General features: G+C 71.6%; 38 protein-coding genes. 26 read left to right on the top strand and 12 right to left on the bottom strand.

Annotated features, from left to right (window positions below; translation table 11 throughout):
* The 7 genes from ACF1CT_RS36685 to ACF1CT_RS36655 all read left to right on the top strand — a co-directional run.
* Positions 1–193, top strand: a 193-nt coding sequence (locus tag ACF1CT_RS36685) for a hypothetical protein (RefSeq protein WP_391788374.1), incomplete at its 5' end; no start/stop codon positions are given.
* A gap of 81 nt (positions 194–274) precedes the next feature.
* A complete protein-coding gene (locus ACF1CT_RS36680; protein WP_391788373.1) occupies positions 275–1,579 on the top strand; it encodes a BNR-4 repeat-containing protein in 1,305 nt (434 codons plus the stop codon).
* Between the two features lie 95 nt (positions 1,580–1,674).
* Complete coding sequence (locus ACF1CT_RS36675) at positions 1,675–1,887, top strand: helix-turn-helix transcriptional regulator (RefSeq protein WP_391788372.1); 213 nt, start codon at positions 1,675–1,677, stop codon at positions 1,885–1,887.
* Positions 1,877–2,263 (top strand): hypothetical protein, encoded by a 387-nt coding sequence (locus ACF1CT_RS36670; protein ID WP_391788371.1) that lies wholly within the window; start codon positions 1,877–1,879, stop codon positions 2,261–2,263. Before ACF1CT_RS36675 ends, ACF1CT_RS36670 begins: the two co-directional genes overlap by 11 nt.
* Positions 2,264–2,701: 438 nt before the next feature.
* Positions 2,702–3,478, top strand: coding sequence for a hypothetical protein (locus tag ACF1CT_RS36665; protein WP_391788370.1), 777 nt, complete (start codon positions 2,702–2,704; stop codon positions 3,476–3,478).
* Between the two features lie 908 nt (positions 3,479–4,386).
* A complete protein-coding gene (locus tag ACF1CT_RS36660) occupies positions 4,387–4,854 on the top strand; it encodes a MarR family winged helix-turn-helix transcriptional regulator (RefSeq protein ID WP_391788369.1) in 468 nt (155 codons plus the stop codon).
* Between the two features lie 580 nt (positions 4,855–5,434).
* Entirely contained in the window at positions 5,435–5,908 is a 474-nt protein-coding gene (locus tag ACF1CT_RS36655; RefSeq protein WP_391788368.1) for an NUDIX hydrolase, read from the top strand.
* Between the two features lie 101 nt (positions 5,909–6,009).
* On the opposite strand, the gene ACF1CT_RS36650 is transcribed toward ACF1CT_RS36655, so the two are convergent.
* On the bottom strand, positions 6,010–6,234 hold the full coding sequence (locus tag ACF1CT_RS36650) for a peptidase inhibitor family I36 protein (protein ID WP_391788367.1): 225 nt from the start codon (positions 6,232–6,234) through the stop codon (positions 6,010–6,012).
* 47 nt (positions 6,235–6,281) lie between these two features.
* Between ACF1CT_RS36650 and ACF1CT_RS36645 the strand changes: the two genes are divergently transcribed.
* The 3 genes from ACF1CT_RS36645 to ACF1CT_RS36635 all read left to right on the top strand — a co-directional run bounded on the left by ACF1CT_RS36645 (position 6,282) and on the right by ACF1CT_RS36635 (position 8,645).
* Positions 6,282–6,458: a hypothetical protein gene (locus tag ACF1CT_RS36645; protein ID WP_391788366.1), complete on the top strand. Its 177-nt coding sequence runs from the start codon at positions 6,282–6,284 to the stop codon at positions 6,456–6,458.
* 510 nt (positions 6,459–6,968) lie between these two features.
* Positions 6,969–7,910 carry a serine protease gene (locus tag ACF1CT_RS36640; protein ID WP_391788365.1) on the top strand — a complete coding sequence of 314 codons (942 nt, stop codon included), beginning with the start codon at positions 6,969–6,971 and terminating at the stop codon, positions 7,908–7,910.
* Positions 7,911–8,336: 426 nt separating this feature from the next.
* Entirely contained in the window at positions 8,337–8,645 is a 309-nt protein-coding gene (locus tag ACF1CT_RS36635; RefSeq protein WP_391788364.1) for a hypothetical protein, read from the top strand.
* A 186-nt stretch (positions 8,646–8,831) separates the two neighbouring features.
* On the opposite strand, the gene ACF1CT_RS36630 is transcribed toward ACF1CT_RS36635, so the two are convergent.
* Positions 8,832–9,599 carry a TioE family transcriptional regulator gene (locus tag ACF1CT_RS36630; protein ID WP_391788363.1) on the bottom strand — a complete coding sequence of 256 codons (768 nt, stop codon included), beginning with the start codon at positions 9,597–9,599 and terminating at the stop codon, positions 8,832–8,834.
* Between the two features lie 58 nt (positions 9,600–9,657).
* Between ACF1CT_RS36630 and ACF1CT_RS36625 the strand changes: the two genes are divergently transcribed.
* Together ACF1CT_RS36625 and ACF1CT_RS36620 are read left to right on the top strand one after the other, a co-directional pair.
* Positions 9,658–10,920, top strand: coding sequence for an erythromycin esterase family protein (locus ACF1CT_RS36625; protein ID WP_391788362.1), 1,263 nt, complete (start codon positions 9,658–9,660; stop codon positions 10,918–10,920).
* Positions 10,921–11,074: 154 nt separating this feature from the next.
* Positions 11,075–11,587 carry a hypothetical protein gene (locus ACF1CT_RS36620; protein ID WP_391788361.1) on the top strand — a complete coding sequence of 171 codons (513 nt, stop codon included), beginning with the start codon at positions 11,075–11,077 and terminating at the stop codon, positions 11,585–11,587.
* Positions 11,588–11,744: 157 nt separating this feature from the next.
* Here ACF1CT_RS36620 and ACF1CT_RS36615 read toward each other — a convergent pair whose 3' ends face one another.
* Positions 11,745–12,914, bottom strand: coding sequence for a hypothetical protein (locus tag ACF1CT_RS36615; protein ID WP_391788360.1), 1,170 nt, complete (start codon positions 12,912–12,914; stop codon positions 11,745–11,747).
* Between the two features lie 184 nt (positions 12,915–13,098).
* On the opposite strand from ACF1CT_RS36615, the gene ACF1CT_RS36610 reads away from it, so the two are divergent.
* Positions 13,099–13,680: a TetR/AcrR family transcriptional regulator gene (locus ACF1CT_RS36610; protein ID WP_391788359.1), complete on the top strand. Its 582-nt coding sequence runs from the start codon at positions 13,099–13,101 to the stop codon at positions 13,678–13,680.
* Positions 13,681–14,080: 400 nt separating this feature from the next.
* Here the strand turns inward: ACF1CT_RS36610 and arsB are convergent, their stop codons facing one another.
* On the bottom strand, positions 14,081–15,190 hold the full coding sequence (arsB, locus tag ACF1CT_RS36605) for an ACR3 family arsenite efflux transporter (protein WP_391788358.1): 1,110 nt from the start codon (positions 15,188–15,190) through the stop codon (positions 14,081–14,083).
* On the bottom strand, positions 15,187–15,495 hold the full coding sequence (locus ACF1CT_RS36600) for an ArsR/SmtB family transcription factor (RefSeq protein WP_391788357.1): 309 nt from the start codon (positions 15,493–15,495) through the stop codon (positions 15,187–15,189). The genes arsB and ACF1CT_RS36600 overlap by 4 nt, the downstream gene beginning before the upstream one ends.
* Before the next feature lie 95 nt (positions 15,496–15,590).
* On the opposite strand from ACF1CT_RS36600, the gene ACF1CT_RS36595 reads away from it, so the two are divergent.
* Positions 15,591–16,013 (top strand): arsenate reductase ArsC, encoded by a 423-nt coding sequence (locus ACF1CT_RS36595; RefSeq protein WP_391788356.1) that lies wholly within the window; start codon positions 15,591–15,593, stop codon positions 16,011–16,013.
* A 241-nt stretch (positions 16,014–16,254) separates the two neighbouring features.
* Here the strand turns inward: ACF1CT_RS36595 and ACF1CT_RS36590 are convergent, their stop codons facing one another.
* Together ACF1CT_RS36590 and ACF1CT_RS36585 are read right to left on the bottom strand one after the other, a co-directional pair.
* The gene (locus ACF1CT_RS36590; protein WP_391788355.1) at positions 16,255–16,791 is read right to left on the bottom strand and encodes a hypothetical protein; all 537 of its coding nucleotides are present in this window, start codon (positions 16,789–16,791) and stop codon (positions 16,255–16,257) included.
* Between the two features lie 259 nt (positions 16,792–17,050).
* Entirely contained in the window at positions 17,051–17,689 is a 639-nt protein-coding gene (locus tag ACF1CT_RS36585; protein ID WP_391788377.1) for a glycosyltransferase, read from the bottom strand.
* 61 nt (positions 17,690–17,750) lie between these two features.
* Here ACF1CT_RS36585 and ACF1CT_RS36580 point away from each other — a divergent pair, with 61 nt between their 5' ends.
* From ACF1CT_RS36580 to ACF1CT_RS36560, 5 genes are all read left to right on the top strand, one after another.
* Positions 17,751–18,377 carry a hypothetical protein gene (locus tag ACF1CT_RS36580; RefSeq protein WP_391788354.1) on the top strand — a complete coding sequence of 209 codons (627 nt, stop codon included), beginning with the start codon at positions 17,751–17,753 and terminating at the stop codon, positions 18,375–18,377.
* Between the two features lie 69 nt (positions 18,378–18,446).
* The gene (locus tag ACF1CT_RS36575) at positions 18,447–19,085 is read left to right on the top strand and encodes a TetR/AcrR family transcriptional regulator (protein WP_391788353.1); all 639 of its coding nucleotides are present in this window, start codon (positions 18,447–18,449) and stop codon (positions 19,083–19,085) included.
* A 108-nt stretch (positions 19,086–19,193) separates the two neighbouring features.
* On the top strand, positions 19,194–19,568 hold the full coding sequence (locus ACF1CT_RS36570; protein WP_391788376.1) for a hypothetical protein: 375 nt from the start codon (positions 19,194–19,196) through the stop codon (positions 19,566–19,568).
* A 96-nt stretch (positions 19,569–19,664) separates the two neighbouring features.
* A complete protein-coding gene (locus tag ACF1CT_RS36565) occupies positions 19,665–20,804 on the top strand; it encodes an ABC transporter substrate-binding protein (RefSeq protein WP_391788352.1) in 1,140 nt (379 codons plus the stop codon).
* Between the two features lie 156 nt (positions 20,805–20,960).
* Positions 20,961–22,163 carry a fumarylacetoacetate hydrolase family protein gene (locus ACF1CT_RS36560; RefSeq protein WP_391788351.1) on the top strand — a complete coding sequence of 401 codons (1,203 nt, stop codon included), beginning with the start codon at positions 20,961–20,963 and terminating at the stop codon, positions 22,161–22,163.
* Positions 22,164–22,281: 118 nt separating this feature from the next.
* Here ACF1CT_RS36560 and ACF1CT_RS36555 read toward each other — a convergent pair whose 3' ends face one another.
* A complete protein-coding gene (locus ACF1CT_RS36555) occupies positions 22,282–23,337 on the bottom strand; it encodes a LacI family DNA-binding transcriptional regulator (protein WP_391788350.1) in 1,056 nt (351 codons plus the stop codon).
* A 278-nt stretch (positions 23,338–23,615) separates the two neighbouring features.
* On the opposite strand from ACF1CT_RS36555, the gene ACF1CT_RS36550 reads away from it, so the two are divergent.
* The 4 genes from ACF1CT_RS36550 (at position 23,616) to ACF1CT_RS36535 (ending at position 28,550) form a co-directional block, all read left to right on the top strand.
* Positions 23,616–24,812, top strand: coding sequence for a CaiB/BaiF CoA transferase family protein (locus ACF1CT_RS36550; RefSeq protein WP_391788349.1), 1,197 nt, complete (start codon positions 23,616–23,618; stop codon positions 24,810–24,812).
* A gap of 100 nt (positions 24,813–24,912) precedes the next feature.
* Entirely contained in the window at positions 24,913–26,301 is a 1,389-nt protein-coding gene (locus tag ACF1CT_RS36545) for an MFS transporter (protein WP_391788348.1), read from the top strand.
* 1 nt (position 26,302) lies between these two features.
* Positions 26,303–26,740, top strand: a complete 438-nt coding sequence (locus ACF1CT_RS36540) for a MaoC family dehydratase (RefSeq protein WP_391788347.1) — start codon at positions 26,303–26,305, stop codon at positions 26,738–26,740.
* A gap of 127 nt (positions 26,741–26,867) precedes the next feature.
* Positions 26,868–28,550, top strand: coding sequence for an aldehyde dehydrogenase (NADP(+)) (locus ACF1CT_RS36535; protein ID WP_391788346.1), 1,683 nt, complete (start codon positions 26,868–26,870; stop codon positions 28,548–28,550).
* On the opposite strand, the gene bla is transcribed toward ACF1CT_RS36535, so the two are convergent.
* Positions 28,534–29,469 carry a class A beta-lactamase gene (gene bla, locus ACF1CT_RS36530; protein WP_391788345.1) on the bottom strand — a complete coding sequence of 312 codons (936 nt, stop codon included), beginning with the start codon at positions 29,467–29,469 and terminating at the stop codon, positions 28,534–28,536. The two genes, ACF1CT_RS36535 and bla, sit on opposite strands and share 17 nt — an antisense overlap.
* Positions 29,470–29,871: 402 nt before the next feature.
* On the opposite strand from bla, the gene ACF1CT_RS36525 reads away from it, so the two are divergent.
* A complete protein-coding gene (locus ACF1CT_RS36525) occupies positions 29,872–32,733 on the top strand; it encodes a SpoIIE family protein phosphatase (RefSeq protein ID WP_391788344.1) in 2,862 nt (953 codons plus the stop codon).
* 172 nt (positions 32,734–32,905) lie between these two features.
* On the opposite strand, the gene ACF1CT_RS36520 is transcribed toward ACF1CT_RS36525, so the two are convergent.
* Complete coding sequence (locus ACF1CT_RS36520; RefSeq protein ID WP_391788343.1) at positions 32,906–33,163, bottom strand: hypothetical protein; 258 nt, start codon at positions 33,161–33,163, stop codon at positions 32,906–32,908.
* A gap of 15 nt (positions 33,164–33,178) precedes the next feature.
* Positions 33,179–36,025: a type 2 lanthipeptide synthetase LanM family protein gene (locus tag ACF1CT_RS36515; RefSeq protein WP_391788342.1), complete on the bottom strand. Its 2,847-nt coding sequence runs from the start codon at positions 36,023–36,025 to the stop codon at positions 33,179–33,181.
* A 291-nt stretch (positions 36,026–36,316) separates the two neighbouring features.
* On the opposite strand from ACF1CT_RS36515, the gene ACF1CT_RS36510 reads away from it, so the two are divergent.
* Both ACF1CT_RS36510 and ACF1CT_RS36505 read left to right on the top strand, forming a co-directional pair.
* Positions 36,317–39,238: a helix-turn-helix transcriptional regulator gene (locus ACF1CT_RS36510; RefSeq protein WP_391788341.1), complete on the top strand. Its 2,922-nt coding sequence runs from the start codon at positions 36,317–36,319 to the stop codon at positions 39,236–39,238.
* A 180-nt stretch (positions 39,239–39,418) separates the two neighbouring features.
* Entirely contained in the window at positions 39,419–40,693 is a 1,275-nt protein-coding gene (locus tag ACF1CT_RS36505; RefSeq protein WP_391788340.1) for a hypothetical protein, read from the top strand.
* A gap of 309 nt (positions 40,694–41,002) precedes the next feature.
* Here ACF1CT_RS36505 and ACF1CT_RS36500 read toward each other — a convergent pair whose 3' ends face one another.
* A complete protein-coding gene (locus tag ACF1CT_RS36500; protein ID WP_391788375.1) occupies positions 41,003–41,734 on the bottom strand; it encodes a hypothetical protein in 732 nt (243 codons plus the stop codon).
* Between the last annotated feature and the right edge of the window lie 143 nt (positions 41,735–41,877).

The following is a 41,877-nucleotide window of genomic DNA, read 5'->3' as shown; positions in this document are numbered from 1 at the left end:
ACGCCTCGAAGAACCTCGCCTTCAGGTCTCCAAAATCCACGATCCCCGCAACTCCCTGAACAACAGGGTGTTGCGGGGATCAATAGAACCCGCCTCTCCGCCGGGCCCTTCGGCATGCCGCATGCGCATTCCTCAAGACGTATCTCAAATCCGCATTGTGCAAACCCTGTTCGCCATCTGGGATCTGCTGTAAGTTTCCGGCGCAGCGGAGGGTACGGGCCGCCCTCGGGCCCGCCCCGTCCGCCTCACCATCACGCCCGCGAAGGAGTTCACCTTGCGACGTTCCACGGCACGCACGTACGCCGCCTCGGCCGCGGCCCTGGCCGCTCTGATCACGCCCGTCCCGGCCGCGCAGGCCGACGGCACGGGCAGCACGGCAGCCGCGGCAACGGTGATCGAGAAGGTCCCGTACGCGATGGACTCGTCGAACCAGGCCGCCTGGTGGACGCCTGTCGCCACGTACAAGGGCCGCGGCCAGTACACGTACTTCGCCTTCAACGAGCCCGGCTCGACGGCCGCCACGCACCGTCCGGCCATCGCGCGGCGCGACCCGGACGGGGTCTGGAGCCGCCTGCCGCTGCTCGACAAGAACGGGGCGCAGGCCGAGTTCCCCGACGACAACGGTCACAACCAGTCGTCCGTCGCGCGCGACGGCAGCGGCCGCCTGCACGTGTTCGCCTCCATGCACGCCGACGCCTGGCGATACTTCCGCACCGAGGCCCCCGGCGGGGACGTCACGGACCACGCGGGCGAACTGCCCGACCAGGGCGTGGGCATCACCTACCCGATCGTGACCACCGCGCCCAACGGCGATCTGTACCTGGCCGCCCGCGTCGGTGCCGGCGCCGACCGGCGCCCCGGAAAGCTGTACCGCTGGGACAACGCCGCCTCGCGCTGGAGCGTGGTCACCACCTTCGCCGACGCGCTGAACCGCTCCGTGTACCCCGACGACCTGATGGTGGACGCCGCCGGGCGCGTGCACCTCCTGTACGAGTGGGCCAAGGCCCCGGCGACCGCGTTCCGGCACCAGCTCTCCTACCTGCGCTACGACCCGTCGACCGGCGCCTTCGCCGACAGCGCGGGCGCGGCCGTCACCACCCCGGTGACGCCCGCCACGTCCGACGTGATCCAGGACCTCACCGCGGGCGAGGAGTGGAGCATCGACAACGCCTACACGGGTCCGGCGGTGCAGAGCGCCAAGCTCACCCTCGACGGCTCCTCCCCGAAGGTCGCCTACCGCTACCGTTCGACCGAAAGCAGCGGCAACTTCCGCGTGTACTACGCCTATCCGAGTGGCAGCAGCTGGGTCAGCAAGACCGTGTACGCCGGTGGCCAGACGGCCGCGGCCCTCGGCATCACCTGGGACGCGACGGACACCAAGCGGGTGTACTACGTGGCCTCCTCGGGGACCGACCGTGTCTTCGCCGCGACCCAGGCCGCGGACGGGACGTGGACCTCGCAGTCCGCCGCGCCGGGCGTGAGTGCGGACCGGCTCGCGGTGCGACAGGACTCGGACGGGAACGACGTGCTGTACCTGCCGGACACCGCGCACAACTCGCTCTACTACGGCCGCCGTTGAGAACCGGCCCCGTCGCCGCGCTGACGGCGGGGCGACGGGGCGCCCCTGTAAAGCAAGCTTGACAAGCATCCAGAGGTGACAAGTAAGCTTTACATGTGCGGAACAGCGTCAGGAAACTGCGGTCGTCGCGAGGGCTCTCCCAGGGCCAACTGGGCACGGCCCTCGGCGTCTCACGGCAAACGATCAACGCCATCGAGACCGAGCGGTACACACCTTCCCTGCCGCTCGCCATGTCCATGGCCAAGTTCTTCGAAGTCGGCGTCGAGGAGATGTTTCATGCCGAAGAGAGCCCCGCGGATGACCAGTGACACAGCCAGGCGCTCCGTCCCCGGCTTCTTCCTCGTCGTCGGACTCGCCTGCCTCGTGGCCTCGACCGCCGGAGGCCACCTCGCTCCCGGCCTGGCGGCGTTCGGGATCCTGGCGATCTGCAGTCTTGCCCTGGTGCTGCTGGGGCGCCGGAGCGAGACCTATCAGGGCGTCACCGCGAAGCATCCCGACGAGCGCTTCGCCCGGATCGGAGGGCGCGCCTGGGCCGGCACGGGGGTGGTGCTCACCGTGGGAAATCTCAGCGCCTTCATCGGTGAACTGGCATCCGGACGGAGCGGCGATCCCTACTTCTGGTTCGTGGCCACCGCCGCCATCACCTATATCGCGTTCGTCGCCTTCTGGTCCCGGCACGCCTGAGAAGCCGTCGCCCCGAACGGCTCACCGTCAGGCGTTCACCCCGTCAGCGACGTGACAGCACCGCCGAGAGCAGTATCCCCGGAGCCCGCTCGGCGTCGGGCCGGAAGGCGTGCGGGTCCGGGCGCAGGCAGCTCCCTGTACAGATCTCCCGGCCCGCCCGCCCAAGGGCTGTCCCATAGTCCCTGGTGGGCGCGCGACGACAGCTACGGCACCTCGCGGCGCTGTCGGAACATCCGCATACATCCCGTATGCGCATGTCCCTCCGCCTTGCGATGCACCGCATCCGACGCCGCGCACTGTTCCACCGCGGATTACGGGACAGCCCTGAGAAGCCGTGCCGGGAGGTGCTGCCCGGGCAGCCCGCACCAACCGTCTGTATCCTTTGGCGCGTTGGCGACCTGAAAGACGCTGGACTTCTTTTACTGGGGGATTTCGGAGATGAAGATGTCTCAACGTGCGGTGCTCGGCACTCTCTCGACCATGCTGTTGCTCGGTCTCGCAGGGTGCGGCACTTCCGAAGATTCTGCGGCACCAAAGGACAAGGAGCCACAGAAAGTGGAGGCGGAGACACCTGTCGCCGAAAAACGCGAAGTACCCGAGTCCTGTGCTGCGCTCGACCTGAAGCCAGGGGCGAAACTCGATGGTGCCGCGCTGGGCGTGTGCGTCTCGGAAGCCCTCTCGAGCTACGGGTCGGGCAAGATGCGCCTCACCGCCGACACCTTCGGCGACATCGAGTTCACTTACGATCCCAAGTACAGCTTCCAGGGTGAAATGCAAGGCACCAACGGGCCGTTCAAGATGACTTTCCTGGATGACGTCATGTGGATCGACAACGGCTCGGGCCCCGTCAAGGGCGATCCCAAGTCCGACGACCCCGAAGAACGACTGGTAGGGGCGACCGGCCAGCTTTACCGCATCTACTCGGACTTGGAGCAGACCGCGGAGATGGTGAAATCGCAGCCGGTCTGGAAGGTGGACGAGGCACTCGACCAGATCTCGCTCCCCAACGGTGAGTCGGTGAAGTCCTACAAGATCGTCAGTGACGGCCCCTTCAATTGGAACAAGATACCGGTGAGCGAGTTCATCCTCTGGTTCGGGGACGACTGGATGCCGGTCGGCGATCAGGCCTCGGTGGACTTCATGGGCACGAAAGGCACGCACACCCAGAACTTCTACGACCTCGGTGAACCCGTTACGATCAAGCCGATGAGCTGATACTCCAGCCGTGCACCGTCCCGACCTCGTCACGGTGCACGGCTGGAACAGAGAACAGCGTCAGCCGCTCACGCTCGGCGATCAATCCGTGCATGGTGCGTCGGACATGGATGTTCAGCCGGCTCCACACCAGCACGACCGGCGCCCTGACGAGCTGGCGGAGGACCGGGTGCGGGCCACCGTCACCGCGGCCCGCACCCGGTCCTCCGCCAGCCGTGTGCGGCCGACTCCTGCCTCCAGGCGGACAGCGGGTCCCTCGGGACGGCCGGGGCCTTCGAAAGAGGTCACCCCGACGAACCGAAGTCAGTATCGGCACTCCTGAGTTCCACACGACGAAGCCCTTCCCCCTGCTAGGGGAAGGGCTTCGTCTTCGAGCGCCGGGCAGGCCTTGCACCTGCACCTTCCCGCAGGAAGCGGGACGTCTTTCCTTGGACCACCGACGCACTGTCAGCCACCGCGAGACGCGGCGAACTTGTAAGATCAACTATAGCGCATGCGAACCGTGGGGCCTTCCACCGGAATCCGTGTTCATCTGCGCTCGGCTTCGCCATCCTGGCCGCCGGCCTGGCGGCCCGTTCGAGGGCCTGGTGGTGGGTGAGTCCTCGGCGGCGGTCAGGACGACGAGTTCGAGGGCATGCTCACCCGGCAGCACATAGGCGGTGCGGTACCGAGTACCGAGGGGGGCCGGTCCCCGAGGAGGACGGTGTGGGCGACGCCGCGATCGATCCATGCTGGGGCCAACGCCTCAAGACCCTTCAATCGCGGACCGGAGCCAGGGCGCCTCGTATACCCGCCCAAGGCGTCCGGGAGATCACCGCTTGATCTCAACTGCGCTTGAGGTCATACGGTCTTCACATGACCCGCACGGTGTGCGGTCTTCACACTGAAGTACCTGGAGGGGAGACCCGATGACGACCCAGCAGATCTCCGACATCGAACTCGCCGGACAGCCCGCCGCGTACTGGACCGGTGTCGCCTACGAGGCGCTCATCGCGTACACCCGGGCCCAGCAGGCTGAAAAGGGCTACACCCAGCCCCAGTTCTGGCTGCTGCGCAACCTGTCGGTGAACGACATATCGCCCGACGGCGAGGGGATGACCGTGTCCGAGCTGCGGGAGGCCATGTCCTCCTACATCCGTCCCGAGGACGACCTGGCGGCGGAGGCCGAGGGGCTCCTTGAGCGCGGTTGGCTGGCCCAGGACACCGAGGACCGGCTGTGGCTCACCCCTGAAGGAGAACAGGCCCGCGTCGACCTGGCCCGCAACGCCCCCGCGATCCGCGCCGCCCTCCACGAGGGTATCGACGACGCGGACTACGTCACCACGCTGAAGGTGCTGCAGCGACTGATCCGCAACGCGAGTGGGACGGTCGCCTGATCGACCGCAAGCCGGGGCAAGGCATCCGTGGAACGGATACTCAGACAGAGCTTTGCGGGACAGCCCTTGGTGGAGCCGATGGAGACGAAGTAGAACCCTGCCTTCACCACCTCGCCCCAGGAGGACGTTATTGCAGGAGTTGCTCCGCATGCCGTGGCTCACGTCCGGGAGGAAGGCTCTGACGTGGTCGCGTTCGAGGACCGCATTCCTCGTCCTCTCCCGAGTCCCGCGGTTCCCGTGCGCTCTCCCGGCCTCAGGGGTTCTGACCGGAGAGGTTCCGGCCGGAGGATCCGACGCGGTGGCGGCCCCTCTTCGTGCCCGGCGCAGCCGCCGCATTGGACACGGGTGGGGTCGCGGTACTCAACAGTGCCCTGCCGTCGCCGGGCGCGCGCTCCGGCGCATCGGGACGCGCAGCTCCCGGCAACGACGGTGAGCCTCCCGACATGCGGAGTTCCGGGCATGTGGGTTCCCGGCATGTGGGTTCCCGGCGGGGCGGCTGGAACCCGGCCGGTGGAGGGAGGGCCGGCCAACGGGTATCCGGGGCTCGATCGGCACGTCGGGCGTGACTACGGTCGCTGTCATGGAAGCGAGACACCGGCCCGCCGCGCGGGTGATCTGCCTGGACGCCGCCGACCGCGTGCTTCTGCTGCGCTGGTGCGACCCGGCTGACGGGACACGGCTGTGGGAGCCACCGGGTGGTGGCATCCACCCCGGTGAGACGCCGCTTGCGGCGGCACGGCGCGAGTTGGTGGAGGAGACCGGTCTGGACCCGGCGGCAGTCCTGGAGCGGTCGGTACCGGTCGAACGGGACGTGCGATGGAAGGGCGTGCGGTTCATCGGTTCGGAGGACTTCTTCATGGCGCGGTTCGCCGAGGAACGGCCTTCGCCGGTACGAACCGGGTTGCTCCCCGACGAGCGGATCAGCCTGGACTCGTATGCGTGGGTGCTGTGGTCGGAGCTGGACGCGCTGCCGGACAGGGTCGAGCCGCCACGGATTCCGGCCGTGCTCGCCGCCCTGGTACCGGACGGCCCGTGGTGTGAGGGGCCGCGGTAGGGGCGGGGCACGGCGACTGCAGTACGGGGGCGGCTCGGACGGGCCCCTCTGCTCCCCGGTCGTCAGCCGGAGCCGCGGCGCCCGTCTGCCGGACTTGCCGGTCAGCAGCCGCCGTCGGGCTCCGGCCGCAACGAGGACACCGCCCGGTCGGACTCTCCGGTGAGGTTCCCCGCCTCCCCTGGTTCCAAGAGCCGCCATTCGCCGCCGAAGTTCTTGTTCTGGTACAGGCACCGGTCGGCGCCTGTGCTGTTGAAGACACTGCGCGCCCTGTCGTCGAACCCGGCGGCACGGAGGCCGGGGACGGCGTGACGGGTGGAGAACGTCACGCCCCGGCCCGCACCTCCCCCGTACAGGCAGACACGCTCCTCGCCGCATGCGTAGCCGACGGCTGTTGTTGATGCCGATGCCGTCGTCGTCGTTGTGGCTGCTGTTGTCGTCGTTGTCGTTGCTGCTGCTGCTGCTGCTGCTGCTGCTGCTGCTGCTGCTGCTGGGGAAACCAGCGCGGCGGCCATTGCCGTTCCCGCCACCAGAACTCTGCCGAATGTACTGACCCCGGGCGTCGCGGCACGCCCCTTGCTTCTTCCGTCGGGCAGTGAGCCATCGGTGGCCGCCGTTTCGTACCGGACTCCAGAAACCACCGGATCCAGCCGGTGGGAGGCGATCCGGCGGTTCGTCCGCCTCCACCTGGACAGCGCTCGCACGGTACCCGGTGAGGCCCATCGAGAACTGTGTCCGCGAGGAGACCGGGCCGGGTCGCCGCAGTGGCGGTACCAGCACTCCGCAGCACCGAAACGGAAGGACAACAGCGGCGTCGCGCGTCGTCGAGGCATGTCGTCCTGACCATGTGACGAGCTCCGAGGGCGGTCCCGAACGGTCGACCCGTATAAGCCCGTTGGTCACGGAAGACGGCCCTGGGTCGGTGGCTGTCAAGAGGGCAGAAAGAGCCAGGGCGGAGTGGCGGGGTAGCGGGGAGATTGGCTGTACATCGACAATGCGGTCACCCTTCACCGTCCGGGAGCCACCGGGCTCCCGGGCTGAACCGAGAGGACCGACCATCACCATGCGCAAGCCTCTCCTCGCCACCCTCGCCGCCGTGGCCCTCGGCGCCGCCGCCCTGGTGGGCACCACGGGCACGGCGACCGCGGCAACCGACCACGCAAGCGGGACGACCCCCGCTGCCACGACGGCCGCCGCGCACCCCGCGGGCGGCAAGGCCGTCTCGTCCGCCGCGAGCTCGCCCGCCTCGGTGAGAGCCGCCTCCTTCGCGGGCACCGTGGCCCTCAGCAACTGTTCGGGCTCCCTGATCCGCATGCCGAACTCGCAGGCGACGGACCCGGGGCTGGTCATGACGAACGGTCACTGCCTCGAAACCGGCTTCCCGAGCGCGGGGCAGGTCATCACCGGCCAGTCCTCCAGCCGCAGCTTCACGCTGCTCAACGCCTCGGCCGGCACTGCCGGAACGCTCAAGGCGAACAAGGTCGTCTACGCCACGATGACCGACACGGACGTCACGCTCTACCAACTGACCAAGACCTACGCCGAGATACAGCAGTCCACGGGGATCGCGCCGCTGACGCTGTCCGCGACCCACCCGGTGCAGGGACACGCGATCGATGTGGTCTCCGGGTACTGGAAGCGGGTGTACTCCTGCTCCGTCGACGGGTTCGCCTACCGACTGAAGGAGGGCCAGTGGACGTGGAAGGATGCCGTCCGCTACACCTCCGGGTGCCAGGTCATCGGGGGCACCTCGGGCTCTCCGGTCATCGACACGACGACCGGGCAGGTCACGGCGATCAACAACACCATCAACGAGAGCGGCCAGAGCTGCACCCTCAACAACCCCTGTGAGGTGAACGAGCAGGGGGCCGTCACCGTCCGCAAGGGAATCGGATACGCCCAGGAAACCCACGGCATCCCCGCCTGCTTCACGACGGGCAACGAACTCGACCTGTCGGCCACGGGCTGCACGCTCCCGAAACCGGCAGCGGTCCCGGCACACTGAGTCGGCGCCCGACAGGACGAGGAAGGCCCGTCCGCGCTCCGGCATCCCCCAGCCCCTCGCACGGAGATCAGGCATCCACAGGGGGTGACCGGCGTCGGACGGGTGACCGGCGGGCCCTGGCTCCGTTCATTTCGGGCCTGCAGCGTCCGTCCATTCGTTCCGGCAGCGGTTCGCGTTCTTGAGGCTCGTGGGCGTTCGCGCGAGAGCGGTTCTGGCACAGATCCTGGGGAGCCATCGCGGTGCGTCGTGGCCGGCGTCGAAGACCATCGCGTGGTCAATGTACTCCCGACACCTGAAGCCGGGCCGCCGGCCGCCCGGCTGATCCGCCACTCCGGCGCCCCCGCCTGGATCGCCGCAGCCGACGCCGACCGGCCACCTGGCCTCAGTGACTCTCCGCCCCTCCGGCGACCGGTCTACCGTCGAGCCGTGACATGGGACGAAGCCGAGTATCTCGACTGCCTGCAGACCGAGCGGCGTGGCTACGCATGGGTGATGCAGCATCACGGCGGGCTGACGCCGAAAGAGGCCGGGGAGGCGGCCCTGGAGCGATACCCGTACGAACCGGCTGAGGCGCCGTACCGCGGGCTGATCTTTCACGACGAGGCGTGGCACTGGGCGATGCTGGCGATCCACAGCGATCGGTACGCAGCGGAACACCCCGAGCTGGTTCATCCGTCACCTGAGTACCGAGCTCTTGAGCAACGAGCCGGGGAGCAAGAGGGGGTGGAGCGGTGAGCGGCGTCACGCGGCTTCGGCTCCGGGGGCGGAGGAGGGAGTGTGGGCGAATGGGGCCTTGTGAGCTCGCTCCGGCGCACCATCGGATGGTCCGGGCCGCCCTCCTTGCCACCGCGCTCGCCCCGACCCCGCTCGGCGGCACAGCCGCAACGGCCCCGGCGGTCTCCTCGGCCGACGGCGGGCGTCTCATCCGCGCTCGCGCAGGTACGCCTCCAGCGCTGCGGCGCCGGTCAGCATCGCCCGTCCGCGGGCGGACAGCCGTCCGTGCCAGTCGCACAGCGCGGCCTCCAGCGGTTCCGGCCCGCCGGCCCCCCGCACCTGGGCGATCAGTGGGGCGATCTGCTCCAGTGGGTAGCCGCCGCGCCTGAGCTGGTGTGCCAGCCCGGCGTCCCGGACGTCGGCCTCGTCGTACACGCGGTACCCGGTCCGCGGGTCGCGGCGCGGACACACCAGCCCGGCTCGCTCCCAGGCGCGCAAGGTCGCGGGCCGGATGCCGAGCTTCCCTGCCAGCGGCCCGATGAACGTGCCGCCGGGCCCGGATCCCGCAGTCGGCCCGGATCCCGCACGGGGCTCGGACGCCGTGGCGGGCTCGGGCTCCTTGACGGGTTCCAGGTCGCGAAGGGCTCTCTCCACGGCCCGGAGGGTCAGCCGGTCGTCGAGGAGCTGGGCATGGCTCTCGTCGATGAGGCGGAACGCCTCGTCGACGCCGCCCCGGTTCACCGCCCGCATGATCGATGTGGCCGTCCGGTGGCCGTGGCCCGGAACCAGGGCGAGAAACGCGCGCAGGGCCCCCGCGTGCAGCGAGGTGTAGGTGCGGTAGCCGTGAGGGGTGCGGTCGGCGGCCGGAAGGATGCCGGCCTCCTCGTAGTTCCTGACCGCCTGTGTGGAAAGACCGTGCTCGCGCGCCAGGTCGACCGGCCTGAGCCGCTCACGACTTTGAAGGTTTTTCCCCATGAAGCCGACGGTATCGCGGAAAAGTCTCCACCGAAGCTTCAACGATACCGTTGAGGGCATGGCTACTGACATCAAGGACGCCGTGCACGCCGTCGAGGCCGCCGCCGTCATGGGACTGCTCCCTGCCAGGCCTCGACTGCTCGCGCTGGGCGAGCCCACCCATGGCGAGGACGCACTTCTCGACCTGCGCAACGAGCTCTTCCGACAGCTCGTCGAGGAGGAGGGCTACCGGACCATCACCCTCGAAAGCGACTGTGTGAGCGGCCTGGTCGTGGACGACTACATCACCTCGGGCGCGGGCTCGCTCGACGAGGTGATGGAGCGCGGGTTCAGTCACGACTGGGGCGCCTCCGCGGCCAACCGCGAGCTCGTGCGCTGGATGCGCGCCCACAACGCCCGCGCCGACGACGACGGCAGGCCCGCGTCCGAGCCGGTCCGTTTCGCCGGTTTCGACGGCCCGCTGGAGATCACCCACGCCGCGAGTCCCCGGCGGGCCCTCACCTCACTCCACGACTACCTCTCCGCGCAGGTGGACGCGGAGCTGCTCCCCTGCACCGCGGACGCGCTCGACCGCCTGCTCGGCGCCGACGACCGATGGACCGATCCCGCCGCGATGCTGGATCCGGCCCGGTCCGTGGGGCAGTCGGCCGAGGCCGGCCGGCTGCGGCTGCTCGCCGACGATCTGGTGGCGCTGCTCGACCAGCAGATGCCGCACCTGGTCACGACGACCTCTCGGGACGACTGGGACCGGGCACGCCTGTACGGGCGCACCGCGACCGGTCTGCTGCGCTACCACCACTCGATGGCCGACACCTCACCTGCCCGCATGACCCGGCTGGTGGCCGTCCGGGACCAGATGATGGCCCACAACCTCCTCGCCCTCGCCGAACGGGGGCCCACGCTCGCCCACGCCCAGAACGCCCATCTCCAACGGGAGAGGAGCTCGATGCGGATGTGGGAGGGGCCGGTGGAGTGGTGGAGCGCCGGCGCGCTGGTGAGCGCCCGGCTCGGCGGGGAGTACGCCTTCGTGTCCACGGCCCTCGGCACGATCCGGCACCGGGGAGTGGACACGCCGCCGGCGGACACCGTCGAAGGACTCCTGTACGCGCTCCCGGAGGACCGCTGCGTCGTCGATGCCCCACGGCTGGCCACCGCCCTCGGTGACACCCGGCCCGTGCCCCGCGTATCGCCCTGGTTCGGCTACGCCCCGTTCGACCCGGGCCACTTGGCGAACAGCGACGGCATCGTCTTCCTCAAGGACGTCCGGCGGGCGGAGCAGAGCTCCGCGCCCGTCGGCCGAAGAGGCCGGGCAGGGTCCTGAGGGCCTGCGGTCGTCCACAGTCGGGCCTTTCGGTCGTCCACGAACGGGCCTGCGCCGACCGGGGAACCACGGTCGCCCCGCTGTCCCGCCGTCCTCACCACCCGCAGGCGGGGATCGGGCAGCGGCTCCGACGCTCCGTGCCACAATGCCGCGCATGAACGTTTCGGCCGAGGGAACCATGGCCCAGCGGGTACGCAGCCGGTGGCGTGACCGGGAGGCCCCCGACGGGGACTTCATCATGTTCGCCGACGGCTCTCTCACGGTGATGGATCTGCTGCGCATGCGGTCGTCCGATCGGCCCGACGGTCCCGGTGCCGAGGAGTGGCACTGGATCGAGGCCCTGCGCGCCACCGAGTGGAGCACCGACAACTGGGTGGAGGTCGACTCCGCACTCGCCACACACGCCCATGCGGGAGGCCGTGCCTGGGCGGGAGAGTCGGCCCATCACGGATCCATCGGCTGGGTCGCGCTGACCCGGGACGACGACGAGAGCACCCTCGAATGGCTCGCCGTCTCCAACTGGTCCAATCCGTTCCGCGAAGTCACCCTGGACGACGCCGAGGTGACCGCGGTCAGTACCGCCGGGTGGATCTGGACCTTTCCCCGGGACGCACCCCAGAAGGTGAGGATCACCGAGGACCCCGCCTACCCGGGGAGCCGTCGCTGACGACGAACCGCCACTGACGACGAACCGCCGCCGGCGGGCGGGAGCCGGGTCGAGGCCGAGCCGTTCGGGGCCCGGGGATCATGCTCTTGCCTCACGGCTCTCCTCCCTCGTCGCCGTGGAACTTGGCGTGGGACGGCGGCCGTTCACAGGGCGAAGATCAGCCCGGCCACGGCAGCAGGACCGACGCGCCGACGGCAAGCGGCAGCAGGCAGAAGACCAGCGCGTACGCCAGGGCGAAGCAGACCAGGTGGAAGCGTTGCAGGTCGCGGGGGTACGTGCGCAGTTCCCTGGCAGCGGCCGTGGTGACCGGGCCATGCGCCCACTGGTCGGTGGCGGCCCCCGCGGGTCGTCCGGCGGCCCGGTGGGTGGTCGATCGCCGCCGCATCAGTACGGTCCAGCCGCACAGGCATCCGACCCCGAGCACGGCCAGACCTGTCAGGGCGGCACATGCGCCGGGCCAGTCACCGCGCCCGGCCGCCTCGACGGCGGTCAGCCCCCAGCCCGACGGCAGGGCACGCACCGACGTGCTGAAGGCGCCGGGAAATCCCGTGCTCAGGACCGTGCGCACCAGCGGCTCCAGCACCCAGCCCGAGTGGAGGGCGGCCAGGACGGCCGCGCTGACGAGCGCCGCCGACACGGCTCCGGTCCGGGTCCGTGCGACCTGGCCGAGCACGGCGGTGGCCAAACGGGAGGACAGCACGGTGAAGACGAGTTGAAGCACGGCCGCGAGCACACCGACAACGACGGCCCCGGTGCCGAGGCCGACGGCCACGACCACGAGCCCGGTGAACGCCACAAGGGTCACCGCCGGGCCGATACCGACGAAGGCCGCCGCGAGGTACGTGGTCAGGGCGTGTCGGCTCAGCGTGTGGAGGGCGAAGTGTTCGGGGCGCGGACTGTCGTCCCCACCGTCGAAGATCGCGGGCCCCAGCAGCCAGCCGGCCGTCCACGCGGCCAGCGCGACGCCGAGCAGATCGAACCGGAGCGACTCGACCGCGTAGGGCCGGGCGGCGGTCAGGAGCACGGCGGCGGCGAGTGCCAGACCGACCACGCCGCCGACGATCATCCGGGCGGATCGTTGCCCGGTCATGGAGCTGTGCTGGGCGGCCGGCTTCATCCGGGTCAGGACATCAACCATTCCGGACCCTCCGTCCGGGGCGAGTCGTCGCCGACCGGACGGCGCCGTCGAGACGGGATCGACCGCCTCCAGCGGCCCGTCCAGGACCAGCGGCATCGGCGCGTGCAGAACCAGTGGCTTCGGCTCGTGCAGAACCAGTGGCTTCGGCTCGTGCAGCGACGCGGCGGCCGGGCCGATCTTCTTGCGCATGCCGGTGGAGCACTCCATCATCAGGGTGCGCCCGGAGACCGACGAGCCGAAGCGCCGGGTCCGTGGTTGCCGATCTCATGGTTCCCTCACCACCTACACGGCACGTGCCGTGTCGATAGGTGAGCATGCTGACAGAAAGGCGGAATTGTCAATACGGCACGTGCCGTACCGTTATGGTGGCGGGATGACCGACAAACGCAGCGGTCGCGCCGCTGACCGGACCGAAGCCATCATGCGGACCACATTGGAGTTGGGCCAGGAACTCGGCTACGCCAAACTCAGCATCGAGGCGGTCGCGGCCCGTGCCGGCGCCGGCAAGCACACGATCTATCGCCGCTGGCCGTCCAAGGGAGCCCTGTTCCTCGATTCGCTGCTGTCGCTGAACGAGCCCGACCTGGACTACCCCGACACCGGTGATGTCGTCGCCGACCTGCGCGAGCAGATCCACTCCGCCGTCGACCTCCTGAGTCTCCCACCCCTGGGACCTCTGTATCAGGCTCTGGTGGTCGAGGCCCAGCACGATCCCCAGGTCGCCGCCGCACTCAACGAACGTTTCATCAACCCCCAGGCCGACAAGACCGTCGGCCGTCTGAAGAAGGCCCGCGACCAGGGGCAGTTGTCGCCCGACTTCGATCTGGATCTGGCGATGGCGATCCTGTCCGGTCCGCTGTACTTCCAGTTCCTGATCGCCCGGGAACCGCTGACGCACGCGTACGTCGACCGCCTCATCGACGCCCTCTTCCTCGGAATGCGCCCGAGGAACTGAGCGAACCGAACGAGCCGGACGGGCCGGACGAGCCGGATGAGCCGGGCCGATGTCATGACACGGTGCTCGTGACGCGAGAGGGAGGTGTCCCGGCCATCGGACGGCCGGGACACAGCGGTTCGGGCTCCTCGGCGGCTCAGGCTCCGCAGCAGTCTCCGGACGATGGCGGTTCCTCGGTGGCCGCGGCCGACGAAGTGGCGCCGGTGGCACCGATCCGTACGGCAGCGGGCGCCGGAACGGCGCAGCATCCTGAGCTGTCGGCCGGGTCGGCCGACGGGGCGTCGAAGAGTCCGCCGGGGGAAGGACGTTCGCCGCTCGGGCGTCCCGCTGCCGCAACCCGGTGACCACGAGGCCCCTGCGCCCGGCGCGTTCCCGATCACATCTGCACGTTCCCTGATGCTCAGCCGTTCCTCTCCGGGGTGGTGAGTGCTGCGGGGCCGAACTTCTTGCGCCAGGCGAGTGCGACGTACACGAGTCCGATCAGGACGGGTACCTCGATCAGCGGGCCGACGACCCCGGACAGGGCCTGGCCGGAGGTGACACCGAAGGTGGCGATGGCGACGGCGATGGCGAGTTCGAAGTTGTTGCCCGCCGCGGTGAACGCCAGGGTGGCCGTGCGGTCGTAGGCGAGTCCGAGGGCCTTGCCGAGCAGGAAGGTGCCGAAGAACATGATCGCGAAGTAGACGAGCAGCGGCAGCGCGATCCGGACCACGTCCAGGGGCTGCGAGGTGATCGTCTTCCCCTGGAGGGCGAACAGGATGACGATGGTGAAGAGCAGCCCGTACAGCGCCCAGGGGCCGACCCTCGGCAGGAACCTGGCCTCGTAGTTCTCGCGGCCCGCCTTCCGCTCGCCGATGCGGCGGGTGAGGAAGCCTGCCAGCAGCGGGATGCCGAGGAAGACGATGACGTTCAGGGCGATGTGCCAGACGGAGACGTCCAGGCCCTGGCCGTCGCCGAGGTTCAGCCACCGGGGCAGCAGGTCGAGGTAGAACCAGCCGAGCAGACCGAACGCGACGACCTGGAACACGCTGTTGAGGGCGACGAGTACGGCGGCGGCTTCTCGGTCGCCGCAGGCGAGGTCGTTCCAGATGATGACCATGGCGATGCACCGGGCGAGGCCGACGACGATCAGTCCGGTGCGGTACTCGGGCAGGTCCGGCAGGAGGGTCCACGCGAGGGCGAACATGACCGCCGGGCCGACGATCCAGTTGATGACCAGCGAGGACACCATCAGCTTGCGGTCGCCGGTGACGGTGTCGAGCCTGTCGTAGCGGACCTTGGCCAGGACCGGGTACATCATGACGAGCAGGCCGAGCGCGATCGGCAGGGAGATCCCGCCGATCTCGATCTTCGCCAGCGCGCCGTTCATCCCCGGGATCAGCCGCCCCAGGCCCAGGCCGACGGCCATGGCGAGCAGGATCCACACCGCGAGATAGCGGTCGAGCGTGGAGAGCTTCTTGACGATCGACTCGTCCCCGCCCGACGTGGTGGCGGGTTCGGTGGAGGTCACGGGCAGGCCCTCTTGTTCCCGGCAGCGGTACGGGCGGACTCGGCCAGCGCGGCGAACTGCCCGGAGAGGCCGGCCAGGACCTCGGGGCGCAGCCTGTAGTAGGTGAAGCGGCCGCACGGCTCGGTCTCCACCACCCCGGCCTCGCGCAGCACCTTCAGGTGGTTGGACAGGTTGGTCTGCTTCGCGCCGGTCTCCTCGACCAGGTGCGTCGTGCAGAGCGTCTCGCGGGCCAGCAGGGTCACGATCCTCAGGCGGAGCGGATCGCCCAGCGCACGGATCAGGTCAGTATCGACTGAAGTCAGCATGCACTGATATTTTCACATCACCGCCTGCTGATATCAGCAGAGACTGAAGTCATGGGCGGCTGATGCCGTCCCTGAGACGAGAGAGAACGATCGCCATGGCCGAGTCCTCCGGCAAGCCGTCCGTCCTGTTCGTCTGCGTCCACAACGCCGGCCGCTCCCAGATGGCCGCCGCCTGGCTGACCCACCTGGCCGGGGACCGCGTCGAGGTCCGCTCCGCCGGCTCCGACCCCGGTGACGCGGTGAACCCCGCCGCCGTCGAAGCAATGGCCGAGGTCGGCATCGACATCGCCACCGAGACCCCGAAGATCCTCACCGTCGACGCCGTCCGCGAGTCCGACGTGTGCGTCACCATGGGCTGCGGCGACACCTGCCCCGTCTTCCCCGGCAAGCGTTACCTCGACTGGAAGCTCGACGACCCCGCCGGACAGGGCGTCGAGGCCGTCCGCCCCATCCGCGACGAGATCAGGACCCTCGTCGAGGGGCTCATCGCGGACATCGCCCCGGAGAGCGCGATGTGAGCGGGTGCGCGAGGTAGGTGCCATCGGCTCCGGGTCCGGGAGTGCCGGGTCGCCGACCGGCCCGACGTCACGTTCCGCCCGGTCTGCGCGCTGCTCGCCGAGGAACGTCGGCAGCGACGGGCACGGCGCCCCTACCGTGCCTGGCCGTCCGCGTCGCAGGACACCGCGACGGTGTGCACTCCCGTCCGCTCCGGACGCACCCCTACCGGCTCCACGCCCCTCCTCGCCGATGCCGCGCGCGTCAGGCTTCGTCCGAACGGGACAGCGCTTCGGTGATCATGCGGGTGGCGAAGTCGGGGTCGTCGGTGATGCGGTTGATGTGCTCCGCGAGCAGGAAGGCGGTGACTTCCAGAGGAGTCATCTCCTTCTCGGTCCAGTCCCCGTACTGCTTGCGCCACAGGTTGGGGCTCAGGCCGGTGCCCGCGGCGATGACCAGGCCGGCCATGATGGGGATGGCTTCCGTGGGAACGCTCCTGGGCATCATGCGCATCGTGGCCACGAGGGTGGGCACCACGTACTCGATGACGTCCTTGTCGTGGTCCTCGTGAATCTTCCGCAGCCACGTCATGAACATGAAAATGAGCGTGCACGCGCCGTCCAGCACGTCATCTGCCCCGTCGGGGCCCAGCGACGCCATGAACTGTTCGATCAGCGCCTGCTGTTCGGGGTCGGTCTCGGTCTTGCCGTCGTGGATGCCCTTGAGCCGAGAGTCGATCACCATGAGCGCTGCGCCCACATCGCCGACGGGAGCGTGCTGGGGGTCGTAGGGCGATGACACAGATTCCTCCTCCGGTGGCCGCGATGAGTAACACGGCGTGTCCGTACAGTAGACGGCCGACGGAACGGGCGCCGGTGGCCCATCGCCTTTACGACATCGGCGTGTTGAGCGACCTCCGCACGTGCCGCGCAGGGTGGCCGCGGACGGTCGCCGTCGGCCGCGCTGTCGGACCTCGGCCGCACTGTCGGACCTCGGCCGCACTGTCGGACCTCGGCCGCACTGTCGGCCCTCGGCCGCGCTGTCGGACCTCGGGTGCGCGTCAGGCCGTGCGGTCCGTGTCGATCAGGGCCACCAGGGCGTCGATGCCGCCCGCCGCCGCGATCTGTTCGGCCAGGGCCCCGGCCCGGTGCCGGTAGTCGGGTTCGGCCAGTACCCGGCGGGCCGCCGCACCCAGTGTCCCCACCGACGGGCGGTTGGTGCGCAGCCCGATGCCCGCCCCCGACCAGGAGACCCGGGCGGCCACCTCCGCCTTGTCCTCGGTGGCTCCGGCGACCACCAGCGGGACCCCGTGGCGCAGCGCGAAATGCACACCGCCGTATCCGCCGTTGGTGACCATCAGGGCGGTGCGCGGCAGCAGTTCGTCGTACGGCAGGAACGCGGCGGTTCTCACGTTGCCGGGCAGGCCGGCCTCCCAGGCCGGTGTGGCGCGGCCGCAGGTGGCGACGACGACGGTCACGTCCTCTCCCGCCAGGGCCGCGACCGCCGGGTTGATCAGCTCGTCGAAGTCGGTGTTGGCCGCCGTTCCCTGGGTGACCAGGACGACCGGGCGTTCGTTGTCGAGGTCGGTCCACCAGTCGGGCAGCGGATGGTCGCTCGTGGAGCTGCGGCCCAGTGGGCCGATGAAGTGCACAGGCGCGACCGTCCCGGGCCGCGGGTACTCGAAGTCCGGGACGGTCAGCTGTACCAGGTCGTCCGCGAGTGCGGGCCAGTCGAGGAACAGGCCGGGCAGCGGGCGACCCGTGATCCGCCTGCACAGCCGCGACAGGTCCCGCTGCTGCGGCGGGGAAGACCACCCGCCGCACCAGTGTCGTCAGCGCCCGGTTGCGCAGTCGGCCCAGCGGTCCGCCGCGCGGCGCCAGGCCGAGCCCGAACGGGGCGACGTCGGGGCCCGTCAGCGGCAGCGGGACGATGCCCGCCAGCATCAGCCGCGGGCGGCGGTCGCGGGGCAGCAGGGCCAGCGGGACCGCGCCGAGGAACAGTGGTTCGGCCAGCACGGCATCGATACCGTGTGCGTCGATCAGGGCGGTGACGGTCTCGTACTGCGGCTCGGCGGCGCGGAAGAACATGTGGTCCAGGTCGAAGCGCATCGCCGCGAGGCCCCGTTTCCCGGCCCGTTCCGGATGCGAGTCGGCCCAGGTGTCGTCGAAGTCCACCGCCCGCGGCAATGGCGCGAAGTCGGCCCCGGTGGCCCGGACCCGGTCGGCGAAACGTCGGCCCGTCAGCAGCACCACGCGGTGTCCGGCCGCGACCAGGCCGCGGGAGACCGCCAGCAGGGGAGTGACGTGACCTTCCGCGGGCGACGAGCAGATGAGTACTGCGGACATGTGCGGCTTCCCCCTCCGCCGAGGGCCTCCCGCCATCCCTGATGAGTCACGGAACAGCCCTTACCATTGACCAACACCGGAAAGTATTGACTACCCTTGAAGGAAGGTCAAATGAGTGGGGCGGAACGCCGTACCTACCGATCGGCGCTGCGCACCGAGCAGGCCGAAGCGACGCGGCGGCGGGTCCTCGCGGCAGCCGCGGACCGCTTCGCCGAGCGCGGGTACGGGCACACGAAACTCGCCGAGATCGCCGCCGACGCCGGGGTCTCGGTCGAGACGGTCAAGGGGTACGGGCCCAAGCGCGCCCTCCTGCTGGCCGCCTTCGAGCAGGCCTTCGCCGGATCCGAGGGTTCGGCACCGCTGCTGGAACGCGAGCCGTTCACGGCCATCGAGCATCTGGAGGGCGAGGCCTACCTCGCTGCGGGAATCGAACTGATCGCCACCGCCAACGCCCGCTCGGCGGGCCTGTGGCGCGCCTTCGTCAGCGCCGCGGACACGGAGGCCGATGTCCGGGCCGTCCTCGACCAGTTGCTCGACCGCCGCCGCGCCGACATCGGGGAGACCGTCGCCCTCCTGCGCCGCCGCGGCCTCGTGGAAGGCGGCGAGGACGCGCGGATCGCCGCGGCCCTGTCCTTCGTGCTCTCCCCGGAGGGGTACGAACAGCTTGTGCTCGACGCCGGGTTGACCGAGCGCCAGTACCGCGACTGCCTGGGCAGGCTCGTCGCGGCCGTGCTGCGTCCCGGCCCGTGACCGCGCCCCCGGCGCAGGGGCCCGTCCCCCGACGCTCCCGGGTCCTCCCGCCGGGCGGGTGATCACCGTCGACGCGGAGTTCTCCGTCGCCCCGGCCCCGGCGGTGCCATCGTCGCGGACGGCGCCGGGGAGCCGGCCGGGCTGCTCCACGAGGGGGCACAGGCCCTGGTCCAGAACGCGTTGCCGCCGCTCAGTCGGCAGGAACGGACCGAGGCGGTCAGGTCGGCCCTCGCCACGCTCGTCCGGCCCGGCGTGACCAGCCGCACCGGGCCCGGGCTCGGCCCCGGCGGCGGCATCGTGCGGGGGCACTCGGGCCGGAGACCCTCGACGTCTGCCGTCGGCTGCTTGCCGACGGCGAACCGGCCGTCCGCGTCCGCGTCGGCGTCCTGCTCCTGCTCCTGCTCCTGCTCCTGCTCCTGGCCGACGGGCCCCCGCGCCCGCCCCGCCTCCCTGCCGCCGGACGCCCGGGACCACCGCGCATGACTGTCGCGGAAGACCCGCCTGTAGTAAGTTAGCGCTAACGGTAGCGCTAACTTAACCGTTGTGACCGCCTCCGCCACACTCGCTGAAGGTGCTTCCATGACCGACTACCGAGGGCTCACCTGGGACCATCCGAGAGGCACGGTCGCCCTGCGCGACGCCGCCTCGCGTTTCTCCGCAGAGGACCACGAACACACTCTCACCTGGGACAGCCAGCCCCTGGAGGGGTTCGAGTCCCACCCCGTCGATGATCTGTGCGCACGCTACGACCTCGTCGTCCTCGACCATCCGCACCTCGGGGACGCGCTGGCGGCCGATGCGCTCCGGCCGCTGGACGAGCTGCTTCCCGCGGCGGTCGTCGAGGAGTGGCGGGCCACGACCGTGGGCGCCGCGGCCCACTCGTACACCCTCGACGGCAGGCTGTGGGCCGCGCCGCTGGACGTGGCGACCCAGGTCGCCGCCCTGAACCGGGCATCGGTGTCCGGGCCCCCGCGGACGTGGGACGAGGCACTGGAGCTGTCCGGCACGGCTCCCGTCGCGCTCTCCCTCGCGGGGCCGCACGCCCTGCTCACCTACTTCTCGCTGTGCGTGGCCCTCGGCGAGCCCCCGGCCACCCGGGCCGACGCGGTGCCGTTGGTCGGCAGGGCGACGGGGGTGACGGCGCTGGAGATGATGCGCGACTTCTTCGACCGCTGCGACCCCGCCACGTCCGAGCTGAACCCCATCGCGCTGCTGGAGCGGATCGCGGACGGGCGGATCGCCTACTGCCCCCTCGTCTACGGCTACGTCAACTACGCGTCGGCCGAGGGGAGTCCGGTGCGCTTCGCGGACGTACCCCGTTGCCGACCGGGTGGACGGCTCGGTTCCGTACTGGGGGGAACGGGGCTCGCCGTCTCGCGCCGGACTCCGGTGACCGAGGAGCTGGTCCGGCACATCGTCTGGCTGCTGTCCGCCGACGCCCAGCGGGAACACCTCCCCCGTCACCGGGGACAGCCCGCCCGCAGGGAGGCGTGGACCGATCCCGCCGTGAACGCGCACAGCGGCGACTTCTACACCGACACCCTCGCCACCACGGAGAGCGCCTGGGTGCGTCCCCGCCACCCCGGTTACACGGTGTTCCAGCAGGCGGCCTCGGCGATCGTCCGGGACGGGCTGCTGACGGACCGTCCGGCCCGAGCGGTCCACGACGACCTGGAAGCACTCCACCGCGATACGGCACGCTCCGCGACGGGGGACTGAGCACGTCGGCGGGCACCGCCGACGCGGCACACGACAGGCACAGAACCGCGCACACCATCAGCGGACCGCGCACGGCGCCACCGAGGACGCGGCCGGAGCAGGACCACGGCCCCGGCCCTCGGACGCCGACCGGTCCTCCACCGAAAGCAGGTCCCCATGACGACCGACAGCCCCATCGCCACGGTGACGCCGGAGCTCACCGCCGAAGCCGCACTCCCCCGGGACGGCACGGCGGGGAGCCTCCTCGCCAGGATCTGGAACCCCGAGGCGGGCGGCCCCTCACCGGCCGCCGTCCGCGCGGACGGCGTCTACGACATCTCCGGCGACTTCCCCACCGTTTCCCGGCTGTGCGAGGAGCGGCGGCCCGCCGACGCGCTCGGCCGGGCGACCGGGACCCGGATCGGGAGCCTCGACGAACTGCTGGCGCGGACCGTCCGGCACGCCGACGACCCGGCGGTGACACGCCTGCTGGCCCCGGTGGACCTCCAGCCGGTGAAGGCGGCCGGTGTCACCTTCGCGAACTCCATGGTGGAACGGCTGATAGAGGAACGGGCCAAGGGCGACGCGGGCGCAGCCGCGGCCATCCGCGCGGAACTGGCCGAGGTCCTCGGCGGCGATCTGCGCAGTCTGCGCCCGGGTACGCCCGAGGCGGCCGAGGTCAAACGGCGTCTGGTGGCCCGGGGCGCCTGGAGCCAGTACCTGGAGGTCGGCATCGGGCCCGACGCCGAGATCTTCACCAAGGCGCTCCCGCTCTCGGCGGTCGGCCCGGGCAGCCGCGCCGGGGTACTGCGCGAGTCGGAGTGGAACAACCCCGAGCCGGAGATCGGCCTGGTGGTCTCCTCGCGGGGCGAGATCGTCGGCGCGACCCTGGGCAACGACATCAACCTCCGTGACTACGAGGGGCGTTCGGCACTCCTGCTGCCCAAGGCCAAGGACAACAACGCCTCCTGCGTGCTGGGTCCGTTCGTCCGGCTCTTCGACGACACCTTCGGCCTCGACGACGTCCGGTCCGCGACCGTGCGCCTGGAGGTGCACGGCACGGACGGCTACCTGCTGAGCGGCAGGTCGTCCCAGGGGCAGACCAGCCGCGAACCGGAGGACCTGGTGCGGCAGTTGATGGGAGAACACCACCAGTACCCGGACGGGGTCGTCCTGCTGCTGGGCACGATGTTCGCGCCCGTCAACGACCGCGGTGAGCCCGGACGCGGCTTCAGTCACCGCACCGGGGACGTGGTCCGCATCTCGACACCGGAGCTGGGCACGCTGGCCCACGAGGTCCGGGACACGCAGGACTGTGTGCCGTGGACCTACGGGGTGGGGGAGCTGATGACCGGGCTCGCACGCCGCGGCCTGTTGTGACGGCGGGCCGGTCGGCGGGTCCGCGGGACCGGCCCGCCGGACACCCCGTCCCCCGCCCCGGCCCCGGGGCGTCCGTCAGCGCCTGAGGGCCTGCCCGGGTGGCCACCCAGGCAGGCCCTCAGGCGCTGCCCCGTCGGCGGATCTCGAAGCCCATGTCCACCTTCGACGACTCCGGCTGCTCCCCCCGCATCCGCGTCAGCAGCATGCGGGCCGCCTCCCGGCCGATCGTGGTGTTGGGGAGGGCCACCGTCGTCAGTCCGGGCCGCAGCAGTCGCGACAGCTCGAAGTCGCCGAACCCCGACACCGCGATCTCGTCCGGTACGGCGATGCCGCGGGAGGCCGCCGCGAGGAGCGCTCCGTTGGCGTAGATGTCGGTGGCGAAGACGAGGACGTCGCTCTCGGGGTGTTCCCGCCGGGCGATGTCCAGCAGTTGTCCCCCCGATTCCAGGGTGAGCGGGTGGGCGGAGGCGTCGACCACCCGTGGTTCGCGGCCCGGCCAGTGGACCTCCACCGCGCGCAGGAAGCCGTCGAGCCGCCGCCGTGAACGGTGGTCGCCCTCCAGCAGCGAACCGACGAAGCACGGGGCCCGGTACCCGGATTCGTGGAGGCAGGAGACCATCGCGTACATGGCGTCCTCGTTCGAGAAGCCGACGAGGGTGTCCAGCGGGGTGTCGATCCAGTCCCAGGTCTCCACGACGGGGACCCTGGACGCCTTGAGTATCTTGATCACCGCCGGGCTGTGCAGGGCGCCCGTCATGAAGAAGCCGTCGGGACGGCGGCCGAGCAGCGAGCGGATGAGTTCCTCCTCCCGCTTGTCGTCGTAGTCCGTGTAGCCGAGCAGGAGTTGGTAGCCCTCCGGGGCCAGCACCGACGACAGGCCGGTGAGCGTCTCGGAGAAGATCGAGGCCGAGACCGAGGGGATCACCGTCGCGACGATCTTGCTGCGGTTCGACGCCAGGTTGCGCGCGGACAGGTTGGGCACGTATCCGGCCTCCTGCAACGCGGCCCGCACCCTGTCCCTGGTCTCCGGGCTCACCTCATCGGGTATCCGCAGGACCCTGGAGACGGTCTGCGCCGATACTCCGGCGATCGCGGCGACATCCTGGAGTGTCACGGACCGGGTACCGGAGCGGCGCCGGCGAACCCGGTCCGCCGCGACGTCGCGGCTGCTCATGCTGGGCCTCGCCCCTCTGTGCCGAGTGATGATCGTCAATTGCGTCGCGCACAACTCTACGCAGTCGCGCCGCCGCTCCGGGCGCGCGCCGGGACGCCGGGTCCACGGGCGGCGACGCCCCCGTACCGCCGGCCGTGGACATCGGTGTTGTGCGGCCGATGTCGGTGATGTTTCCCCCAAGGTCTTCTGTTAGCGCTACCGATAGCGCTAACATTCCTCATGTGCGCAGGGCTCGTCCCCTTTCGCTCTCTTTCCGACTCTATGTGAAGAGGCTGCTCATGAAGGTTCTCGAAGGGATCCGTGTACTCGATCTCTCGATCGCGATGTCCGGACCGTTCGCCGCCATGAAACTGGCCGACCTCGGAGCCGACGTGATCAAGGTCGAGCCCACCACGGGTGAATGGCAGCGCCACGCGGCGGCCGGTGGCGCCCGGGGCAACGAGGTCAACGCCTCGTTCCTCTCCCTCAACCGCAACAAACGCAGCCTGTCCGTCGACCTCAAGTCCGAGGAGGGCGGCAGGCTGCTGCGCGAACTCGTCGCGACAGCGGACGTGTTCCTGCAGAACTACCGCCCGGGAGTCGCCCAGCGCCTCGGCGTGGACTACGAGACGCTCAGGGCCATCAAGCCGGACCTGGTGTACGTCTCCGTCTCCGGATACGGCGAGAGCGGGCCGTACGCGAAACGACCCGGCCAGGACCTCCTCCTCCAGGCCATGAGCGGGGCGCTGTTCAGCGCCGGTGAACCCGGCGCCGCGCCGACGGCGGCTCCGTACTTCCTCGTCGACGCCTTCGCGGCCTACTCCGCGTTCGAGGGGGCCCTCGCCGCGCTCTTCCACCGCCAGCGCACCGGACAGGGGCAGCTCGTGGAGGTCAACATGCTCGACGCGATCATCGCCGCGCAGATGCAGGAGATCACCGTGCGCACGGTCGGCGGGGTGCGCCAGAGCCGTAGCGAGCGGATCCATGCCCACAGCTACATTCGTGCCCCGTACGGGATCTATCCCACCCGGGACGGATATCTGGCGCTCTCCTTCGCCGAGCCGGCGACCCTGGCCGAGCTGATGCGCGACCCCCGGCTGGCCGCCTACGAGGCGGAACGCGACGGCTTCGCCGGGCGTGACGAGATCTCGGCGCTGGTCGAGGAGAACCTGCGCGAGGAAACCACCTCCCACTGGCTGGAGACACTCGGCTCGGCGGGGGTGTGGTGCGGGCCCGTCTACGACTACGACCAGCTGATGACGGACCCGCAGGTCGTGCACAACGGCTCGTTCGTCACCTACGAGCACCCCACCGAGGGGACCGTCACCACCCCCGGCTTCCCCTTCAGACTGGCCGCCGCCCCGCAGACCGTGGAGCGTCCCGCCCCCGTCAACGGCCAGCACAGCCGACAGGTACTGAGCGAACTCGGCATCCCCGGGGACGTCATCGACCGGCTGGCCGAGGACGGCGTCGTCCACTGCGCCTCCGCCGGATGACCGCGGCACCCGTCCTCCACCCCGAGGGCACGCGTCGAGCGCAGCGAGAGGGCTGAGCACACCCGTCAGAGAGATGATCCATCACAGCAACGGAGCAGACATGGATACGTCCCCCACCCCCGCCCCCACACCCGACAGAGCCACCACCCGGGCCCGCAGGGCCTCGATGGCCTCGGCCGTGGGCAGCCTCGTCGAGTGGTACGACTTCGGCCTCTACGGTGCCGCGGCGACCCTGATCTTCAAGGACTACTTCTTCGGCACCGACGATCCGTTCGTCGGGCTCATGGCGGCGTTCGCCACCTTCGCGGTCGGCTACTTCGCCCGTCCCTTCGGGGGCATGGTGTTCGGGCATCTCGGCGACCGGATCGGCCGCAAACCGGTCATGGTGGTCACCCTCGCGCTGATGGGTGTCAGCACCACCCTGATCGGTGTGCTGCCGGGCCACGACAGCGTGGGCGTCCTCGCCCCGTTGCTCCTCGTCGTCCTGCGACTGGCCCAGGGGCTCGGCGCGGGAGCCGAGTACGCCGGCGCGGTGGTGCTCTCCTCCGAGTCGGCTCCGCCCGCACGGCGCGGGTTCTACGCGTCGTGGTCGGGTGCGGGCGTGTGGATCGGCTCGGCACTGGGACTCTCCGTCTTCCAGGGCGTACTGGCGCTCACCGGGGACAGCTTCTACACCTGGGGATGGCGACTTCCCTTCCTGCTCAGCCTGGTGCTGCTGGCCGTCTCGTTCTACATCCGCCGCAAGGTGACGGAGACGGACTCCTTCGAGGCGGTCAAGGAGTCCGACGACGCGCCGAAGGTCCCGCTCGCCCAACTGCTGCGCACCGAGAAGCGCCGGCTCCTGGTCGCGCTGGGATCCAACGTCATCCTGAGCGGATACTCCTACATCCCCCAGGTGTGGATCCTGAGCTATCTCACGGACAACGTCGGTCTGGCGGCCGGTCTCGCGCTGGCGGTGAACGCCGTCGTGCTGGTGTCCGGGGCCGCCTTCATGCCGTTCTTCGGCGCCCTCGGCGACCGCGTCGGACGGCGCAGGCTCTTCCTCTGCGGGACCGCCTTCGGGATCCTGTGGCCCTTCCCTATGTTCGCGCTCATCGACACCCACAGCACCCCCGTGATCATCGCGGCGCTGGTGGTCTGCTTCGTCTGTTCCGTCACCGTCTGCTACGCCGCCCAGGCGGCCTTCCTCCCCGAGATGTTCCCGCCCTCCCTGCGCTACTCGGGCGTGGCCTTCGCCCGCGAGACGAGCGGTGCGATCCTCGCCGGGACGACCCCGCTGGTGGCGACCGTGCTGTACAGGGCCGCGGACAGCTGGTGGCCCATCGCGCTCTGCATGGTCGTCTACGCCACGATCGCACTCGTGTCGGTCCACTACTCGAAGTACTTCAGGTCGGACGCCCGCCAGGGCACCGAGACCGACTTCGCCGCGGAGGAGGCCTGGGTCTCCGGCCCGGCCGACGGCGGCCCGACGGCGAAGGCGGTGGCCTGACATGCGGCTCGTGGAGCGCTACTTCGAGGACTACACGGTGGGCGAGACCCAGGAGGGCGGCTCACGGACGCTGGACCAGGGCGACATCAGCGCCTTCGCCGGGCTCACCATGGACTTCCACCCGGCACACATGGACCGGGCCTTCGCCGAGGAGCGGTTCGGCGGCCGGCTCGTGCACGGGGTGCTCACCTTCGGGCTGGTCGTCGGTCTCACCGTCGAGTACAACCCGCGCGCGGTGGCGTACGGCTACGAACGCATCCGCTTCCCCCGGCCCGTCCTGGCCGGCGACACCGTCTCGGCACACGGCGTCGTCACCGAACTGCGCGATCACCGCAGGCCCGGCATCGGGCTGGTGACCAAGCAGTACACCGGCACCAACCAGAACGGCGAGACGGTCCTGTCCTGCCTGCACATCCTGGCCGTCGACCGGCGCGGCTGAAACCCGCCCACCGGGGGCGCCGCCCCTCCGCGGCGCCCCCACCGCCCCCGGCGGCACCGCCGTCGCCGACGCCGTCTCTCCCCATCAGCCCTTCCCGACCCAGCCACTTCTGACGAGGTACACAGCCATGCCCCTCACCGGAGCCATGTTCATCGGCGCCGAACGACGCCAGGGCACCGGCCCGGCGGTCCGCTCGGCCGACCCCCGGACCGACGAGCCGTTGGAGCCGCCCTACGCCGCGGGCGGGGCGCGGGAGGTCGACGACGCGTGTGCACGCGCCGCGTCGGCCGCCCTGCGCTACCGTTCCGTGCCCCCCGCCGAGCGGGCCGCGTTCCTTGAGCGGATCGCCGACCGCATCGAGGAACTGGGAGACGAACTCGTCGACCGGGCCGTCGCCGAGAGCGGCCTGCCCCGGGGGCGGATCAGCGGTGAACGCGACCGCACCACCGCCCAGCTCCGTCTCTTCGCCGAGGAGGTCCGGGCCGGGGAATGGGCCGAGGTGCGTGTCGACCCCGCCCCGCCCGCCGGCCGTCGCACGGCCGGACCCGACCTGCGCCAGCGGCATCTCGCCGTCGGGCCGGTGGCGGTCTTCGGCGCGAGCAACTTCCCGCTGGCCTTCTCCGTGGCGGGCGGGGACACCGCGGCGGCCCTCGCCGCGGGCTGCCCCGTGGTGGTGAAGGGCCATCAGGCCCATCTCGGCACCTGTGAACTCGTCGGCTCCGCCGTCGCGGCGGCCGCCCGGGACCAGGGACTGCCCGAGGGGGTGTTCTCGCTCCTCTTCGGGGCCGGCAGCGATCTCGGGCAGGCCCTGGTGGCCGATCCCCGGATCCGCGCGGTCGGCTTCACCGGCTCGCAGTCCGGCGGCCTCGCCCTGATGCGCACCGCCGCGGCCCGGCCCGTACCGATCCCGGTGTACGCGGAGATGAGCAGCGTCAATCCGGTCTTCCTGCTTCCGGGGGCCCTGCGCGAGCGGGCCGGGGAGCTGGCCGAGGGGTTCACCGCGTCGCTGACCCTCGGCGCGGGACAGTTCTGCACCAACCCCGGCCTGGTGATCGCGGTGGCCGGGGCGGACCTCGACCGGTTCGTCGCATCGGCCTCGGCGGCCGTCGGCCGCAGCACCGGGCAGACGATGCTGACCTCCGGCATTCACCGGGCCTACGAGCGGGCCACGGCCGCGCTGCGGGCCGGCGAGGGGGTCCGGGAGATCGCCACGGGCCTGCCGGGCGAGGGCGAGAACACCGCGACGGTCCGGTTGCTGACCGTCGCGGCCGACGACTTCCTGAAGGACCCCGGGCTCCAGGAGGAAGCCTTCGGCGCCGCGTCGACCCTTGTCGTGTGCCGGGACGGCGGACAGCTGACCCGGGTGGCCCGCGCGCTGCGGGGGCAGCTCACCACCACCGTGCACCACGGCGAGGGGGACGGCACGACGGCGGCCGGACTCCTGCCCGTTCTGGAGGACATGGCAGGCCGGGTGCTGTTCGACGGCTGGCCCACCGGAGTGGAGGTGAGCCACGCGATGGTGCACGGCGGACCCTTCCCCGCCACGTCGGACGGGCGTACCACCTCGGTGGGGACGCTCGCGATGCGCAGATTCCTGCGCCCCGTCTGCTACCAGAACCTGCCCGCGGGACTGCTCCCGCCGGAACTCTCCGACGACAACCCCTATGGCCTGCCCCGCAGGACGGACGGCGTCAGGACCGACGGTGCCGGGGCCGACGGTACCGGGACCGATGGCGCCGGGACCGATGGCGCCGGGGCGCGGAACCCCGCCGTCCGGCCGGTGGGGCCGATGATCACGGGTGCCGGGTGAGGGCCGCCACCAGCAGGGCGGCGGCCCCGGCGACCAGCGGTTCGTCCGCCGGAGCGTCGGCGTCGCGTGCGGTGGACAGGACGGACAGCACGACGGGCGTCCCGTCCGGGGTCCAGGCGATGCCGACGTCGTTGGTGGTTCCGTAGTCGCCGGTGCCGGTCTTGTCCGCGAGCGTCCAGCTCCCGGGGAGTCCGGCGCGCAGGCGCGCGGCACCGGTGGTGTTGGCGAGCAGCCAGTCGGTCAACCGTCGGCGGTCCCCGGGAGCGAGCGCGTTCCCGAGGACCAGCTTCAGGTGGCTCCGTCCGATGGCGGCCGGGCTGGTGGTGTCCGTCGCACGCCCGGGTTCGGCGGAGTTCAGCTCGGGCTCCCACCGGTCGAGCCGCGTCACACGGTCGCCGATGGACCGGCAGAAACGGGTGATCGCCGCGGGGCCGCCGAGTTGGCGGAGCAGCAGGTTGTCGGCGGCGTTGTCGCTGTGGCCGAGGGCGGCGGCGCACAGTTCCGCGACGGTCATGCCGTTCGCGAGGTGCTCGGGCGTGCCCGTGACAGGGGCGTGGCCCGAGTCCGTGACGTCCTTCTCGGTGTACCGGATGCGCTCGGCGAGGAACTCGCCGTCCCGGTCGAGGTCCCTCAGGACCGCGGCGGTGGTGATCGTCTTGTGCGCCGAGCAGATCGGGAAGAGCTCGTCCGCGCGGTACGCCACGCTCCTGCCCGTGACCATGTTCCGCGCGAACACCCCCAGCCGGGCCCCGTGCTCCCGTTCGAGGCCGGCCAGTGACCCGGCGACCGAATCCTCGTCCGGTGACGGGCCGCCCACCGCGTGGGCGGGCCCGCCCACGGGCACGACGGCGGCCAGTGCCGTCCCGGCCCCGAGGGCCAGGAACGCCCGACGACCTGGGCACTTCTCGAAGGTCTCCACGGGAGCATCCTCCTCCGCCCGGCGAACGCCCTGCCGGAGTTCGGGAGGGATTCCTCGTGGGCGGGGCGTACCGGAGTTGTCCGGGCGCGGACGCGGGGAACGTGACGAGGCCCTTCCCCGACGGGGGAAGGGCCTCGTGAGCGAGCGCCGGGCAGGCCTTGCACCTGCATTTCCCCGCAGGAAGCGGGGCGTCTTTCCTTGGACCACCAACGCATCGTCAGCCACCGTGTGTTGCGGCGAACTGCCAAGATCAACTGTAGCGCATACGGGCGGCCGACCCGACCATCCTTCCGCGTGTCGAACAAAGGACCGGGCGCGAGACCGGCGGGCCACGGGGCCCGCACCACCACCTTCGCCACACCGGACATGCCCGATACAGACATCAAAAAGTACAATTCGACCATGGATGGCAGGCTGGCGCTGCTCCGCACCGTGGAAGCGGACGCCTCCGAGGGGGAGGTGCTGCGGCTTGCCCTGCAACACGCGGTGAGCGCGCTGAACGGACTCGGCGGCGCCGTGCACCTGTGCGGTCCCATGGGCGCGCTGCGTCTCGTGTCGACGACAGGACTGCCCGCGGCACTCGTCCGCGCCTGGGAGATCGTCGACCACGAGAGCTCGATGGCCCCGGCCGTCACCGTGCGCCGGGACGCCGCCGTGTGGGCACCGCACGACGGCGGCGCCGCGCGGCACACGACCGCGGTCCCCTGGCCCGGCGAGGGCGAGGCCGCCGTGCCGCTGTCCGGCGGACAGCGGCCGATCGGCGCGCTGACGGTCGTCACCGGTGCCGCCGGGGAGCCCGGGGAGGAGCAGTGGGAATTCCTGGCGGCGGTGGCCGACTGGGCGCAGCGGCGAATGGCTCTCGCGCCGCCGCGGCCCCGCCCCGACGCCGGGGAGCCGAGCGCCGGCCGGTTGCGCCAGGCGCTGGACGCCTCCCAGGTGGGCACCTGGGAGTGGAACATCCACACTGATGAGCTGACCTGGGACGATGCGGCCATGTCCGTCTACGGGACGCGGCCGGAGGAGTTCGTTCCGCGCGTCGAGAGCTGGCTGCGGGTCGTTCACCCCGACGACCTGCCGTGGACGCTCGCCGCCGTGGACAGGGCCGTCCGCGACCGCGGCGTGTTCGAGGCCGAATACCGGGTCCGGCGGCCCGGGGGCGGCTACGGCTGGACGCGTGCCCGTGGCAGGGTGCTCATCGACGACAACGGTGATCCCTGCCGGATGGTCGGAACGGCGTGGGACACCCATGAGACCCGCGAGGCCCATGACGCGCTCAGCCGCGCCCTTCGCCACATGAGTGACGGGTTCCTCTCCGTCGGTGACGACTGGCGGATCGCCTTCGTCAACCTGAAGGCGGAGAACATGCTGGGCTCCTCCAAGGAGGAGTTGTACGGCCGGGTGCTGTGGACGCTGCCGACGGTGCGGCAGATCGCCGGTATGGAAGCCCGGTGCCGTGAGGCCGCCGCCTCCTCCTCGCCGACGAGCTTCGACGTGTGGATGCCCGGCACCGAGCGGTGCTACCACCTGAGGGTGGTGCCCGTGCCGGACGGCGTCACCCTGTACTTCACGGACGTCACCGAAAAGCGTCGGCACGAGACGGACCGGCGGGCCGCCGAACACACCGCGTCCGAGCGCTCCGCCCGGATCGCGGAACTCACCGCGGCGCTCGCGACCGCGACGACCTCCCGCGACGTGGTGAGCGCGGTCGCCCAGCGGGTACTGCCTCCCTTCGGAGCCTCGGGGCTGCTGGTCCAGACCGTGGAGGGCGACCGGGTGCACAACGTGGGAGCGGTCGGATACCCCCGCGCCTTCCTCGACTGGATCAAAAGCCGCCCGGAGGACACCCGGAGCCCCATCAGGGACGCCATCTCGACGGCGCAACCGCTGTTCATCTCCTCGCCCCCGGAGTTCAACGCGCGCTACCCCGGCGCGCTCGACCATCCCGCGTCCCCGGGCAAGCAGGCCTGGGCGTTCCTGCCACTGACCGCCTCCGGGCGCAGCTTCGGCGTGTGCGTGCTCGCGTTCGACGGGCCGCGCCGACTGGACGACGAGGAGCGCACCCTGCTGAACACGATCAGCGCCCTGGTCGCCCACGCCCTGGAACGCGCGCGGCTCTACGACGCCGAGCACACCCGCTCCCAGGAGCTCCAGCGCGCGCTGCTCCCCCAACGGCTCCCGGACCTGTCGGCATGCACCACCGCCGCCCGCTACCTTCCGGCCGCACAGGGCATGGACGTCGGTGGCGACTGGTACGACGTGATCCCGCTGTCCGCCTGCCGTGTCGCGCTCGTGGTCGGCGACGTGATGGGGCACGGCCTCTCCGAGGCGGTCACCATGGGACGGCTGCGCACCGCCCTGCGCACGCTGGCCGCCCTGGAGCTTCCCCCCGACGAGATCATGACCCACCTCAACGACATCGTCGGCGACCTCGGGGACAACTCGTACACCACCTGTCTGTACGCGGTCTACGACTCCACCAGCGGCATGTGTTCCCTCACCAGCGCCGGTCATCCGCCGCCCGCGTTGGTCCACCCGGACGGCACCGTCCACTTCCCGGAACTGACCACCAACCCTCCCCTGGGCGCGGCGGAACCGCCCTTCGAGACGGTCGAGGTGTCGGTGCCGCCGGAAAGTCTCCTCGTGCTCTACACCGACGGGCTCGTCGAATCGTCCGGACACGAGATCGACCGGGGCATGGCCGATTTGGCGAGGTTGCTTCAGGCCCGGTGCGACGGGGACGTCGGCCAGGTCTGCGACGACGTCGTCGCGGGACTGACCCGCGGACGAACCGTCGGCGACGACATCGCCCTTCTCGTCGCGCGGATGCACACCCTCACGGCGGACCGGATCGCCTCCTGGCCGCTGCCGGAGGATCCCCGTGCGGCGGGCCGGGCCCGCAGACACGTCCGGGACCAGTTGGGGGCGTGGGGACTGGAGGAGCTCTCGGCCACCACGGAGCTGCTCGCCAGCGAACTGGTCGGCAACGTCGTGCGCCACGGGAGGGGGCCGATGCACCTGCGGCTGCTGCGGGATTCCGACCTGGTCTGCGAGGTCTCCGACGGCAGCCTGACGATGCCGCGGATCCGCCATGCGGCGGAGACGGACGAGGGCGGCCGGGGGCTGCAACTCGTCGCCACGCTCTCCCAACGATGGGGCACGCGCTACACCCCGGTCGGCAAGTGCATCTGGACCGCGCAGTCGCTGCCCGGCGCCTCGGCTCCCGCCCTTCCCGTCTTCGACGTGGACGCGATCGCGCCGCTGTGAGCACGCGGCCCCCGGCAGGCGCCCGGAGCGGGGTTCAGGGGCTCGGGGTGTCGGCCTCCGGCCTCGGGGACCTCCGGCCTCGGGCCACCTGTTTGGGACGGGTGGCGGGCCCGCGAGCCGTCCGGCGCGGTCGGCGACCGGACGGCTCGCGGCGGCCTGCGTGGCAGAACGGTCAGGCCCAGCTGGCCATGGTCGGGGTGGGGTCCCCGGTGGCGACCGCGGTGACGACCACGGCCCCCATGGTCAGCCCGGCGAGGATTCTCGCCCTGCGGCCGAACACATCCCTGCCACCGGCGAGTTCCGGGGCCTCGGTGCGGCCGTCGTCCTGCGGTTCCCGTGCCGCGTCTTCCTGTCCGTGCTCGTGCATCGTGTACTCCCTTTCTCGGTGTTCATCGGTGGGTTCGGTGTTCTCGGTGGGTTCGGTGTTCATCGGTGAGCTCGGAGTTCATCGGTGAGTGGGTCGGTCGTGTACCGGTCCGGGCCTCAGCAGCAGGACCGAGGGCACTTCGGTGGCGAAGCCCAGCCGCAGGAGGCCGTAGCCGATCCCGGCGGTGCCGTACAGCAGGCCGGGGGTCGGCACCCCGCCCGCCGTTCCGCAGCGGGCGCCGTACTGTTCGACCGCGCCGAGCAGTCGGCTGCCTGACATCCTGCACAGGCGACGGGCCTCTTCGTACCCGGCCCGTTCCAGTTCGATGAGCGCGTCGATGACGCCCAGTTCGCCGTGGCACAGCGACTGGTCGGACAACGGTGTCCGTGCCGTGGCGTCGGTGAGGAATCGGCGCACCACCGTTTCGCCGCCGGGGCGGCCGACCGCGGCCAGGGCCGCACCCGCAAGTCCGGTGCCCCAGCTGAGGTCCCCGTCCTCGGGACACGGTGCCGCGGCCCGCCCGGTGGCCCAACGGATGCCGGCGTCTCCGTGCAGGAAGCCGCCGGTCCCGCCGTCCGGTGGGCGCTGGCAATCCAGTCGTGCGGCGAAGGACTCCACGAGTTCGCCCGCGTACCGCTCCCCCGTCTCGGCGTGCACGGCGCGCAGTGCGGCGAGCCCCCCGGCCGGGCCGAGTCCGACCCCCGCTCCGTCCTCGTCCCCGGTGGACGAGGCGAGTGAGGAGGCCAGCGCGGTCAGGGCGTCGGGTACGCAGTCCCGCAGCCGGACGTCCTCCAGCAGGGTCGCCAGCCGGGCCACCGCGTAGCAGATCCCGCCCAGTCCGAAGAAGCCGCCCGGGCCGACCTGCCGGGACAGGACGGCGTGCCGCGCGAGTCCGCGAACCAGGTCCGGCAGTGCCGCGGCGGCGTGTTCCGCCACCGAGGTGTACCGGTCGATGCCGGTGAGACGGCCCAGCTGGGCCAGGAACAGGGCGGGGCCCGGATATCCCTCGGCCAGGCCCGCCCCGGCCTGCTGCACCGCCCACTGCCGTCCGTCCAGGAGTTCCAGACCGATCCAGTTGGTCCTGTCGGCGTTCCGTACGGACGTGGCGATCAGTTCGTCGCCGATCCGGCAGGCGAGGGCCAGCAGCCGGGTGCGGTCGAGGGGCTGGGGGGTCGCCGGGCGGATCCGGTTCGCTCCGGCGGGCCGTGCGTCCCGTGTGTCCCTGGTGGCCAGCGTCGCGGCGATCAGCCATTTCTGTCTGCGCAGGTCGGCCTCGCTCATGCGGCGGATCTTGTCGAGCGCGGTGTCGAGGCCGCTTGTCGCGAGGGTCACGGGCACGGGTGTGCCGTGCGCGGTGCGCAGGACGCGCGCGTCGGTCGTACCGGTGAACAGCGGGACGTCGCCGACGATCAGGTCCGCCCTTTCGTGCGCCGCCAGTTCACGCAGGTGCGCGCGTCCGGTCTCGGTGTCCAGACCGGCGAAGGCGGCGACGCGGGTACCCGGACCGGTGAGCCGTTCGGGGTCCGTGGCCTCCTCCAGCATCGAGGCGTAGACGTGGGTGGGGCGCACCACGACCCGGGTCGGTCGCCCGGCGAACCCCGCGAGCACCCCGTCCGGGCCGGTGAGTTCACCGGCGTGGTGCAGCACGGCGCGGTAGCCGGCCTCGAAGCCGGTGTGCAGATGCTCGCCGTGGTCCAGCGGGTCGACGGGCCTGCCGTCGAGCGTCGGACGGTTCGCGGCGCCCGTGTAGGGGACCCTGCGCCTCACGACCCTCATCGTGTCGGTGCCGAGACCGGCCCAGTCCGGCACCAGCAGCGTGCCCGAACCGTCCGCGCCGGCGCCGAACGCGGAGATGTCGACACGGCCGCCCTCGGTGTCCATCATCCACGGCAGCAGCCCGGTGCGGGCCACCGAGTCGTTCAGCGCGGTGAGCGCCGGGTCGTCGCCGTGGTCGGTGCGCGGGCGCCAGGCCGGATGGAACAGGGTCTCCACATCGACCACGACGGGCTGGCCGGCACAGGCGATGACGTTCTCGCAGTGCAGGTCGACCGCGTCGATGGCGTGGCACAGCGCCAGCAGTGCGCCCTGTCGGCGGTAGAACGACTCCACCTCGGACACGGTGGCGCAGGCCCTCCCGGGAACGAACCGGGTCCACCCGTAGCCCTCGCGGGCCAGGAGCGCCACTCCGGCCGGTGCCAGCTCGGGCAGGACTCCGCGGAACCAGTCGAGCAGCGCGTTCCACTGCCGGTGCAGGTCGAGCGGCCGGGGTTTGTACACCAGCCGCTCTCCCCCCGCGAACCGGAGGACGGCGACGGCGCGTCCCCCCGCGTGCCGGTCCCCGGTCCCGAACGCGACGCCGACCAGGGGTGCCGTCCCGGCCGCGGGCTGGACCTCGACGGCCAGTGCGCGCCGGTCGGCGGCGAGCCGGTCGAGGAGTTCGGTGAGCACCGTAACGGTGTTGACGCACTCCCGGGCGAGCAGCTCGGCCAGCACCGGGTAGCGCGCGAACAGTTCGGTGAGCCGGTCACGGCGGGCGAGGCGGCCGAGAAAGTGCCGGTACCGCTCCGGGCCGGTGGCACCGGGCAGGGCGCCGGCGGTGCGGGCGGCGGCGAGTTCACCGGTCAGGACACGTCCGGAAAGTCGGGCCAGCCGCTCGGCCAGGGTGTCCGCCACATCCCGCCAGACCGCGTCCAGGTCGACCGCGTCGGCTGTCGGCCGCCGACGGACCCGTTGCCGTGCCGCGGTCATGAACGGCCGGAAGGGGTGGGCAAGTTCGTCGATCGTCCCGGCGTCGCCCGGGGGCGGCGGGTCGTCGGTGTCGGGGGCCAGGGAGAGCACCTGGGCGAGGAACGCCTCGTGCTCTCCGCCCCCTGGCTGCTCGGACGTGGTCGGGGGGACTCCACGTCGGTCCGCTCTGTTGTCCACGCCGCAAGAATGGCCACCGCCGTCCCGGCCCGGCATGGGTATTCGTCCCCCAGATTCGTACCCGGCCCGCGGTGTCGCTCCCGACGCCGCGTCGATGCGTCCTCGTACCCCGGTCCGACCAGCGGGTATGCCCCTCCCGGCGGTCGGACGGGGGCCGGGGCCGTCCCGGGTGGTGGTGCTGCGCCGGGCCGGTCCGGCACTCCGGTGCGGCACTCCGCCGGGGTGCCGGGCGCCGCGACGCCGCTCGCCGCTCCACCTCCTGTCGCTCCCCCGGCTCGTTAGACTCCCCGCATGCGAACCCGCGCCGCCACCTTCGTCGGGCGCCCTGCCGAACTGGCGGGGTTGCGTACGGTTCTCGATGACGCCCGGCGCGGCAGCGGCACTGTCGCGTTCCTGACGGGCGAGCCCGGGATCGGGAAGTCCCGGTTGCTGAGGGAGGTTCTCGGCTGCGCGGTGGACGCCGAGATGCCGGTGCTCCGCGGCCGCGGCAGCGTCACCGGACCGCCGGTGCCGTTCCGGCCGTTGACCGAGGCCCTGATGTCCGTCGCGCGCACGCTCGACCCGGACCTGGTCCGTCGACTCGGGCCCTACCGAAGGGTGTTGGGGCGCCTGGTGCCGGACTGGGAGGAACCGGGCGGCCAGTACGGTGACGCGTCGATGGTCGTGCTCGGTGAGGCGGTCCTCCGGCTGACGGCGCTGGTCGGCCGGGAGCACGGGTGCGTTCTGGCACTGGACGACCTGCACGAGGCCGACCCGGAGACCCTCGCCGTGGTGGAGTACCTCGCGGGCAATCTGGCGGGGCAGCCCGTCGCCGTGGTGGCCGCGGTGCGCACCGAGTCGCCGGGGGCGCATCTGCTGGCCGAGGAGGTGTGCCGGCGCAACGACGGCGTGATGTTCCCGCTCGCCCGGCTCGGGCAGCCGGAGGTGCACGAGTTGGTGGCGGCCTGCCTGGAGGCGGAGCCCGGGCTCATACCCGTCGAGGTCTGCGACCGGCTGCTTCACGACAGTGCCGGAAACCCCCTCATGGTCGAGGAACTGCTGCACAGCATGATCGCCACCGGTGAGCTGGTGCACGCGCGGGATGCCTGGCGGCTCACGGGTACCACCGCCGGCTCGGTTCCTCCGACACTGGTCCGGCTGATCAGTGCCCGGGCCGACCGGCTCGGTCCGGGCGGGGCGCGGCTGCTGTCCGTGGCGTCCCTGCTGGGCCGCCGTTTCCAGCTCACACTCGTGCAGCAGGTGCTCGGTCTGGACGACCAGAGCCTCCTCAACGAGGTGCAGTCGGCGGTGGAGGCGCAGTTGCTCGCACCGGACGAGGCGATACCCGGCTGGTACGCGTTCCAGCATCCGCTGGCCGTGGACGCGCTGCGCAGTGGACTCGGTCCCGGCGAGCTGGCCCGTACGGCGCGGCGGGCGGCGGAGGCGTGTTCGGTCCTCCACCCGGGGCTCCCGGACGAGTGGTGTCAGCTGGCCGCCCGGTTGCGCGAGTACGCGGACGAGCGCACGGCCGCCACCCTGCTGTACCTGGAGTGCGGTCGCCGGGCCACCGTGGCGGGCGCGCCGGGCTCCGCCGTCGCCGTCCTGGAGCACGCCAGGTCGGTGCTCGGCGATCCCGGCGGCATCGCGCGGCACCACGGTCTGCTCACCGAACTGCTGGAGGCGCTGCTTCAGGCGCTGGCCGACGACGGCAGCTTCGACCGGGCCCTGGTCGTGGCCGAGGAACTCACCGCTCAGGCGCCCGGCGACCGCACCCGGCAGATCGGCCGTCACATCCGTCTGGCCTGGGCGGCGCAGGTGGCCGGGCACTGGGCGCAGGGCGACGCCCAGGTGACGGCGGCCCGGGAGCTCCTGCCCGGCGCGGCGACCGAGGAACAGCTGTCCTCGCTGGACGCGGTGGCGGCCTATCTGGCGGTACTGAGCCCGGAGCCGGACCGGATGGACCGCTGTGCCGGGCTCGCCCGCGGCGCGGCGGAACGGGCGGAGCGCATCGGGCTGCCCCTGGTCGTCTGCCAGGCCTGGTACATCCTCGGCTTCGCCGGCCGCGAGCGTGATCTCGCCGAGTCCGACGCGTGTTTCCGCCGGGCCCTGGACTGCGCGGTGGAACACGGACTGACGGCCTGGCGCAACTACGCGCTGGTCGGTCTCGGCGGAAACGCCTGGCTGGCGCAGGCCGACGCCGCTCCACTGCGCCGGGCTCACCAGGAGTTGTTGCGGGGAGGCGCGATCACGCTCGCGCAGAACGCCGCCGCCGTCCTCGGCCTGCACAAGGTGCTGACGGGGGACTACGAGCGGGCGGAGGAGGAACTCGACGCGTGCCTGACCCGGAGCCGGGGGCTGCGGCTGGTCGGGGTGATGCACTACGTGCTGATGGCCAGGGTCGTTCTCGCCGCGCACCGCGGCCGGCGTGACCGGATGCGGGTGGCACTGGAGGAGTTCGCCCGGCACGGTGGTGACGAGTCCGGTGAGGCGCTGCTGACGCACGGGCTCGGCCGCGCCTTCTGCGCACTGCTGGAGGAGGACCGGGCCGCCGCGGAGGCCGACCTGGCCCGGGTCGCGGCCGAACAGGGGCGTCGGCAGAGCCCGTTCCATCTCGACGGCCACCACGGTCTCGGGCTGCTGCTGGACGTGCTCGCCGGACGGGCCGACGAGGAACGCCTCCGGGAGGTCGCCGTCACCGACGCCGCGGGGATGCGGTGGAACCATCACTTCGTCCTCCTGGCGGAGGCGGTTCTCGCCGGGCGGCGCGGCGACACGGCGGGCGTGGATGAGGCGATGCGCCGGGCCGGGCTGGTCTCGGAACCCTTTCTCATGGCCCGGTGCCTCGGTCTGCGGCTGGTCGCCGAGCCGGCGGCGGCCGAGGGCTGGGGCCGGCCGCGGGAGTGGTTGCGCGAGGCCGAGGAGTACTTCCACCGGGCTGAGGTGGGGCCGGTGGCCGGCGCCTGCCGGACGATGCTTCGGCGGCTCGGCGAGCCGGTGCGGCAGCGCCGGACCGGCACCGACCGCATCCCGGAGGCGCTGCGCCGACTCGGAGTGACCGCGCGGGAGTTCGAGGTGCTGGAGATGATGCCGGGCAAGCCGAGCAACAAGGTGCTGGCGGCGCGGCTGCACATCTCTCCGCGCACGGTCGAGAAACATGTGGCGAGCCTGTTGCAGAAGACGGGGCTGCCGGACCGCGGCGCCCTCTTCGACCGTGTGACGGATCTGCTGCGGTGAACACGGGGCGCCCGGACGCCCGGCGGCTCGCGGGTGCCTCCCCGTCACGGCCGGTGCGACGGGTGCGACGGGTGCGGGACATGGGTGGCAGATGGCCTCGGGCGAGGAACGCGGTGCCGAATCTGGGTCGGCGCTACCCATGTGTGCGGGGCGGCGCGATCGGATGATTCCGGTGCCGCGATGCAGCGGCGACGGACGACGCGCGAGGAGGGGGCCGCCGTGGAACTCGGCGAGACGGCACGGATCCGCCCGGCACCGGGCGGGGGAACGGGCACGGTGGTGCCCGGACGGTTGACGCACGCGGGGCCCGGCTTCCGGCTGGCACGGCACCGGGCTCCGTCCCGGCCGCACCGGACCGAGGTACTCGAACTCGCGCTGTGGGCGGCGGGAGCCGTTCCGAGCCCTCCGGCGGCGGACCGTGCCGGGCAGCGGCTCGCCGTCGGGCCCGGCTGCGGACCCCGGCCCGGCGACGACGCACTCGCCCGGGCCCTGCGTGCCGTCCGCGGCGCGCGGCAACGGCAGTTCCTCGGACGGTACGCCGAGGCCACCGCCCTTGCCGATACGGCACTGTTGTGGGCCCGTCGGGCGGGGTCCGATCCGGCGCGGGTCACCGCGTTGCGCGTCCTGGGCGTGTCGCTGTGGCAGGGTCCCGAGCCCGTGGCCGCCGTCGTTCCCCGCCTCCGGGCCCTGCTGGAGGAGCACGGCGAGGGGCGGCCGTCGGCCCGCCTGGCCCTGGTCGGCCCGCTCGCGGTGCTGTACGGGATGCGGGAGTCCTGGGCACCGGCCCGTACCGCGCTGGTCCTGGCACGTGCGGTGGCCATGGAAGTCGATCCCGGGGCCGGAGGCGTGTTGTCGTCCGTGCTGGCGGCCCGGGTCGAATCGCTGGCCGGCCGGGCCCGGGAGGCCGTGCACCTGATGGAGGAGGCGGCCGACACGGCGGACGCGCTCGGCCTCGACCGCCTGCGGGAGGCGGTGCGCTGGGCGGTCGTACGGCTGCTGACCGACGCGGGCCGGTACGAGGAGGCGGCGCGGTGGCTTCCGGGAAACGGGCCACGGGCTCCGCGGGCGGGCGACGAGCACCGGTCGACGTTGCCGGTGGGCGGGGCCGGGCCGACCGGTCTGACGGCGCGGATCGCGGCGGCCGGAGGGTGCGCCGGGGAAGCCATGGTGCTGGCGGGGCGTGCGGTGGACGAGGCGGCGGCGACCGACTCCCCGACCGTGCAGGCGCTGGCCCGGCTGGACCAGGCGGAGGTGTTCGGGCTGGCGGGCCGCCACGACGAGGCGCGCCGCGCGGTCTCCCTGGCCGGCTGCGGTTTCGCCCGCAAGGGGCACGTACCCGGCGTGAGTGACGCGGCGGCACGTCACGCCGCACTGGCTCCCGCGCGCGCACCGGGCGGCCGGTCGCCGGGCGGGATGCCACCGATCTCCGTGCCCGTCCGGGATGCCGTCGGCTGATCCGCCCCGCTTCGCCCCGCCGAGCTGTCACGTGCCTGCCCGGCGGGGCGAAGTCGTGCCGGGCCGTCGTTCCCGCCGCCCGGCGGGGACCTCGTGCCGGGAGCGGGTGGCCCGGGCGTCTCCCGGGGGATCCGCCCGCACCGGCCCCGCACATCCCTCGGTACGCACGTCTGAGAGTCCGTCGGGTGACCTTCGACCGGAAAGCGGACGCGGCACGGTGCGTGTGCGATTCCGGGGCGTCGGGAGGGCCCAAGGGCCCAGCCTTGGGGACCAGCGGAACAGCCAGTAACGCTAAGCCCGTGATCTTGGTCAGGCCGGGGCTCCGAGGGTGCTGACGCGGTTTTCGTACTCGCGGCGGGCCTTGCGCTGGGCAGGGACGGCCGGGGCGCCGTGGCTGCCGTCGAGCGGCTGGCAGCGGGCAAGGAGCCCGCGGTGCACGGCAGGGACGGCGCTGACGCGCAGGGTGTAGCCCTGGCCGCGCCGTACGGTCACCCCCTGGTCGGGCGCGGCCCGCTCGACGTCGTCCAGTGCGGAGGTGCGGAGGAAGTCGGCGACCTTGCCCGGCATGTCGAGGGTGACCGGCAGCTCCGGCGCCGGGGAGTCCTCCTCGATGGCCGTGTGGTCGGGCAGAAGGTCGGCGACGGCTGTGCGGATCGCGCCGCGGCTGACGCCGTGGTCGCGGGCAAGGACGGCAATCGAACGGCCCTCCAGGTAGGAGGCGTGGACGGTGTCGGTCTTCGCGGTGGGGACGGCCGGGCGGCGCCCACCTTCGCTGCCTTTGGCCTCGGCGGCGCGCAGTCCGTCGTAGGTCAGCTCGCGCTGGAGGTCACGCTGGAGTTCGCCGGCGGCGGCGAGGGTCTGCACCATGAACTTCACGGTGGACAGCAGCTCCCCGGTGCGCGGGTGACGGGCGGTGAGGTCCATGGCAGAGAACGCGCCGTCGTGGATGGAAAGCGCCACCTGGTCGCGGTGGAGGACATCGAGCACGTCGAGGATGTGCCCGGTACCGCGTACGAGGCGGAACATCTCGGAGATGTGCACGGTGTCGCCCGGTCGCGCGTAGGCGAGCAGTTCGCGGAACTTCGGGCTCTTAGACCGTGTCCTATGTGGTGAGTCGGGCGAGTCGTTTGTAGCAGCAGAGGGCGGCGGCGAGGCCGAGGAAGGCGAGGTAGTTGCGGGGGTGG

The organism is Streptomyces sp. NPDC014734 (assembly GCF_043083325.1).
Classification (GTDB): domain Bacteria; phylum Actinomycetota; class Actinomycetes; order Streptomycetales; family Streptomycetaceae; genus Streptomyces.
This window is presented reverse-complemented; position numbering and strand designations above follow the sequence as displayed.

What these genes read in the sequence shown, in the direction of transcription:
- ACF1CT_RS36670 (WP_391788371.1), top strand. Translation starts at nt 1,877, where the DNA reads ATGACCAGTGACACAGCCAGGCGCTCCGTCCCCGGCTTCTTCCTCGTC.
- ACF1CT_RS36665 (WP_391788370.1), top strand. Translation starts at nt 2,702, where the DNA reads ATGAAGATGTCTCAACGTGCGGTGCTCGGCACTCTCTCGACCATGCTG.
- ACF1CT_RS36660 (WP_391788369.1), top strand. Translation starts at nt 4,387, where the DNA reads ATGACGACCCAGCAGATCTCCGACATCGAACTCGCCGGACAGCCCGCC.
- ACF1CT_RS36655 (WP_391788368.1), top strand. Translation starts at nt 5,435, where the DNA reads ATGGAAGCGAGACACCGGCCCGCCGCGCGGGTGATCTGCCTGGACGCC.
- ACF1CT_RS36645 (WP_391788366.1), top strand. Translation starts at nt 6,282, where the DNA reads ATGCGTAGCCGACGGCTGTTGTTGATGCCGATGCCGTCGTCGTCGTTG.
- ACF1CT_RS36640 (WP_391788365.1), top strand. Translation starts at nt 6,969, where the DNA reads ATGCGCAAGCCTCTCCTCGCCACCCTCGCCGCCGTGGCCCTCGGCGCC.
- ACF1CT_RS36630 (WP_391788363.1), bottom strand. Translation starts at nt 9,599, where the DNA reads ATGGGGAAAAACCTTCAAAGTCGTGAGCGGCTCAGGCCGGTCGACCTG.
- ACF1CT_RS36625 (WP_391788362.1), top strand. Translation starts at nt 9,658, where the DNA reads ATGGCTACTGACATCAAGGACGCCGTGCACGCCGTCGAGGCCGCCGCC.
- ACF1CT_RS36620 (WP_391788361.1), top strand. Translation starts at nt 11,075, where the DNA reads ATGAACGTTTCGGCCGAGGGAACCATGGCCCAGCGGGTACGCAGCCGG.
- ACF1CT_RS36615 (WP_391788360.1), bottom strand. Translation starts at nt 12,914, where the DNA reads ATGCGCAAGAAGATCGGCCCGGCCGCCGCGTCGCTGCACGAGCCGAAG.
- ACF1CT_RS36610 (WP_391788359.1), top strand. Translation starts at nt 13,099, where the DNA reads ATGACCGACAAACGCAGCGGTCGCGCCGCTGACCGGACCGAAGCCATC.
- ACF1CT_RS36600 (WP_391788357.1), bottom strand. Translation starts at nt 15,495, where the DNA reads ATGCTGACTTCAGTCGATACTGACCTGATCCGTGCGCTGGGCGATCCG.
- ACF1CT_RS36595 (WP_391788356.1), top strand. Translation starts at nt 15,591, where the DNA reads ATGGCCGAGTCCTCCGGCAAGCCGTCCGTCCTGTTCGTCTGCGTCCAC.
- ACF1CT_RS36575 (WP_391788353.1), top strand. Translation starts at nt 18,447, where the DNA reads ATGAGTGGGGCGGAACGCCGTACCTACCGATCGGCGCTGCGCACCGAG.
- ACF1CT_RS36565 (WP_391788352.1), top strand. Translation starts at nt 19,665, where the DNA reads ATGACCGACTACCGAGGGCTCACCTGGGACCATCCGAGAGGCACGGTC.
- ACF1CT_RS36560 (WP_391788351.1), top strand. Translation starts at nt 20,961, where the DNA reads ATGACGACCGACAGCCCCATCGCCACGGTGACGCCGGAGCTCACCGCC.
- ACF1CT_RS36555 (WP_391788350.1), bottom strand. Translation starts at nt 23,337, where the DNA reads ATGAGCAGCCGCGACGTCGCGGCGGACCGGGTTCGCCGGCGCCGCTCC.
- ACF1CT_RS36550 (WP_391788349.1), top strand. Translation starts at nt 23,616, where the DNA reads ATGAAGGTTCTCGAAGGGATCCGTGTACTCGATCTCTCGATCGCGATG.
- ACF1CT_RS36545 (WP_391788348.1), top strand. Translation starts at nt 24,913, where the DNA reads ATGGATACGTCCCCCACCCCCGCCCCCACACCCGACAGAGCCACCACC.
- ACF1CT_RS36540 (WP_391788347.1), top strand. Translation starts at nt 26,303, where the DNA reads ATGCGGCTCGTGGAGCGCTACTTCGAGGACTACACGGTGGGCGAGACC.
- ACF1CT_RS36535 (WP_391788346.1), top strand. Translation starts at nt 26,868, where the DNA reads ATGCCCCTCACCGGAGCCATGTTCATCGGCGCCGAACGACGCCAGGGC.
- ACF1CT_RS36525 (WP_391788344.1), top strand. Translation starts at nt 29,872, where the DNA reads ATGGATGGCAGGCTGGCGCTGCTCCGCACCGTGGAAGCGGACGCCTCC.
- ACF1CT_RS36520 (WP_391788343.1), bottom strand. Translation starts at nt 33,163, where the DNA reads ATGAACACCGAACCCACCGAGAACACCGAACCCACCGATGAACACCGA.
- ACF1CT_RS36510 (WP_391788341.1), top strand. Translation starts at nt 36,317, where the DNA reads ATGCGAACCCGCGCCGCCACCTTCGTCGGGCGCCCTGCCGAACTGGCG.
- ACF1CT_RS36505 (WP_391788340.1), top strand. Translation starts at nt 39,419, where the DNA reads ATGCAGCGGCGACGGACGACGCGCGAGGAGGGGGCCGCCGTGGAACTC.